Raw genomic sequence first — 57,671 nt, 5'->3', positions numbered from 1 at the left:
GTTCGGGTCTACCTCCATAATTTTGGGCAACTCTTTGACGTAATGGAGTCCCGTCGCGTTCACCATTTCCGTGTACATCATCGAGTCTGGCGCATAGCGACGCACCAGGCGACGGAATACCAAGTCAGTGACGCCAGAGAGGGGAGACTGGAGAACGCGGCTGTTTACTTCAAAATTGCCTATTTTTAGAGGAGTGGAGAGTCTGGTTTGCAGAGTGGGAGATAGAAAGGCCATAAGATTGAAAGGCGATCGAGCTTTTCTATTGTAGTTTATTCTTAGGTACGTTGTTGCGCTTCAGCGCTATCTTAAAGAGCGCTAAAGCGCAACAACGTACCTAAGATCGCACTTTTTATTCCGGCAATTCGCCAAATCTTTCCCGATATTTAGCGAGTAATTCTTCTGCTTGTCTTGACCTTTCTTCTGCTGTCAAATAGCGATTACCTCGCTCATCAAACCAATACAATACCTCAAGCTGAGATTCCCCGTCAGAATATCGACCTCTACCAATCCCTAAACCTACTTCCGGCATCCAAAAAGGCTCCCCAATTTGCTGTTGGTACTCGCCATTAACTAAGCGATAAACTTCAAAAGGTTGATGTTGGTCGCGCCGCCAATAGTAAGGGTTATAAACAACATAATACAATACTCCTAATTTGGCATAAATATCGATCTTTTTATCGTATTCGCCGCCGTAAGTTTGGGAGACTATCTCTAGGGCGAAAATCGGGGGAATATTATTTTCTTCCCAAACCACATAACTTACGCGCAAAGTATCGCCTTTAAACCGTTCCACTCCTAAACTCAAGAAACCGTCGGGAACAACGGGTACGAGCGGACTAACTCCCGTCGTGTGATATACTGCCATATCTATGCCAAAGAACCAATCATTGCGCTGATTCCAGTAGAATTTTAGCAGGAATAAAAGTAAATTGGGAATAAAGTTTTGATTTTCGTTATCCACGGGAGTATCGTCAGAATTAGGGAGTTCAGCACCAGTTGGTAAGCGGATTTCTTGATTAAACTGTACCATAATAGGCTGGAAGATAATTGATTAATTAATTATATCATTAAAAAACCAGCTTTCTCTAAGAAACCTGGTTTCTGTTTACCTCAATCACCTGAGAAGCGCTGTCTTATCGAGCCAATTAAGGTTTAACCTCTGACGCACCCTACCATAATGTGATTCCGAAAGCGTTTTCAAGGGAAAGCTAGCTATTTGATTTAACTATTTAGGAGAAAAAGGTTTCACCCAAACCGTGATATTTTCAATCTTAACAACATTTACAATTTCCCCTGGTTCTAGGATCACATTTTCTGCACAACGGGCTGGCCACCAAGTACCATTAAAATAAACACGGCTTTTGCGATTGGGGCAAATATGTTTCTCCACAATGCCTTCTTTATTATCGTAAGGGAAATCAAGGTTTGTTGTGTTTTCGTCTTGAGGTGTGAAGAATGATTTGATGAATTTTAACATGGGTAGTGCCTCCGGGTTGGTTATATTGATTTATTCGGATTAGTTTTTGTGTTTTATGCAGGGAAGGCGATCGCATTTTGAAGAGAAAAGGGAAAAAACGCGATCGCAAAATTTCTACTCCCACCAGGGGTTATCAAAAACAGCGCCATCTAAGTTTGTGTGATCTAAGTTGGCACCGGATAGATTTGCGAAGGTGAGGTTCGCATCACAAATATGGGCCCGCGACAAATCGGCATTTTCTAAATTGGCGTTTTGAAGGTTGGCACAAATTAGCAATGCCCCAGATAAATTAGCTCCCCGCAAGTTAATATCTCGCAGATCCAAATTTCGCAGATCGGCATCCATTAAATTCCAATTTGCAAAATTACGCTCTCCTGCCTGATATTGTTGGTGTAGTAAGTCATCCGTATAAATACGGGCAGTTTTCTCGTTGAGTGTTTTGGGTGTAGTCTGAGCTTTCATGTCCTTACCTATTCGAGTTATTGCTTGGTGGACTCTTTAATTGTCAGCTTAAATTTCTGAACCACTGACTAGGCAAGGCTTTGTCAATGTATAATTTGTGTATGCTGAATGTTCAACTTGTGTTCGGATAAGTATAATTACTTATAATCAACTGCAAAATGGGACGAGTGACGCTTAAGGTATCTCCAGATGGTCTTAAAAAAGCTAATGATGCTTTGCGCCGCTTTTTAAGCAGGATGGCGGTAGCAAAATTAGCAGATGTCTCTCGTACAACCCTGCACTCGTTTTTCTCTGGCAAGAAAATTAGTGCAGACAATTTTCGTAAGATTTGCGAAGTGTTAAAGTTAGAAAACTGGGAGGCGATTGCAGGCATAGAAACTGATGTAGTATCTGTTCCTCATCCTGAGTCAGCTAAGACTCTAGGGGATACATCAAATATTAAAAAAACTGTCATTTCTGAAATATGCCCCTATAAAGGCTTATCCGCTTTCACAAAAGAAGATGCACCTTTTTTCTATGGACGCAAAGAATTTACTGAAAAGTTGGTGAAAGCAGCACAAACAGAACCTTTTGTAGCTGTCATTGGTAACTCTGGCAGTGGTAAGTCTTCTGTAGTTTTTGCCGGACTAATTTATAAATTAGAGCAACAGGGAGGATGGAAATTTATCACCTTCAGACCAACAAAAACGCCGTTCTTTCAACTAGCTAATGCGCTGTTATCCTTGTTAGAACCTGAGATGAATAAATTGAAGCGTGTTCCCGAAGCAAAAAAATCCGCAAACGATTTTAAAACAGGTGAATCAACTCTAAAAGATGTTTTAGATAGCAGTTTACAAGAAAATTCGTCTAACCAGCGTTTTCTGATTTTTGTAGATCAATTTGAAGAACTTTATACTCTTTGTCCAGAAGATGAACGAAATACTTTTATAGACCAATTATTAGAAGTTGTTAATGCAGAAAGTGAAAAAAGATCGCCTGATATTGTTCTGGTAATTACTCTCAGAGCCGATTTTTATGGACACGCCATAGCTTATCAACCTTTAGGAGAAGTATTGCAAAAGTGGAAGCCAGAAACTATCCTCGCAATGAATGGAAAGGAATTACGAGAAGCCATTGAAAAACCTGCGGAAGAAGTTAAACTAAACATTCAGGATGGACTGACAAAAATTATCTTAGATGCAATTAAGAGTAACCCTGGTGAATTACCTTTACTAGAGTTTGCATTAAAAAAATTGTGGGATAATCAAAGTAATGGTCAATTAACAATTGCTGCTTACAACGAAATCGGAGGAGTTGAGAAAGCCTTAGCTAATCATGCTGAGGAATTTTATCAAAAATTAAATGAAGATAAGCAAAATCGAGTTAAGCATATCTTTACCCAATTAGTTCGTTTTGGGGAAAATACCGATGATACTCGTCGTCTAGCAACCCGTGATGAAATTGGGGCAGAAAATTGGCTGTTAGTTACTAAGTTAGCTAATGCAGAAGCTCGTTTAGTAGTTACAGGACGCGATGAAGTTAAGAAAAAACCGACTGTTGAGGTAGTGCATGAAGCTTTAATTAGAGGATGGGATCGTCTGCGCGAGTGGATGGAGGAAGATCGGGAATTTCGGAAATGGCAAGATCGGTTACGCGCTGAAAAAAATATCTGGGAAAATAGCGGCAAAGATAATGGTGCTTTGCTACGAGGAGCTTTACTGGTAGAAGCTGAAGAATGGTTAAATAAAAGAAGTGAATGTATTATTGACCAAGAAGAAAGAGAATTTATCCTAGCAAGTCGTCAGTATCAGGAACAAGAAGATATTGAACGAATCAAAGAGTTATTGAATTTATCTCAAAAGGAATTACAGTTAAAACAACAGTTAAGCTCCTTGGTAATTGCTGTTAAAGCTGGTGTCAAGTTACGCAATATTAAAGAGCCTTCAGAGGAGTTAAAGAGAAATGTGGTTGAAAGACTACAGCAAGGAAGCTATGAAATTAGTGAACGAAATCAACTTGTAGATTATAACAATGGAGTAGTGGGTGTTGCTTTCAGTCCAGATGGTTTAATGATCGCCTCAGCCAGCGATGACCATACAGTTAAACTGTGGAACTTAGACGGTAAACTATTAACAACTTTTAAAGGACATACTGATGAAGTCTGGGGAGTAAGTTTTAGCCCCGATGGTCAAATCATTGCTTCTGCTAGTTTTGACAGAACAGTTAGATTATGGCGTATCGATCCTGAAGATTTCATTTTAGACTTAGATGTTAAACTGAATAATTTACTCAAAAAAGGTTGTAATTGGATTAGAAATTATCTCAAAACTAATCCGAATGTTAGTGAAAACGATAGAAATCTCTGTGATGAGATTTGTTCTGAAACTTAATCTGATATGAATAAGGGCAACTCTTTGGATAAATCAACAACTTGAAAACTTAGGAATTGATTTAACAAAATCGAGAACAAAATAATGAAAAATAAAGAGTTTTACGTTGTCATTGAACGTGATGAAGATGGAATATATATCGGTGAAGTTCCACAACTCAAGGCTTGCTATAGCCAAGGAGAAACCATTGATGAACTCATGCACAATATCCGCGAAGTAATTGAAATGTGCCTTGAAGAATTAGAAGAAGAATGGTAGGGTGCGTCAGACCGAAAACCTTAAATCTTATAAAAAGTTTACAGTTCTGACGCACCCTACAGTCTAAAATAGGAGAATAACAAGTTATTAAAACCAATGAAACAACAGCAATTGGACAAACCAGCAACTTAACCCATTAGGAGTAAACCAGACATGATTGCTCAAATTGAGACAAAAAACTACACTGCTGAAGAATATCTAGAACTTGAAATTGCCTCAGAAACTCGCAACGAATATTACAATGGAGAAATTATCCCGATGACTGGTGGAACACCTAATCATAACGATATTGCTGGAAACCTCTATATTCTTCTTAAGCTTGCTCTCAAAGGAAAAGCTTACCGAACTTTTTATGTCGATCAAAGACTTTGGATTCCAGATGTTAGCCTCTATACCTACCCGGATGTGATGGTACTCCAAAAGCCGCTAGAATTGCAAACTGGACGCAAAGACACAGTAATAAATCCTTGCTTTATTGGCGAAGTTCTATCTAAATCTACCCAAAATTATGACCGCAGTGAAAAATTTGCTGCCTATCGCACTATTCCCACTTTTCAAGAATATCTTTTAATCGATCAATATCGAATTCATGTTGAACATTATGTTAAAACTGCTGTTAATCAATGGATTTTTTCCGAATACGACGATCCCAATGTTACCCTATCCTTTAGGGTATTTGAGTTTCAAATTAAAATTGCAGAACTTTATGAAAACATCGACTTCACTAACCAATCATAGATAATATTCATTTTACCAAAATATTTCTGTTAAAATTGCATCCAAATCGCGGCTAAATTCCCATGTCTGCGCAAACTGAGTTTCGGGATATTCTTCACACACTTCGGAAAGCGCTTCTTGGTAAATATCATCAAATTCTGTTAGCAGATGATTGCGTAAGCTTGGTGCTTTTTTGAGAAGGCGCTGCAAATCATTGCGCTGTGTACGAATAGTAACTTGCCAACCTCGAAAACAATCGGGGAGAGGCACGTAGCATCGTTTGAGAAGGTGAGCTAAAATTGTTTTTAAACCGCTTTCTACTTCGTGCTTTTGCGAAATACCCAAAGCTTCGATTTCCTCCACCAAATTATCCCAATCTAAATTATCGATATCCCGCGCTTTCAATCTGGCTGCCGTGTCTTCTAGCCATAGAAAAAAGTCGCGATCGTATAGCGGTTTTTGAGTAGTTTTAGGTATCATAGCCTTATGAATTGCTTTCGCGATCGCACAATTACTTAGTTTCCAACCAAGCCACTAAATCGGCTAAACTGGAAAAATCGAAGATAGCATCACCTAAAGCCATTAAGTCATCTGATGATAACTGCTCCAAACGATTGAGAATTTCATCTGTAATTTCGCCAAATCGTCGCCTTAATAGTCGCTGCACCAATGTTAGTTGACCTGTTTGTATTCCCTCAGCACGACCTTCCTCACGACCTTCCTCACGACCTTCCTCACGACCTTCCTCACGACTAAACTCGATCGATCCTTTTTGTTCCCTGACAAACTGTTCCCGCTTCTCCAAATCCTCCAACTCCTCTACACTCAAATTGATTCGATTGGCGATCGCAAACGCTTTATCAATTTCTGGCACAATTGCCATCTTTTGTGGTACTATTTCCAGGTCGGGTGCTTTTCGCAAAAAATACAGCCATTTATCCGTTATACTTTCTAACTCCTCTAAAGTTTTCTTAAATTTCGGTAACTCCACAAATACCAACTCAAACGGATATTCTGGATAATCAAATAGCTGGTGCTTCTCTTTAAAAATAAATTGGGAAATTACCGTTTGAGAAACTTCAAACAGGGTAAAATCCATCACTGCTAATGAAATCAAAGGTCTAACTTCCAGATACTCTTCCCCTATTTTAAGTTGATTGGCGTAAGCTTTAGCGGTGTTATAAGCAATCCTTTTGGTAAAAGCAGGCACATTAAACGCTTGCATTTCTATCAAGACATTTTGGCCGTTATTCAATTTAGCTTTTACATCAAAATAAGTGTTTTTTAAAGCTGAAATGCGACCGGGAGCGTAGGGATCGATAATTTCTAAGCTGGCGATGACAGGCTGACCTTGATAGACGATCGCATTCAGAAAACTGATCAGAATATCTTGGCTATCATCGGAGCTAAAAATCTTTTTGAAAGCGTAGTCTGTTTTGGGGTTAATAAACTTCATATTGTGGCTTGATATCAGATTAATTTTAATAATCAACTGTTAATCTAACATAACAAGTCGGTCGGAGCCGGGTTTTTTAGCTTTATCCCCCACTCTCCCACTCTCCCACTTCCCCCATTTCCCCCTCCTGACGGCAAACACGACTAATTGATTACGGTTCACCCTAAACCCCAAGTCGGTGGATATGCCTACTATTAGATTCAGTGGCAGCGATCGAAAGATGTAAAGCGACTACAGCGACACGACGCCTCTTGAAAGCTAACCGTCCCCCCCAAGGTTCGGGAAACCCCCCTTCAAGAGAAACCTAACCGCAATCAGTATAGAGATTAGTCTTTCAGTGAACTGACAGTATTCAAACTGGACAAAGCTGCTGAATGGACTCGGTTGAGACAGTTTGTAGTCAAAGCATCTTCCAAGATTCGGCTGGTCAATCGAGAGCCAAAATTTTTGTAGTTAATGGAACCCGAACACTCTTATGGCAAAAGTAGTTGGAATTGACTTAGGTACGACTAACTCCTGTGTGGCTGTAATGGAAGGTGGCAAACCCACAGTTATTGCCAACGCAGAGGGTTTTCGGACTACGCCTTCCGTTGTAGCATACGCGAAGAACGGCGATCGCCTTGTCGGTCAAATCGCCAAGCGCCAATCGGTGATGAACCCCGAAAATACCTTTTATTCCGTTAAGCGCTTCATCGGTCGTCGATTCGAGGAAATTACCCACGAAGCAACCGAAGTATCTTATAAGGCCCTGCGCGACAACAACGGCAACGTTAAACTCGACTGTCCCGCGCAAAGTAAGCAATTTGCGCCTGAAGAAATTTCCGCTCAAGTACTGCGTAAGCTGGTAGACGATGCCAGCAAATACCTGGGTGAAACCGTTACCCAAGCTGTAATCACCGTTCCGGCTTACTTCAACGACTCCCAGCGTCAAGCTACCAAAGATGCCGGTAAGATTGCCGGGATTGAAGTGCTGCGGATTATCAACGAACCTACCGCTGCTTCTCTGGCTTACGGACTTGACAAAAAGAGCAACGAAACTATCTTAGTTTTTGACTTGGGTGGCGGTACGTTCGACGTATCTATCCTGGAAGTTGGCGACGGCGTGTTTGAAGTGCTGGCGACTTCTGGTGATACCCACTTGGGTGGTGACGACTTCGATAAGAAAATCGTTGACTATCTGGCAGATCAATTTAAGAAAGATGAAGGCATTGAGCTGCGGAAAGACAGACAAGCGCTGCAACGCCTGACAGAAGCCGCTGAAAAGGCCAAGATCGAACTGTCTAGCGTCACTCAAGCTGAAATCAACCTACCCTTTATCACGGCTACCCAGGAAGGCCCGAAACACCTGGATATGACCCTGACGCGGGCTAAGTTTGAAGAACTCTGCTCCGATTTGATCGATCGCTGCCGCATCCCCGTAGAGAACGCGATCCGCGATGCCAAAATCGACAAATCTGCGCTTGATGAGGTGGTGCTAGTCGGTGGTTCTACCCGGATTCCCGCAGTACACGAGGTGGTGAAGCGTACACTCGGTAAAGACCCCAACCAAAGCGTCAACCCGGATGAAGTGGTGGCAATTGGTGCCGCGATTCAAGCTGGTGTCCTTTCTGGTGAAGTGAAAGACATCCTGCTGCTTGATGTGAGTCCCCTGTCTCTGGGTGTGGAAACCTTGGGCGGTGTGATGACCAAGATTATCCCACGCAACACCACCATTCCTACCAAGAAGTCGGAAGTTTTCTCTACCGCTGTGGATGGTCAAACGAATGTGGAAATCCACGTTCTGCAAGGCGAACGGGAAATGTCTAACGACAACAAGAGTTTGGGTAACTTCCGCCTAGATGGAATTCCCGCAGCACCACGCGGCGTTCCTCAAATTGAAGTAACCTTCGATATTGATGCCAACGGTATTCTCAACGTTACGGCGAAGGATAAAGGTACTGGTAAGGTGCAATCCATCAGCATCACTGGTGCTTCCACTCTGGCGAAAGACGAAGTTGAGAAGATGGTCAAGCAAGCGGAACAAAATGCGGCTACTGACAAGGAACGTCGCGAAAAGATCGATCGCAAGAACCAAGCAGACTCTCTGTCTTACCAAGCTGAGAAGCAACTCCAAGAGTTGGGTGACAAAGTTCCCGCCGCTGACAAAACTAAGCTGGAAGGTTTGATCAAAGACCTGAAAGATGCTGTTGCTAAGGAAGATGACGATCAAATCAAGACTTTGATGCCAGAAGTGCAACAAACTCTGTTTGCGATCGGCAGCAATATCTATCAACAAGCTGGCGCTGGTGGTGCTGGTGGCCCCGGCCCTGGCCCTGATGGTGGAGCTTCTCCCGGAACTTCTAGCGGCAGTGGCGATGATGTAATTGACGCCGAATTCTCTGACACTAAGTAGTCATTAGTCATTGGTCATTAGTCAGCAGTCATTGACAAATGACTTTTGAGAAAAGGGTTGATAATAAAAGTGCGATCGCACTCATTATCAACCCTTTTTGGTTTTATATCGACACTTTGTTTGTACTCAGCACTCAGCACTCAGCACTTTGGTATAAAAGGAGCATCAAATGCCATATCCCCAAGCACCTTGGACACTACAAGGCTACGCCGTTCAGACATTGCAGTTGATAGATATTGAAAAAGCGCGTCCCTTCATTCCCTCAGAATTAGAAATCATCTCTTTTTGGCCTGGAAAAACTTTAGGAGGAATTTATATATCTTCCTACAGTTTCGGTTCAGTTATGGAATATAACGAGTTGATTGTTGTTGCAGGTTTTGCGCGTTATGCAGACAAAATCGGTGCTTGGATTTCTCATATATATGTAGACAATCCAGACTCTCTAGCTGGGGGTCGAGAAATTTGGGGATTGCCCAAAGAAATGGCTGAGTTTACTTGGGAAAACGATCGTAATCGCGTTATTGTCCGTCAAGGAAACCGATTACTTTGCGGCCTCACCTACACCCAGCCAAGTTTAGCATTCCCACTGCCGTTATCTGGGATGTGTTTCGGTTCTCTGGATTCTGATTTACTGTTATTCAAAGGTGAGTTTCAGTCTCGCGTGGGATTAGTTAGCGGCGAATTGGAAGTCCCCCCAGAAAGTACTTTTGCCCGGTTAAATTTAGGTCAGCCTTGGTTCACCTTTTACTGCGACGATTTGCGTTTAGTTGCGGGCGTACCGGAAGTTGTGGGACAAAGATCTGTTGAATTTAGCTATTCTTGAATCTAAAATTTTCCCCTACTATCTTATTGGTACGTAATGCACGGAAATGCTAGTTGCGCGGTGAATTTCGGTGGCGAATTGCTGGAGAATATTGGCGCTAACGCAGTTGTAAGATCGCATTCCGAATCGCTGTTGCGATCGCACTCTCTGGGATTGCTTCAACAATTTGTTGACCTTGTTGGAGAAGAAACTGCTTAAAGAAAGTATCTTTTTTCGCCTCTGTCAAAATTACTTGCTGAATCAGTTCAGCTTGTTGTACTGAAGAAGTCGCAACGCTTTGATTTTGAAGTTGCTGTAAAAAATTTTGAGCGACAGGGGCGACTTGAGATAAATCACCACTATTAGCAACAATACTGCGAATTTTACTAGCAGCTTCGTCATAATCAATTTGTCCAGAACCAGCTAGATTAGTAATCGTACTACCTGTAATGAAAAAACTATTACCAAAAGATTGCTTACTATAATTTTTCAAAGCTTCAGCTTGATTGGTCGCAATTCCTAATAATTGGTTAATTTGTTGTTCTTTGGCAGTCAGTAGCTGCTTCATTTCTTCATACCTGACCTGAAGGTACTGTTCAACATCCCGCTTTGAAGCATTTTCATTATGCGTTACTTTAACAACCCACAAATCTCCTCGTTTTTCGATTCCCTTAAGTTGTAATCCTAATCCTTCATCTTCTACTTGAAGTTTTTGGAGGGTAAAGCTAAAAGCACGCCAGTTGACGCCTTCTTTGAAAATTAACTCAACAACGTTGCCAACTTCCTGATACAGAGATTCAAATTCTCTAGGCTCAAAGTTGCGATCGATAGGATATTGATCAATCGGATGGCCATTTTGATCCAATTCTCGGTAGATGTAGTCGCATTGAACACCCGCAAAACGAGTCTCACTATTAATACTCCAATTTTCTATACAAATTCCTGTAAGATTCGCTCCAGAAAAATCTGCGTCTAACGCCTTAACTTCTTTTAAGAGTGCGTCTGTAAGGTCTGCTCCTCTCAAATTTGCACCTTCAAAATTAGCTCCCGTATAATCTTCATTACGACCTATTTTTGTTGTCAGCAATTTTCTTACTTTTGGCTGCTCTAATATAGTTCCTTGCAGTCGAGAAAGGTCTAATCTAGTTGCGCCTTCAAAGCTAGTCCGAGTTAAAATTGCTTTTCTAAAATCTGTATGGGGTAAATCTGCTCCATCAAAGCAAGCATCTGTTAAATCCGATCCATAAAATGAGGTTCCACCTATTGTAGCCCAAAATACTGCTTTTTCTCTGATCCAGGCAAATTTAGGAGATCCTCTAACTGCTTTTCGAGCGATAATAGCACCTGTAAGGATGACTGCGATCGCAGAAATTAAAGTTATTGTAAATTCAAGTATTCTCTGTTTTGATGAAAAATCAGTCAGAAACCAAGATAACACCGTTATAGTAAATCCCGATGCTAAAAAAGCTAGAAACTCTCCTACTAATCCGCCAGATATAAGACAAAAAGATCCAAATAATGCTATAGAAATTGCTCCCAATAAAGCTATAATTATACTTACACTAAAAGTAAAACTAAAAGTAAATATTTCTCTATTAAGATCACTATAAAATATTATACTAATGGTAGCTAATGTCGAAATAAATGTGAGCAATATTGTCAATTCTTGTACCTCTATTATAAAGAACATCAAACTACACATATATATACTTGAGCTAATTGCTAATCTTATAAAATTCATCTTATGTAGTATAATGTATATTTGCATTTTTCCTGCTACAATAGCTGCGAGACTTAACAAACAACATAGGAGTATTTCCCCAGTTAAAATTAACACTTTTTGAATATTTTTATGTCCTGCTTGTGCTTTTTTGAAATCTCTATTATTTAAACTAATTTTTTTAAAATTATGACTACGAATATCTTGATTAAAAATTTTCATATTAATTTTTGTAAAAACGACACATATTCCTAAGTAGTTGGACAGAATTAATTACACTATAACTTAGCCATAAGTCATAGTGTAATTAATTCTGTCTATTGATATTAACACTTTCCACAACACCACCCAAAAAAACCCAACTCACTACCCAGTCTGGCTAGATTTACAGGGTGCGTCTTGATTAAATTTATCAACTCAACAGGTATATCTGTAATCAAGCTAAGTTCCTCTAAAGATAAGTTTCTTTCTTTTGCAAATTCTTCAAGAGGAAATATAGTTATTGCTAGATCTGACACAACTTTTAAATCTTCAGGAGAAACTTCTAAAGCTTTACTAATTTCACTTATGTGCATTTGATAAGGATCTTCAGCAAGCTTATCTTTAGAGATAGTTTGAGTACTGTAAAAGTCAATAAAAGAAGGATGTACGCCAGAACGTTCGCTCAATTCTTCTAGCGTTATACCCTTCTTTTGAGCAATCTTGATAATATTAAGCTTGAAAGCAGCCCTTTTTAGTACAGGCTTTACTAACTCCATTACAGGTAAATCCAACTTAGCTGCTATTTGTCTGAGTTCACCAGCCGTTTGTTCTGTGATCTCAACAGATGTAAAAGATGTAGTCGTATAATATCTTTGTATCCTCTTCATAGAAACGCCAGAAACTTCGCTCAGTTCCTCTATAGTTAAACCTTTTGCTTCTGCCAATTCTTGAATCCGAAAAGTAGCCATTGCATGAAACTCCTATGACTGTAATATTGCATTGACGTATCACGAAACAACTCAAAACTAACACAGCAAAAATGTCTGTCAAGTCAGTTTAATAATTTAGTAATAAGTCTTAACATATCTATACGTTATTGGCAATAACTGTCTACTTATAACAATACGTTCGCCATTTTTTTGTAGGTTGGGTTGAGTGAAGCGAAACCCAACCTACGAATCAAGGTATTTTTCATTTTGGCGAAGGTATTGTTATAACATACACTTATTGCATTGTCAATTTACAGAATCAAGCCAAACCTAACAAACGAACAATAGTCGGGAACATTTCGTTACAATATTCCACCAACTTTGCAGCAGCAGGCAAGCTAGTAATCGTTCCTTTCAAAACTTTGATAGCTGTTTTTGCGGCCTTTTGTAAACCTCCTTCTTGAGGTTTCTTACCTGCTTCTGCCAAAACTTTCACTTGTTCTAAAGCCTCGGCTTTATCGTCCTCACTTAAATCGGGATTAGCCTCAATCGCCGTTTGCAATTGTTTCAACAATTCTGCTAATTTTAGTGCTTCAGGGGCATCAGATTTTTCTAACTGACCAATCGTATTAGTCACAGTACCACTGATATTCATTTCACCCAAATTTAATGCCTGTCCGCTAATATCTCTACCGACGCTGCCAATTTCAATTTTGCGGCTATAATCATTACTGTTCATAAAATTATCTCCTGTTATAATTGAACCTGAACCTGTTAAGTTTGTAATGTTACTATCCTTAATATCAAAGGTATTATTTGCGTTAGGTTGTGGAGTGGCTTCGACTTTTTTCATAGGAGTTAAAACTTCTTTTTTCAGCAGTACGGGAATGAGATATTCGGGAACTGTCGCAGCTTTATCTACACCAACAACACTTGAACGAGAAATTTCCAATTGAATGCGATTGCAACCAAAACTGTAAGCAGACTCAATTGATTCTCCTCCACCCAATGCCCCATAAAAACCCGTTGTAAAAGCGATCGCAGCATCGTCTCGAATCGACTGTCGCATCCCAATTACGTAATTAATTTTTTCCACAATTGCTTTCGCTTGTACTTCAGAGTAACAGGCATTAAACAAAACACATTCGACCGAATTTGCCACCAACCCAAATAAATTAGCCAAAGTTTCAGTACTAACCAAATGTGCTTTACCAGCATTATTTTGTAATACTAAACCTTCATTGCCCGTACCATGTCCTGAAAAGTGAACAATTCTTGGTTTAGTCTCTAATAAAGCATTTTGTAAATCTTCAGCACGTACAGCTAATTTTGATTGAACTTCAAACAAATCGCGATTCTTTGAGCGTTTAAGTACCTCATCAATATCGCGAATTTCTTCCATCAGTTCTAGAGGGGCAGTCCCTTTTGGATTGGCTGCCAAAATTAGGATTGTTGTTTTCATATTGGTCAATTAAAACCAATTTTGGTTTACATAACGCAAGTTGCTATTTATTAATAATACTAGATTTTTGCTCCCCCTAAATCACCACTTTGGGTGATTTTTGTCCATATCTCTTTTTACAACGGCTTGCAGCCGCGTGAGGTACAATCAAACGATTTTCATCATAGTTCGTAGGGGCGAAGCCCGCCCCTACAATTTACTTCTCACCCATTTGCAAGCCGCTGTATGCGATCGCACCTATCAATTATGTAGCATACGTAAAAGCATTGTCCCAAACGTAATCTATGATTGTTTTGGCATCGTCCAGGGATGGTACATTGCAAAACCCTTCGTTATCGTAAGTCAGCAGAGGTATTTCTGGCGTACTTCCTGAATCTACTCCATCTTTGATGATTTTGCCCCGTATCCCTTCCAGATTGCGGAGTGGGCCTTTGATATCAAAGTCAATTTTCGTACCGAATTTATTTTCCATCCATGTCTCAATTCGGTTATCCAATTGTTCTGGCGTAAGCGGTTTTTTGCTGGTGAGCAGGTGATAATAAGCCAAAAGAATTTCTTTACATTCTTCCTCCTCAGCGGCGTCAATTAATGCTCCAAAAACGCTAGCGTTATTAGCAAGGTTCCTGAAGAAAAGAGTGTCGGTCACATTTTTTTGAAATTTGACCTTTTTGTAGTTGTAATTGTTATATTGCCTGAAGCCAACCCCACCTAACGCCACCACCAGAGACAATGCCGCTACCATTACAGGCATTATATTCTTTACATTTTCCTCGCTGATATTGAAATTTAGGAAACTGGTTTTTCCGAAGAACACAAACCATATCACCCCTACAATCAGCAACACTTGGGGTACGATTTTCACAACCACCGAAGCCGCAGCCCCAATAGCCGGAATGCCAAGCAAAAGACGGTCTTTCCAGGTCATGCTGATTTTGATGTTGGGAAATAGGAATTCTAGGTCAAATTTGGGGATGTTTTTATACAAGTAGATGTACATTTTCCCTGGCGTGAAATTCATATTTTTCTGCTTGCCTTTTTTAGATGCAAAATATGTAGCATCTTTGAATTTCAGCAACAATACCACCCGCTCAAAGGTCTCAATCGTCTTTTCTACGTTCTTCAAAAGTTTCTTGACAGAAGTGATTTTCTGATTGTCGCCTCGGTAGTAGCAAACTATCTGCTCAAAGTCCTCAAAATCGACATTTGTCTTTAGTTCAATCAACGAGTTTTCCAGAAAAGCCCGTTGTAACATTTCTTCAGATAGGGGGACATAATTGGCTCTTTCCAGGACAACCTTAAAAGCTGCAACCAGTTTAGCTTCCATGTCCGCTTGCTGCGCTGAAGTAGGTTCAATTTTTAACTTGGTATCGGCATCCGGGTTAAAGGGAACAAAGTTATCCTTTAAGATCTCTAAAGTCTGATGCAACTGAAAATGGTAATAGGACGACAATATTTCGCAAAAATCCCGGAACTTTTCGACATCTGCGGGAGCCAACTCGCCGTCTTCAACGCAAAGTTCGATCAAATCGGGGCGACGATAGGGGATGAAAGCTTCGCGGTCTTTATAAATTGCCATAATATTGATGTGTTGAATAGCATGGCTCATGAGAGCGGTGATCTAGGTAATAGCATAAACAATTATTGACACCAAGGAAATAGCGATTGCCTACGGCACGCTGCACGTGAAGCGAAGCTATCGCGTCAGCGAATCGCACTTTCTCAAACTACACCATCTAAAAATTTCTGATCTGATGCTGCCACGGGTAAGGCCCGATCGCATCTAGGATATCGCTGGAAGGTGCTTACGGTGTGCGATCGGGCCTTATTTTCCGCAGACAAACGCATTGTCCCAGACATAATCTACGATCTTTTTGGCATCCTCTAGGGATGCAACTTTGCAAAACCCCCGTTCATCGTAACTCAGCAAAGGTATTTCTGGCGTACTAGCTTCCTCTGACCCATCCTTGATAATTTTACCGCGTATTGCTTCCAGATTGACCAGAGGCCCATTGATATCAAAATCAATTTTCGTACCAAATTTTTCATCCATCCACTCCTCAATCCTATCGTCCAATTCTTCGGGGCTTAGAGAAAATTTGCTAATTAACAGATGATAATAAACTAAGATAATCTCCTTGCATTCTTCTTCTTCAGCAGCATCAATTAAGGCTCCAAACACACTAGCATTATTAGCTAAATTCCTAAAAAATAGAGTGTCGGTAACTTTTTTTTGAAAGTGGATTTTCTTGCTTTTATAACTGCTGTATTGCTTGAAGGCGAAACCGCCAAAAGTTATCGCCAGGGAAAGAGTGGCCACCAATACAGGCGTAACATCACGCACCGCCTTTTTGCTTGTATTCTCTTTGCCGATATTTGCTTGGCCGAAGACGACAAATAATATCACGCTTATAATAAGCAACAGTTGAGGTATAACTTTGAGTAGAATCGGAATAGCAGCCCCAATAGCTGGAATGCCAAACAGAAGCCGATCTTTCCAAGTCATGCTAATTTTGACGTTCGGAAATAACAACTCCAAGTCAAATTTGGGGATGTTTTTATAAAAATAAATATATATTTTACCTGGCGCAAATTTTAGCCGATCGGACTTAACTTTTTTTGATTCAAAATAGGCGGCATCCTTGAATTTAAGCAATAATACTACCCGTTCAAAAACAGCAACATTCCGTTTTACTTTCTTGAACAACTTCTTGACCGTAGTTATCTTTTGACTGTCGCCTCGGTAATAACAGACTATCTGTTCAAAATCATCAAAATCAACCTTTGTCTTTAATTCAATTAAAGTCTTTTCCTGAAAAGCCCGTTGTAACATTTCTGGCGATAAAGCCATGTAATTGGCTCTTTGGAGAATATTCTTAAAAGCAGCGACCAGTTCGGCTTCCATCTTTACCTTTCGATCGGTCCCAAGTGCAATTCTCGGTTCGCTATCGGCATCCGGGTTAAACGGATCGAAATTATCCTTTAACATTTCCAAACTTTGATGCAGATGAAAATGATAATAAGCCGACAATATTTCGCAGAAATCGCGGAACTTTTCCACATCTGCGGTGGGCAACTGGCCATCTTCAACGCAAAGTTCGATAATATCGCGCCGATGATAGGGAATGAACGCTTCGCGGTCTTGATAAACTGCCATAATACTGGGATATAACGATATTTTGGATAGCAGAGATTGTGAAAGATGCCAAACGACTAAAGTCCCGGCTACACAGACAAAGCCTGCCTACCCAGGCTAAAGATAGCGCGATCGGCCCTTCACTCTTACAATAGATTACAATATATAATATCTCATTCTCAAAGCGCATCCCATAACCTTATGCAAGCCTACAAAGTGAAAGCTAAAATCGACCCAGCGGGTCACTTAATTATTACAGAACCGATCGACCTACCAGTAGGAGATGTCGAAGTCATCATCTGGCAGGAAGTGGAAAATCTTGATATTGCTACTGATGCCACAACGAATTCATCGTCTGTCGGTAATCAAAGTAAACTTGAATACCAAAGTAAATTTATGAGAGAATGGTCGGCAAATAACCATCCAGTTTCTCCTGACTTTGACCCAGAACAAGCCAGATTAGAAGCCCTACAAGAGAAATATCTGTGAAAGTACTCCTTGACACCAACATAATTCTCGATAGTGCCATAGAGAGACAGCCTTTCGTTTATGAAAGCGATCGCATTTTCTTACTAATTGAGCAGCAGAAATTTGAAGGGTATGTTTCAGCTTCAACATTTGGCGATCTTTATTACCTAATTCGCAAAGCCAAAGGTCGAGACTTGGCACTTTATTTCTTAATAAATCTAGCCAATCTCTGCCGAATTGCCAATGTAAATGAAGCCGCAATTTCAATTGCACTCACAGCCAACTTCCGAGACTTTGAAGATGCAATTCAATACTCTACAGCCGTCATCAATCAACTGGACGCAATTGTTACCCGCAATCCCCAAGACTTCACCAATGTCAGCCTTCGCATTCTCACCCCTACCCAACTTATTCAGGAACTTGAGATATTGCCCTAATCATGTTCTAGACTGATTTACGGCGACTTATTCTATAGAATACAATAACAATATTTGTGAAAACAGGGTACATGGATTACCCTATTTTGACCGTTTTATACCCCCAGCTAACCTGTCGGTATAGTTGGGGTCTTACCGCGAACCTGATAAATAGTCTCTTCCTTAGACCCCAATTTAAGCAGTGATCTCACTATCATTTGGAGATTGCTTATTACGCTTAATCGATCTGCCTACGCGGTTCACGCTTGGAGCGTTTCGATCTACTTTAGGAGCAGTTTCTCCCACGTTAGGCAGCAAATCAGCAACACCAAATAGCTCCCCAAGTCCAGATCTTTTTACATCAGCTTGCCGTCCAGCGTGAGTCAGAATAACCTTTGTCCCAGCCTTTACCTCTTCACTGGTTAACAAGGGTAGGGACTCCGTATTGATTTTCTTGTCGTTCGCAGAAACTTCTGGCTGCTGTTGGTGAGAATCTGAAGGCATATAAATCTTCTCCTGGTGGGCTGGGCGCTGGCCCCAGATACTCCATCATAATAACGTCTCTGTAGTATGAGACAGCTGATTCTAGAGAAACCAGAACAACTAAAGGCTTATTTTCTGGTACTGTACAATATCTTAATGCAATCTCGATACAATACCATATTAACCATTTACCGATAGGAGCGATCGGTCGGTCAGCCGACTCATCTTGACTGGTAGGATATGCCTCTAATTGTTCGATTTCCAGGTATTTTGGAGAACCGGGATAAGGATAAAGACCATATCGCACCAATCCCCACATTCGATCGGTATAAACGAGTTTGACAATATTTTGGCACTCAAAATTAGTATTTTTCCACAAGCTAGACCAGCTAAAAGACCAATCTCTAGGCATATCATCTTCTTTTGCGGCCAAAATTAGAGCCACTTGCTCTCCAGCCGCTCGATCTTGAATTTTTACTTGATACGAGCCAATGCTAGTCAATTCAGCCTCACACGCCAACTGCAATTTAAGCTTCTTTAGATTATAGAGTAGCTTTAAAGGTCTATAGCACTTAACTAGCGATTACAGCTGATGTTATAGACTGAAGAAAGCAATCATCTCAATTGGCAAAAGGAACAAACGATGCGACTCTCTCAAATGTTATTCGTTACACTGCGGGAAGATCCAGCCGAAGCAGAAATCCCCAGCCATAAATTACTACTCCGCGCAGGCTACATTCGTCGCATCGGTAGCGGTATCTACGCTTATCTCCCCCTGATGTGGCGCGTGCTGCAAAAAGTTTCTCAGATTGTGCGCGAGGAAATGAACGCTACACTAGCACAAGAGTGTCTGCTACCGCAACTGCAACCCTCAGAGTTGTGGCGCGAATCCGGTCGCTGGGACACCTACACCCAAGCTGAGGGTATTATGTTTGCCCTCAAAGACAGACAAGAGCGAGAATTAGGATTGGGGCCAACTCACGAAGAGGTAATTACTACTATTGCTAAGGAAATGATTCGTTCCTATCGGCAATTACCCCTGCACTTGTACCAAATTCAAACCAAATTCCGCGATGAAATCCGCCCCAGATTTGGCTTGATGCGCGGACGCGAATTCATTATGAAAGATGGTTATTCGTTCCACGCTGATGAGGAAAGCCTGAAGAAAACTTATCAGGATATGCACCAAGCTTACAGCAATATGTTGCGGCGAAGCGGTTTAAGTTTCCGTGCAGTGCAAGCTGATTCAGGTGCAATTGGTGGTTCTGGTTCTCAAGAATTTATGGTATTGGCTGAAGCGGGAGAAGATGAAGTTTTATACACCGAAGATGGTCAGTACGCGGCTAATGTAGAAAAAGCTGTTTCTTTGCCAGCCGATGCAGAAACTTCTATTTTCACAAGTTATGAAAAACGGGAAACACCCGGAACTGATACTATAGAAAAACTATGCCAATTCCTCAAATGTTCTCCCACTCAAGTGGTGAAAAATGTCCTTTATCAGGCTGTTTACGATAATGGCATGACAGTGTTGGTGCTGGTGATAATTCGCGCCGATCAAGAAGTAAATGAGGTAAAATTGCAGAATGAATTGACTAAGTTGGCGGCGAAATATGGCGGGAAAACTTTGTTATTGCTGACGGTTCCAGACGCAGAAGCACAACAAAAATGGGCGTCAAAATGTTTACCTTTGGGATATATTGCTCCCGATGTCGGCGATGATTATATTGCCTCGAATAAGCAGGTTAATGCTAAGTTTCTGCGATTGATCGATCGGACTGCTGTCGATTTAAAGAATTTCGTCACCGGCTCTAATGAATCTGGTTATCATGTTGTTGGTGCTAATTGGGGAGATCAATTCAAATTACCAGAAATTGTGGTGGATGTAAGAAAAGCTCGTCCGGGCGATCGGGCCATGCACAACCCCGATCAAACCTTACAAAGTGCCAGAGGAATTGAAGTCGGTCACATTTTCCAACTAGGCACCAAATATTCTAAAGCACTGGGAGCAACCTACACCAACGAACAAGGTGAAGAAGTTCCCCTAGTGATGGGTTGTTATGGTGTCGGCGTATCGCGCTTAGCTCAATCTGCTGTAGAGCAATCTTACGACAAAGATGGGATAATTTGGCCTGTTGCGATCGCACCTTATCACGTCATCATCTCAGTTCCCAATGTCAGTGACGCTGAGCAACTGCAAGCAGCCGAAAAACTCTACGAGCAGCTAAATAAAGCTGGAATCGAAACTCTACTTGATGACCGCAACGAACGCGCAGGGGTCAAATTCAAAGATGCCGATTTGATTGGAATTCCCTATCGGATTGTCACCGGAAAATCTCTTAAATCAGGCAAAGTTGAAGTTGTGGAAAGAGCAAATCACAAAGCTCATGAAATTGCTCTTGATGAAGTTGTTGCCACACTCAAACAGTGGATTGATGCAGCTGTTAGCTAGAAAAGTCACCCCTTCAAAAAGGGGGGAGTGGGAGAGTGGGGGAGTGGGAGAGTGAGTAACCTTTTTTATTCTTCAACTGACAACTGACAACTGACAACTGACAACTGACTAATCACCAATCACCAATCACCTTTTCCCCAATGGAATTAATCACAATCCTCTTATCCGGCTTGCTTGGTTTTCTCTCCCCAGTTGGCTTAGTCGTCGATCGCGTGGCCCAGAATGCGATTCGCTCCCGATTTACCAAGGTGGAACAGCTGCAAGTCCGCGTTGACAATGCTCCCTCCCACCAACTTATACAAGGTAAAGTACAACGAGTACGGATTGCTGGGCGCGGCTTGTGGGTGACGCCAAATTTGCGAATAGCCGCCCTGGAATTGGAAACCGATCGCCTTGATGTCAATTTACAGGATCTTAGACAGCCCCGTCCGAGTTCCCCCCCCCAAGGGGCTCAGAGATTGCCAACAGGGGCTTTGCGGCAACCAGTGCAGGCGGGATTGCGTTTAGTTTTAACCGAGCAAGATATCAACAAACTCCTGCAATCACCAGCTGTAACAGCTAGGTTGCGGACTCTGGGAAACCGCTTTTTGGGCAATATGGGCGGCCAACAGGCCCAAGCCTACGAGTTAACCGATCCACGGGTGGAATTTCTAGCTGATAATCGCCTGCGCTTGCAGGTGGCATTACAGGAAAAAGGCGAAACTGTAACCGAGCAAAACAGTTCCAAACAGCTGACTCTTACAGTAGAGTCGGGACTGGGTATAGTTTCTGGGCATCAGGTGCAATTTGTTTCGCCAAAAGCCTCTCTCAACGATAATCCCGTTCCGGCTTTCTTGCTAAACCCGATCGTGCAAAGTCTCACTCAGCAGTTAGATCTACATAAACTGGAAGAAGCCGGAATTACAGCGCGGCTCTTACAATTAAATGTAAATCCAAAGCAAATGGAGATAGCGGCGTTTGTGCGAGTACAGCCACAACCCGCTCCTGAAAAAGGGAAAAACTAATATTTCCCGGTAATAATCGCATTTTTGCGTACTTTGGATTACCAAGAAATTATTGCTTTGGGAGCCAACCGGATTCATCCTTTGGGTCAATCCAAAATCCTCGCATCGAATGACTGACCGTCTCCTCACACCAAACCCGCCAATTCTTACGGAGATACCTGTTTATGGATAACCGACAACCACCTCGTCGTGTTTCTAGTCGTGCCATTGCGACTATCGGGGCGTTGATTTTGGCTATTGGTGGCGGAACGGTTTGGTTGGCATTAAACTCGCGGACTCCTACCTCTACCCCTACCCCTACCCCTTCCTCTACCCCTAGCCCTAGCCCTAGCCCCACGTCTCCCAACTCTCTGCAGCCATTACCAGTACAGGATACGGCTGATATTTATTGGCTTCAAGATCGGGACAATAAATTTGAGTTGGTTGCTCGTCCTGTAACGCTGGATAAGGCTGCAAGCAAAAATCCCAGCGCTATTTTAGAGCAAGCTTTCATCCGCTTATTGGCTGGGCCTAGCGATACCAATGACCGCGTTTCTACAAGCATTCCCAAAGGAACCAAACTCCGAAGCGTAACCGTTCAAAATGAAGGTGTTAGTGTCGATCTGTCCCAGGAGTTTATGTCTGGGGGTGGCAGTGCTTCGATGACGGGGCGTTTGGGACAAGTCATCTACACGGCTACCAGCTTAGACCCCAATGCCAAGGTGTTTATCTCTGTGGATGGGAAACGCCTGGAGACTTTAGGCGGTGAAGGTTTGGTGCTGGAACAGCCATTGACTCGCCAAGGTTTTCAGAAAGACTTTCCCCTGTAGAGTCAAAAGTCAAAAGTCTGACTTTTGACTTTTGACTTTTGACTTTTGACTTTATCACTCCTTGCTGGCTAGGCTAAAGTCTCGAAAGCAACGAGCTTGCTGTTCAATACGGGTTGCTAAGCGATCGCACACCAAGTTACACAGATCGAAAATTAACTCATCCTCCACCTTGTAGTAGGCGGAAGTTCCCTCACTCCGGCGGCTGAGGATACCAGCTTGCAGCATCACTTTCAGGTGCTTAGAAACATTAGCCTGACTGGTTTCGGTCGCCTCCACCAGTTCTTGCACGCACTTTTCGCCGTTGCGGAGCAAGTTTAACAGCCGCAGGCGCATTGGTTCGCTCAAAATGCTGAAGTACTCAGCCACTTGTTGCACAACTTCTTGTGGTACAGGTTGCGCTTGTTTCATTTAATTAACTTGGAATTGACCGATCCCCAAATTTTAGCAGTTCTTTTTTCTAACCAAATACAGTAATCCACCATACAACCATCATCCATCAGGGTTAACCCGCATCAAAATTTGGCCATATTCCACAGGTTGACCGTTCTGCACCAAAATTTCGATCACCTGTCCCGAAACCTCTGCTTCGATTTCGTTCATCAGCTTCATTGCTTCAATGATACAGACTGTTTGTCCAGATCGAATGCGATCGCCCACTTCCACAAAAGAGGCTTCATTCGGAGCTGGTGACCGGTAAAATGTGCCCACCATCGGAGATTTGATCGGCTCCCATTTCTGCTCAACCTGCGGGGGAGCAGAAATGGTCGTTGGGGAGGCCACTCCGCCCGACGCTGGAGCTTGGGTATAAAATGGCAATACTTCTTTAGCGTCAACAGGTATAGCTGGTGCAGACGGCTGCACGGAACCGATCGGCTCAGACGCTTCCCGAATGGAGCCAGTGTTTTTACGCACTGTTAGTTCAAAGTCGGCGCTCTTAAGCGTTAGCTCGGTAATATCGGTTCCATTCAAAACCGTCAGGAGTTCGCGGAGTTCGTTAAAGTCCAATTCCACAGCAAGTTTTATCCCATTCAATCAGCAACGGCTTTTTCGTTATTAATACGATCGAGGACTAGAGGGCTCTTGAGCGGGGGGACAGAGGAGCCAACCGGAAAGACTGACACAGATTCCTCTATCCCTGCATCCGTGCCTATCCATGTCGTGGCAAAGCAGAGGAGAGAGATCGCAGAGGAGCAAATGTTCCCCCCATATTTTGGTTAAACCCGCCCTTACGACTCCTGACTTCTGCATTATTCTCGACCCATGTAGGAATCGGTACGGGTGTCGATGCGAATACGCTCTCCCACAGAAATAAACAGAGGAACCATTACCTGGGCACCAGTTTCCACGATCGCGGGTTTGGTGCCGCCTGTAGCGGTATCTCCCTTAACGCCGGGATCGGTCTGCACTATTTCCAGCACTACAGAGTTGGGCAGTTCTACTTCCAGCACCTGATCTCCCCAGCGGATGACGTTAGCTTCCATACCTTCTTTAAGGTATTTGACGCGATCGCCAATCTGAGTGACGGAAAGTCGTGATTCTTCATAAGAATCCATATCCATAAAAACGTAGTCTTCGCCGTCTTTATAGGTGTGCTGCATCGTATTTTTTTCCAGATTGGCTTGGGGCATGGTTTCCCCGGCGCGGAAGGTCTGTTCTACCACACTGCCAGTTTGGACGTTTTTCAGCTTTGTCCGCACAAAAGCCGAACCTTTACCTGGTTTGACGTGGAGGAATTCCACGACCCGCCACACGCCGCCATTCCATTCAATCGAAACACCAGGCCGAAAGTCGTTACTCGAAATCATGAACCTTATTCCACTAGCCAGATCGATCGGCCTTTAATTGTACCGCTCTTGGGGGACAAGGAAAAAGGGGCTAGGGGCTAGAGGAATTTTAGATTTTAGATTTTAGATTTTAGATTTTATTTCAATTTTGCGATCTTCCCTCTTTCCCCTAGCCAATTGCCCCTTTCTTTTGAATGAATGACTTTTGACTTCCCTAGCAAGAAAGCCCCTTGTTCCCGACTCTATGGGACAATCTAAAATTGTGTGTACCTAAAAATATATTTATGCCTCGTTCCAGTCTTCCAATCTTTGATGGGCTAAAACGCTGGCTGCAAAGCGGCGTTTTGATGCTGCTGCTGGTTTCCCTTTCCATCGGACTATCCGGTGCTGGGTGGAACTTTTTTGGCAGCAGCGGTCGCGAGAGTCGCCTCCCATCTGGAAATGCCATTACCGATGGAAAAGCGCTATTGCGGTACGCCCTGCCTATAGACAATAAGCCAGTGCGAGAACTGCAAGCGAGTTTGGAAGACATCTCTACCCAGCTGCGATCTAATCGCAGGTGGAGTGCAATCTCTTCAGATATCAGTAAGGCATCGTTGATTCTGAGCGATCGCCAGCCCCAACTCCTAGAAAGCGTCCCCCAAGAGCTAAAACCCGAAGCCGAAACTTTGCTAAAAGACCTACAAGCAGGTCTCCCCGACCTCAGAGCAGCCCTTGAAGCCCAGGATAAGGAAGAGATCTCGAAAGAGCGGTCTAAGCTGCTAGATAAAGTAGGTCAGCTAGAAAACATGATGGTGCAGAAATTCCCCTTTGAAGTTCCAGCTGAATACAGCAACCTGCCCCAACTCAAAGGTCGCGCCACCGTGGAAATGACCACCAACAAGGGCAACCTCACCATCGTCCTTGACGGTTACAGCGCCCCTGTTACCGCCGGGAACTTTGTCGATTTGGTACAACGCGGTTTTTACAACGGGTTACCGTTTATCCGGGCTGAAGAATCCTACTTCCTGCAAACCGGAGATCCAGACGGCCCAGATCAAGGTTTCATTGACCCAACTACCGGAAAATACCGCGCTGTTCCCCTAGAACTGCTAATCAAGGGAGATGAAGCCCCCATGTACGGTATTACCCTGGAAGAAGCCGGTCGTTATCTCGATCGACCAGTGCTACCCTTCTCGGCTTACGGTGCTGTAGCGATGGCTAGACCGGAATTTGAAGCCAATGGCGGGTCTTCTCAGTTTTTCTTCTTCCTATTTGAACCAGAACTGACGCCAGCTGGGCTCAACGTGCTGGATGGTCGCTATGCCATCTTTGGTTACCTGATTGAAGGTAAAGAAGTTTTGGATAAGCTGAAGCAGGGCGACACAATTGAGTCGGCTCTTGTCATCGAAGGAGCAGAAAATCTCGTCCAACCTCAAGTAGCTTAGCGGTGTTTCAGATTTCAGATTTCAGAAAAGCAAATTGAAGAGGAAAAGTTTCTACCTAAAATCTGAAATTTGCCACTGGAAATTAATCAACAATTACCAATTTCCTTTTCTGAACCATGAGCAGTTCTGTCAGTGCAATACAGTTAGCTTTGGTATTGGTGGCAATGCTAGCCATATTGATTGTGCTGCCAGCGCTTTTATTTGGGGTAGTAAAGCAGTGGCAAGTAATTTTCTTATTACTTGGCTATCTTGGTTTTTTTCAGGGCACAATTTGGCGTGTCTTTAGATATGGTAATCTGACCAAGACCAGTGAAGATGAGCAGTTTAAGCGCAGATCTGGTCGTTGGGCTTTGGCTGTGCAGTTTATTGGTCTTTTAGCTGTGCATTGGTTAGCGCTGTATGATTTTTCGCGCTCTGGGGTTGTCTGGCGTAGTGCTGATAATCTTTTGCAAGTGAATGTGGCAATTTTTATCATTGGAGCCGCGATAATTATTAATCAAGCGGCAATTCGCACATTAAAAGGATTTTTTGACCGGATTGCGATCAAGCCCGATCATCAGCTGGTAACAACAGGCATTTACAGTATCGTGCGTCACCCAATTTACCTAAGCTATGTTTTACTTTTCACGGGATTTTGCACAATGCTGCAAAGCTTTGCTAGCTGCGTGGTGCTGGGTTTGGTCTGTACAATTTGGTTGGGTAGCAGAATTGCGATCGAAGAAGAAATGCTGGAAGCAAGGTTCGGTGAGCAATACAAGGCTTATCAGCAAAGAACCAAAAGGTTGTTTCCATTTATTTACTGACCCAGAGCCAAATTTTTAGCTAGATCGTGCTACTGTTGCACCATAGTGCTATCCAGTCACAATTATTGATAAAAAAAAAGGGGGTCTTTCGGAATCCGGCCTGCGAATGTTCGTTATGAACATTTTTGTAGGGACACGGCATTATAGATAAGTCGGTCATACAAAAGATTTAATTATGCCGTGTCCCTACTACAGCTTATGTGACACGAAAGAACCAAAAAAGGTGATAGGCGATCGGGGCATTGGGCACTGGGGTCAGTTTGGGCATTGGGTATTGGGGAAAAGACTAGACAGAAATAGTCTCCCACTCCCCCACTCTCCCACTCCCCCACTCCCCACTCCCCCACTCCCCCACTCCCCCAGTTCCTCTCCTCTACTAGATATCAGCCTATGGCAATTGTTGAGTTTATGTTTGTGCTGGCGCTTGCTGGAATGGCAGGCTTATTAATCATTAGCGCAATTAATGGTGAGCGGAAGCAGCAGCAGTTGCAGAATGCTTTCTATCAGTTACTTAAAGAGCAAAATGGCTTGATTTCTCCAATTCAAATGGCGGCAGCTGCTAGAGTTGACCCACAACTAGCTAAACAGTACCTGGAAGCGCAGGTAAAGACTTTTGAGGCACTTCCAGAAGTTGATGCTGACGGGGATACATTCTACCGATTTCCCAAACTTTAGGTGAGGGGTCTGCGCTCTTTGCGCCAGCCAATGCTTAAGTGAATAATTTACTGATGGCGTTTTTGGGGACGCCTTTGATACCATGCACTTGTATCAGGGACAACGGGGAGGTCAATATGGAACTTAAAGAAGCTCAGAAAAGATGCCAGAAGAGGTTGGTTTCAGCCATTGGGGAGCTAGAGTGTGAGATCTCAACGGCTGAAGTTGAGCCAATATCTGAACTGATTATCCAAACGATGACAGGTCCTTGGCGCTATTTTCATACTCCAGAACATATTTTTGATGTCGGTGGCACAGAAGACCCCATAGAGGTTCTGGCGGCTTTGTTTCACGATCTGGTTTACGTGCAGGTGGATCAGGGTGTAAGTTTTAACATTAGTACTTACATTACTCCTTTTGTCAAAGATGTTCGCGGACAGCTAGTGATTAGGGATTCAGCTCAATTGTCCAAGGATCGGATGTTTGAGATTGTAATGGCTGTATTCGGGTTTGTTCCCGGTCAGACGCTCTCTCCATTCGCGGGGCAAAATGAATTTTTGAGTGCGGTAATTGCTGCCAAATCTCTAGATCGTTTTATTTCTGCTAGTGCAATTGCTGAGATAGCGGCTTGTATTGAAGCTACGATTCCTTTTCGTCCAAAGTTGGAATCCGGTTTCAGCGCTATGGATATGCTGTACCAGCGTTTGATTAATGCTAATAATCAGTTCAATTTGGGGTGGACAGAGGCCAAGACCTGTGCAGCGGTCAAGCGTGCTGTGAGATTGGCAAACAGGGATGTTGAGAATTTTGCCTATCAAAATGCTGCTGATTTTTTGGACAATACATGGAATCTTTTACCGGAAACTAATCACGAACTCCTTAATGCCAATTCCTACACGGTTCAGGGATATCGCAAGTCTCTGCAAAAGATGGAAGGATTTATGAACTTCCTCAAACCGGAGGTGGTTTTCCAGCAGTTTATGGGTGAGCCGGATGACGAAAGTTATCGCGACTTGGTTGAAAGAACTAGAAGGAATATTGAGGTGGCGAAGCTTTATCTGGGAAGTAAGCTGACTACGATCGCTATACTTGAGGCGCTTTCCTATCGGATGGGACGAGATATTCCTATCTCTACTATGATGGGAGAATTACCAGATATAAAAGTAAAGTCTGCTGCTCTGGAGAATTTTATTCCCGATGTAATTGAAGGTCATGAACCTAAAAATTCTTTGGAAAAGGATGTGTTAGACTTGTTATCAAAAGGACGAAATAAAGATTCTCCTTACGATCTGAAAAATTCTCCTTTAACTACGTTTCTCATTAAATCAATCGGGTTTGAATCGGGTGGATACTTGTTACAAAAAGCTAAGGAGTTTTTCAAAGCCAATATTGAAAAAGTAAATATTGAAGAGGCAGAAGCGTTTCTTAAAGAATGTGACGATCATGTGATCAAAACGGTGACAGAAGCGGTAGGGCAACTTTTTGAAAGTCGCATGATTGCCTTGCGAGGAAATAACTAAGGTTGGGTGCGATCGCATCCCCGTCTGTGCTAAATGCAACAAACTTGCAATAGGTGCATAATTTCCAAGAGGTTAAGTTGGAAAATTTAGTTGTGACGGATGAATCGCCTGTTTTAAAAGTTGGAGATATCGGCGAACAAGGACTGCTGAAACGATTGCAGGGGTTCTGTCCGCCAGATATTGTGGGTGATGATGGGGCGGCGATCGCAATTCGGCTGGGACAATCTTTGGTTGTGACGACTGATGTGTTGGTGGATGGGGTGCATTTTAGCGATCGCACTACCTCTCCACAAGACGCCGGATGGCGTGCTGTTGCTGCCAATTTATCCGATTTGGCGGCGATGGGTGCAACACCTTTGGGTATTACAGTTGGTTTGGCCATTACTGGCGATACGCCTGTAAGTTGGGTTGAGGAACTTTATGAGGGGATGAGAGAATGTTTGCTACAATATAATACGGCGATTGTGGGTGGAGATGTGGTCCGATCGCCCATCATCACCATTTCAATTACTGCTTTTGGCGATGTTTCTCCTCATCGGATTATCCGCCGTTCCAATGCTAAGTCTGGAGATGCGATCGTTGTTACTGGCGTTCACGGTGCTTCGAGAGCCGGGTTAGAATTATTATTACATCCCGAATTAGGAGAAAATCTCAGGAATGGGGAGAGAAAATCATTAATTCAGGCGCATCAACGTCCCAAACCTAGATTAGATGTTTTACCAATTCTCTGGGATATTTTACATTCAGAATCCAAAATCCAAAATCCAAAATCGAAAATTGAAGTTGCTGGAATGGATAGCAGCGATGGTTTAGCAGATGCAGTTGTGCAGATTTGCACAGCTAGTGGTGTGGGGGGAAGAATTGAGCGTCAGCACATTCCCATCCCTCCCGCTTTCCATAATTGGATATCGCCAGAAAAAGCAATGGAATGGATGTTGTATGGCGGTGAAGATTTTGAATTAGTATTGTGTCTTCCCTTAGCAGATGCTGAGATATTGGTGAAAAGATTGGGAAAAGGTGCTGCGCTCGTGGGAAGAATTACCAACGATACTGATGTGCGGTTAGTTGATATTGCTGGTAAATATCCCGATGAAGTTCTTACTTTAGAGCGAGGATTTCAACATTTTTAGTCTGGTAAAAAATCGGGATCGATCGCTAGTTCCCGTGCGTAAGGACAATCCAGTGGAAAATTTTCCAGTGACAAACTCGTTTCATCTGCTGCTTGAAGGCGAGCATTCGCATAACATTCGGCAAATACCTCTTGTAGGTAAGGTATCAAGCTGGGTGAATCTTTCAAATCATCGTTAATGCGTCTGCGATGTTCCCGGATGCTACCACGCCAACTACCGCTGCGGTATTCTGGTTGATATTGCCATTTGAGAAGATGAAGCAGAAGCACCACAAGGTTATTTTTCAAGCTTTTCCGCCCACTTCTTGACATATCCTCAATTTCCTCAATCAAATTTGTCCAGTCTACAGAAGCATAGTTTTGGTTACGCAGTTGTTCTGCTGTAATTTCAACCCAGCGTACATAATCAGTTTCATATAGACTCTTTTGAGTGGTTTCGAGTTCAGGTGTCATATTTGTGTATCCTCTTCTATTGGTTCGAGGTAAAGCTCGATCGCTTCTTGAATATTTTCTAATGCTTCTTCAATTGTTTCTCCTTCAGATATACAGCCTGCAAGAGAGGGAACATAGACGGTGTATCCCCCTTCTTCACTGGGTTCTAAGACGACTTTTATTTTCATGATGCTGTTTTTTGACCTACTTTTCTATTTTGCAGGGTTTGAGCGCGATCGCACAGCCAATCTCCTCTGCGATCGTAGCCCTGGGCTGGTGTCTTGCCTGGAATCAGCAGTATACCACCTGTAGCAAAGCGGTTCGCCGATGATCCGTATTTGAGCAAAATTTGCCAAGTTGTGGGTAAAGCGGGCTGGGTGAATCAAGACTCTACCCCACCGACCTAATTTACGACCCTACTGTACCTTCTCGCAAGCAATTGAAAGAGAACCGAAGCGCGCGATGGCTATATTTACAAAGCCGAATTTCTGTTAATCCACGAAGATAAAGAAGGTGCAGAGAAAGCTTTAGCAGAAGCGAAAAACTCGACCCTATCTATGGGGATAATATCAAAAATATTTGAGAACTCCTAGCTTGGTAAGAAAGCTGCTGCAATTCGCTAAAGCTCTCGGATAGCTACCTTATTTCGTAGTATTATATTTTCATTTGGTTTAGTCCGCAGAGGTTTCCATTGTGGCAGATCCCATTCCTAGCACACCTACCGATACCGCTTGGCCGAGTTTGCCCTTAGCAGCATGGCAAGATACGTATGAAACGCTACATATGTGGACTCAGATTGTTGGCAAAATTCGGCTGGCGCTGTTTCCCAAAATAAATCACTGCTGGAATTCCACGCTTTATGTAACGCCGCACGGGCTGACAACTTCTTCAATTCCTTATGGAACGCGCAGCTTTCAAATTACCTTTAATTTTATCGCGAGCCAGTTGGAAATTGAAACGAGCGATCGCACTACCAAAAAAATCGATCTCGTTCCCCGCACAGTGGCAGATTTTTACGCGGAAGTGATGAACGCACTGAGCGAGCTAGGTATCGAAACGCGAATTTGGACGATGCCCCAGGAAGTCGCTAACCCGATCGCGTTCGATCGAGACACCCAACACGCAGCATACGACCCGGAATACGCACAGCGGATTTGGCAGATTTTCCGGCAAGCAGACCGAGTAATGACAAAATTTCGATCGCGTTTTATCGGTAAATGCAGTCCCGTGCATTTTTTCTGGGGCAGTTTCGACCTCGCCGTGACCCGCTTCTCCGGGCGGCGAGCGCCAGAACATCCAGGTGGGGTTCTCAATTTAGCAGATTGGGTGACGCGAGAAGCATATTCCCATGAGGTCAGCAGCTGTGGCTTATGGCCCGGTGGAGGGTCGGTGGTAGAGCCTATTTTTTACGCTTACGCTTACCCGGAACCGCCAGGGTTCCGTGACTACCCCGTTCAGCCAAAAGAGGCTTTTTATAGCTTGGATATGGGAGAGTTCATCCTACCTTATGAAGCGGTACGGCAAGCTGACGATCCGGATGCAGCGCTTCTGGCTTTCTTTCAAACTACCTACGAGGCGGCTGCAAATTCAGGAAATTGGGATCGATCGGCCCTGGAAAGCACTCTTTAAATATCAAAAGGTTTACCGTTAGCGGTGAAAGTTATTTGGTCAATATTGTAAACAGATTGACTCAGCAGTGTTTGCCGAATCGCTTCAAACAAAGCATATTGATTGGCACCGCTCAAACTTTCAAAAACTTCGGCTCCGCGAGGATCTTTGATGATAAAATTAATTCGAGCCTCGTGGGTAGATGGGTTAATTTTGATGTTATAGCCTGCGATGCCAACATTCTGACCTCTATAAGCTTGGAGAATTTTACCGACGGCATCGGTTACTGGTCGATTTGCTGCTACGGCAACTTCTTGCGGTGCTAGCCGCTGCAATTGTACGTCGGGTAGATAAACTATTGCAGGTACTTGAACTCGATCGGCACGAGAGTTTCCGGACTGGGCTGTGGGTTGGGCGTTAGCTGATACGGACAGGCTAAAAGCGATCGCTAAAGCCATAAAAACTTTTGTGCTAACTTTGGCAAGCGAAAAAGAAGTTCCCGTCGGATATGCGATCGCCGTAAAATTATCTTTCATATTATACACCGCCAGCTTTTTAACGCTCTATAACTCGATCGTACCCCTGTTTACCAGGCGTCGCCTACCGCCGCAGAAAGGCTATATTTTTCAGTGCAGACATAGATATAGTTTTATATGCTTTGTTCTATCTCTTCTGATGGGTTAAAAAAGCAATAGTAATCAGTCTTTGGATAGAATATCAAGTATAAATTACTATTTCTTTAGCAGTGCGAATAGCTTGCTGAGGATTGTCCGCAATAAAAACGTTATCTTTCGATAAATTACTAAAAAAAGCTTTACTTTCTTCGGTATTATTTAACAAAATAACTTTTTTGTCACTTTTGAGGGCAAGGGCAACTTCCGAAGCAGTACCCGCACCCATCCCACAAGCAATCACCACATCGCTAGAAAGCACATTAATATTATTACGAGCATTTCCCATATCAGTTACGATCGCAATATCCACCCCTGCCGAGACATTGCTAGTATCATTACCAGGCAAAATGCCAACAGTTAAACCATTACCTGCTTTTGCCCCCTTACTCGCCGCATCCATCACCCCTGCATCCCTACCGCCAGTCAGCAATACCCATCCCTCTTCGGCGATAAGTTTACCCAATTCATAAGCATAAGCCAAATCCGATGGTGTAGCATTTACACCTGGCCCCATCACGCCAATAATGGTTTTTCTCATGCGATCTATCTAAAGTAGTAATACGTAAAACTATATACTTTCTTACTGATTGATATGTAGTGTAATTTATCAATAAGTGATAACCTGTTTTAAACAGAACTTTTACTATTTGCTGAATTCATATCTAAATCCCATTAACTCATCCTAACGATAGTTATGACTGCACCTAATCTGGGTAAACTTGCCAAACTTTTCCCCAAAACCATATATTTCAATATTTTTGCAGCCAGACGTAAAGCAAATCGGAGACAGGCGATTAAAGTCATTGCTGTATTAGCAACAGTACTGATTGCGGTACTGGTATCCCTGCCAGCTCAAACGGCTAGTATGCACCTATTTGTCTGTAGCTTTAAAAACGACAAAATTATAGAGTACGACGGTTCCACAGGCGCTTTTATCCGTACCTTTGCTTCCGGCGGCAGTCTGGTTAAACCAAATGGGTTAATCGTTGGCCGGGATGGGAACCTCTATGTTCATAGCTTCAATGGAGTGCTGCGCTACAACCCAACTACGGCAGCTTTTATGGGTGTGTTTGCCGCAAGTGGCGCTGGTAATGGCTTGATTTTTGGCCTGGACGGGAATCTCTACGTCTCTGTCTTTAGTAGCCAGTCGGTTGGAGTGAATCGCTACAACGGCCAAACGGGTGCTTTTATGGGTATGTTTGCATCAGGTGGCAGTTTAATTAATCCTACTGGCTTAGCTTTTGGCCGGGATGGAAACCTTTATGTTGGTGACTTTGGCAACGTGGGCGATCGAACCACTGACAACAACTCGGTACGCCGCTATAACGGCCAAACAGGTGCTTTTATCGATGTGTTTGCAGGTCGCGAACGTCATATCGGTAAATTGACTTTTGGCTCAGACGGGAACCTGTACGTTGTTGCCGGAGGCCCGGTAAAGCGCTACAACGGCAAGACAGGTACTTTTATCGATATTTTTACTTCCGGCGACCCCAAGGCTTCTGTTGCTTCCGATTTGGTCTTTGGCCCAGACGGTAATCTTTATGTTACTGACTTCTACAACAACCGAGTGCTGCGCTACAACGGGACTACGGGTGCTTTTATGGGTATCTTTGCCTCTGGCGGGGGTGTAGATCAGCCGTCTGCTTTAGCTTTTGCTCCCGTGGCAGTTCCCCGGAAATCATCGCTGGTAATGGGTTTAGTTGTGTTGGGGATTGCTTTGGGAGGGAATTATGTTTGGAAGAAGTAAAAATAAAAAAGTGATTGATTACGCTGAGAAATAGCTATTAGACCTCTCCAAAAAACATTGTAGAGACGTTTCATGAAACGTCTCTACAAGGGTTATAGGCGACGCACCTTTAATTTCTGGAGAAGTCTAATGGCTATTAGTCATTTATTGAGAGTTTTTCGGAAACACTAATGACTAATCACCAATAACTAACAACTAATTCAAAACAAATTTCCCGCCATCATTCCAGCAAGTAAAATAAAGCCAATCCAGACATTCTGCCGAAAGATTTCACCGTAAACTGGTTTTGGTAAATCTTCTTGTCGCAATCGGGAATAATGCCAAATCCATGCTATAATTACTATCCCCAGCGATAGCCAAAAGCTCCAATGCAATTGCATGACGACACCGAGACTCGCTAACAAAGCAGCTGTACCGACAAAGAAAATGCCAACAGCCTCAGCAGCGTAACGTCCAAAGAATATAGCGCTGGAATTAATGCCAATCTTCAGGTCGTCTTCCTTGTCACTCATGGCATAAACCGTATCAAATCCCAGCGTCCAGAGGACTGTAGCACCCCAGAGAAGCCAAGTAGCCGGTTCTAAATGCGCGATCGCAGCACTCCAGCTAATCAACACCCCAAAACCCCAGGCAATCGAAAGCACCAACTGAGGTACGGGAAACACCCGCTTGGCTGTAGGATAAAATACAATAACCGGAACAGCCGCCACGCAAAGCCAAAAGCTTAAAGCATTGAGATTCAACGCTAAAACACCAGCGCAAATCATCGCCACAAATGCTACTGCAATGCCGGTACGTACAGTCAAAGCGCGAGCAGCGAGAGGGCGCGATCGCGTTCTTTCCACTTGCGGATCGATATCCCGATCCCATAAATCATTAACCACGCAACCAGCAGCACTGGTAGCCAAAGTACCAAGTACAATGACCCCTACAAGCGATGGAGGTGGCGTACCACGCGATGCCAAAAACACAGCCCAAAGAGCCGGAATCATCAAAATCAAGCGTCCTGCTGGTTTATCCCACCTCAAGAGCCGAATAATGGTCAGCCAGGTTGGTTCGGGTTGGAGTTCTTGATGGATCGACATGACATCAATTAAATATTTGCATTACTTTTACCCCCTATAGGATATCTTTATTTGTAGAGGGAATGGGGTTATAACCCTAGATAAATTTATGATGGTAAATTCAGTTTCAGATATTCCTGATGGTGCTTTGGAGAAAGACCGCATTCTCGCTGCTATTGATATTGGTACAAATTCTATTCACATGGTAGTGGTGCGGATTATACCGTCACTACCAGCTTTTACGATCGTTGACAGAGAAAAAGACACCGTAAGATTGGGCGATCGCGACCCAGAAACTGGTAACCTCAAACCAGAGATAATGCAAAAAGCGATCGCAACTCTGCGCCGCTGTCAAGAAGTCGCCAAAAGCTTAAACGTCGAACAAATTATTGCTGTCGCCACCAGCGCAGTGCGGGAAGCACCCAATGGGAGAGACTTCCTAAAACAAATCGAAGCTGAAATAGGTTTGCGCGTCGATTTAATCTCAGGACAAGAAGAAGCCCGACGCATTTATTTGGGCGTACTGTCGGGAATGGAATTCCACAACCAGCCCCATAGCATTATAGATATTGGCGGCGGTTCCACCGAATTAATTTTGGGAGATAGTCACGAACCGCGAAGTCTCAGCAGCACTAAAATAGGCGCAGTTCGACTCACCGCCGAATTTGTCAGTACTGACCCCATCAGCAACGCCGAATTCCTCTCTCTGCAAGCTTACGTGCGCGGAATGCTAGAGCGATCGGTCGAAGAGTTGCGGGAACATCTCAAACCCGGTGAGTCTCCCCGCTTAGTTGGCACCGCAGGCACCATAGAAACTATAGCAACGATCGTCGCCCGCGAAAAGTTGGGCATGGTTCCCACTCCCCTCAACGGCTATCAGTTTAGCCTCAAAGATTTGCGCGACCTAGTTCTACGCTTGAGAAAGATGAATTATGCAGAACGCGCCGCAATTCCGGGGATGTCCGATCGGCGATCGGAAATTATCGTTGCCGGGGCTATAATTTTACAAGAAGCGATGACGTTACTAGGGCGGGATGCGATCGCAATTTGCGAGCGAAGTCTCCGCGAAGGCGTCATTGTTGACTGGATGCTCACCCACGGTTTAATAGAAGATAGACTGCGCTATCAAAGTTCAGTTCATCAGCGCAGCGTCATGAAAACCGCCCAGAAATATCAAGTCAAACTGGAATACAGTCAACGAGTCGCCGAATTTGCCCTTAGCCTATTTGATCAAACCCAAGGCACCCTGCACAACTGGGGTTTCCACGAACGAGAACTCCTCTGGGCTGCTGCAATTTTACACAACTGCGGACACCATGTGAGTCATTCAGCCCACCACAAGCACTCCTACTATTTGATTCGTAATAGCGAGTTATTGGGCTACACAGAAACCGAGATAGATATCATTGCCAATTTCGCTCGTTACCACCGCAAAAGCGCCCCAAAAAAAAAGCACGATAACTATCGCAACCTGCCCACAAAAGAACATCGGCAAATGGTGAGTCAGTTGAGTGCATTGTTGCGATTAGCAGTTTCACTCGATCGCCGACAGATTGGCGCAATTAAGCGAGTGCAGTGCGAATATCGCCCAGGTATTCGAGAAATTTGTTTCCGACTTTTTCCATCACAGCCCGACGATGACTGCGCCTTAGAACTTTGGAGTTTAGATTATAAGAAAAGTTCTTTTGAAGTCGAGTTTGGCGTCAAGTTGGCGGTCAAATTGGAGTCATCTGCTATTCCTATTGGTTAAGAAAATCGGTATCCCACAGAAACTGAAGAACTGCTGCGTTGACTGCATCTGGAGAACCGGATGAGGCATCGTGATTGCAGTTTTGGAGTATTTTTAACTTGCTTCCTGGAATGCGATCGCGCAATTTTTCCCCATCGCTATACGGAAACCAGCTATCTTCCTTACCCCATAAAATCAGCGTAGCACACTTAATACGCTCCAGATTATTTTGAATTTTACTAATCAGATTCGGTTTATTTTCTTGCAAATGCCTAATTTCACGCGCCGCTATTTGTAAGTCTTCTGCTACCTTCGTAACAGTACCAGAAAGTTCAATAAACGGATAACTCATCCAGTATGAATCTAACTCAGTTAGCTTTGAGGGATCGAATAACACAGAACGCCGTTCGATCGCCATAATTTCCCGTACAAGCGGTGCCAACAAATAAGTCATTCTACCATAGTCAATTGTTTCCAGCAACTCCAGCGGCATTTGAGACAGCAGCAACATTCCCCAATGAGGCAAACCTTTAGGAAAAATTGACACATTTATTACTACCAACCGTGCCACTAATTTGGGATAATCCTCAGCAACCGCAAGGCTAGCAAGTGCGCCCAGCGATTCAGCCACAACAACAGCCGGTTCATCTAAGCATAAAGCCCTCATTATTCGCTCTAATTCAATAATTTGATGATCTGGTTTTTCTCGACTCACAGGTTTTTCTGAAAAGCCGTAGCCTTTAGCATCAAAACAAATCACCCGAAAGTATTGAGATAGCGGTTCTACACTATAACGCCAATTATAGCTCCAACTACCAATCCCGTGAACTAAAAATAGCGGTTTTCCTGTTCCCTTTTCGCCATAAGCAATAGAAACCGCGTGCCCATTGGCATCAGTAATCCTCAAGGTCTGCCGCCCTTTAGGAAATGTTGCTTTCCACCAATCTTGCATAACTTTTATCTATCACAGGACTTACCCAAAAACCAAGGTGTTGTCCCCTTGTCTTTGCCCCCAAATCTGGAGACTACCCTCCTCATTCCCCCCAAATCTGGGGAATGAGGAGGGCGATTGCGTAAGTTTTAGATGATTTTCATCAAAAATGGCAAAACTATATTAACATTACTTAATTTATACCGAGACGAAAAAGAAATTCAAATGAAATTTTCCTACTTTTCCTACTTTTCCTACCTTTCTTCAAATTAAAATTATTTATTATTGATTTAATAGTAGCTAAACGTAAAAAATGATACAATTGATAAAGTAATTCGCGATCATCTATCTAGAACCCCGCTGTATAATTTAAAAAACCTTCTCAGTGTGATGTGTGTCAGCATTAAAGCTATGTATAATGAGTTACAGACTGAAAAGTTTTATTACCCATATTTGGGGTTCAAACAAGCCACTGGGAATAGATAAATATTAGGGACAGCCTATGTTAATGCTACTTTTCTATGTTGGGGATAACCTTTATGCTCTGGATAGTTCCCAGGTTGTTGAAGTTATACCAAGAGTCATTGTCAGAAAGATACACCACGTGCCTGAGTATGTTGCCGGTCTGTTTAAATATAGAGGTGCGATCGTACCAGTCATCGATATCTGCCATCTAATTCAAGGCAAGCCCAGCCGTTCCTACCTGAGTACTCGAATTATCATGGTCAACTACTTTGGGAAGGATAACAGCAAGCGCTACCTCGGTTTGATGGCGGAACGAGTCACCGAAACTTTAAATAAGCCAGATAGCGATTTAATCGATGCAGGAACCCAATTAGACAATACCCCTCCTTATTTAGGAGAAATGCTTATGGATGATAAAGGCATGATCCAGCGCATTAGGTTAGAATATTTGCTGTCAGATTCGCAGCAGAAGTATTTATTAGCAGGGAGTAACGATAAGATCAATGATCCAGGCAACAATTGAAGCACTGCTGAAAGAAAAAGTTGGTTTGGCTGCCAGCATCCTTGGCTCAGGGGAAATTGCCAGATCTGTAGAAAGACGGAGGATAGCCTGTAATTTGCCCGATTTGCCAACCTATTTCCAGCTATTACAAACATCCCCCCAGGAATTTGAAGAGTTGGTTGAATTAGTAATTGTCCCAGAAACCTGGTTTTTTCGAGATTGGGAACCATTTATTTTTTTGGAGCGTTACGTCACATCTGAATGGTTGCCAACCCGAAGAAACCGGATCTTGCGTCTGCTAAGCGTCCCCTGTTCTTCTGGAGAAGAACCTTACTCAATTGCCATGACGCTTATCAATGCAGGTTTGACTCCTAATCAGTTTCGCATTGATGCCGTTGATATCAGCAAGAAATCTATACTTAGAGCCAAAGAAGCTATTTATAACCAAAATTCATTTCGGGGAAACAACCTAGAATTTCAGAACCGCTATTTTACCAAAATTGACGATAAATATCAATTGTGCGATTTGGTTAAAAATGCCGTTAACTTCATGTCCGGCAATCTAGTAGAACCCAACTTTTTAAGGGACAAATCCCCTTACGATGTCATCTTTTGTCGGAACGTATTAATTTATTTTGAACGCTCTACTAGAGAACAGAGCTTTCAGAATTTAAATCGTTTATTACCGAAAGAAGGGTTGATATTTTTGGGACACGCGGAAACATCACAAATATTGGACTCAGGCTTCGTATCCGTGCGGCATCCTTTTGCTTTTGCTTACCGTAAAGAGGGCGATAAAAACGATAAATTAACAGAGGGACAAATACCAATCAAAAATCAAATTAAATATTCTCCAACTCCCAACTTAAATTTATCTCAGCCGAAACCAGCCAACCAACTATTTGAAATACCCAAACCGGAGAAACCGCAAAATAGTCCACAGTCAAATCAAAATTCTCCAAAACTCCAAGCCATACCCTTGAGCAAACCAAATGAAGTAAATTCAAAACAAACTCCACTCCTCAATTTTGAGCCAGCACGCAAATTAGCTGATAGCGGACAGTTAGCCGAAGCAGCTAAACTATGCGAAACTTATTTAAAGGAGAATTCCACCAGTGTTGAAGCTTATCTCTTGCTCGGACAAATCCATCAAGCTAGAGGGTTTGAAAAACAAGCAGAACAATGCTTTCAAAAAGCGATTTATTTGGAGCCAAATAACTATGAGGCGCTTTTACACCTAAGTTTACTCAAAGAACATAGTGGTGATTTGGCTGGCGCAACAGTCCTAAGACAAAGAATTCAACGACTGCAAAAATCTTAGGCAAGTGGACAGCAGTCAGCTAAAATATAAATTCACACTTGGTCAAACCAACCGGAAACAAACAATCACAAAGAGGGGATGAAATCATGCTAAAAAACCAGAATATGCAGGCGCGGCTATTCACTGCATTTATGTTCATCGGTGTACTTGTAGTAATAGTCGCTGTAATAGGCTGGATTGGGAATGCACGACTGAGCGGGCACATCGACAAGATCGCAAACCATGTTTTTCCCAGCGTTGTCGGTTTGTGGAAAGTTAACGAAGCACAAGCCAGGGAGTATGGTGCTGAAAAATCCCTGATTATCTCATCGTTAAGTATGGAACAGAGACAAAAAGAATTAGCCGAAATGCAGATCGCAATTAAGGATGGGCAAGAGGGATTGAAAATTTACGATGCTGCTTATCGCTTTCCAGAGGAAGAAAAAATATACGAAAGGTTTAAGACAGAATGGAGTAATTGGCAAACATCTCGCGAACAGTTACTTCGGTTGCACGAACAATTTATGCAATTAGGTGTGATAAATCCCAGAAAAGTTCAAATAGATTTATTAACCCAAGGGAAAAGAGATACACCTGAGTTTGCATCTGCTCAAGCATCTGCCGACGCACTTACAAAAATGAATGAATATGCAGCTACGACCTCACAGACTGCATTTGATAAAGTAACAAATGTACTGCTGGAACTTATTGATTTTAATACCAAAGTGGCACAAAATTCTGCCAAATCAGCCGCCCAAGATGTGGGTACAAGCACATTCTTTATACTTGTAGGTCTGATCCTTGGGCCGTCGATTGCAGCCGTATTTGCTTGGTACTTCAGCAATACAATAGCCAAACCCCTGGGTGCCAAAATTGCTGGAGTTGTAGGAGTAGCCGAAAAGGTTTCTGCTGGCGATCTGACTACTCAAGTTCCAACCACAGAGGATCGAGATGAGGTAGGGAGATTAATGGTTGCCTTCCGCACCATGACCCAAAACCTGAATACATTAATCCGCCAGGTGCAGCAATCTGGCATTCAAATAACCACATCTGCCACCCAAATCGCGGCATCTGGCAAACAACTAGAAGCAACAATGACAGAACAAATTGCCTCTACAAATGAAGTAGCCGCCACAGCCAGAGAAATCTCAGCCAACTCCAAACACCTAGTAAAAACAATTGGGGAAGTCCAACAGACATCGCAAGTAACAGCACAAGCAGCAGGTGAAAGTCAAAAAGACTTAATGCAGATGGAAACAACCATGAGGAAGTTGGCAGGTTCTACCAGCAGTATCTCGTCAAAACTGGGAGTAATCAGCGATAAAGCTAACAGCATTAACAGCATCGTCACCACGATCACCAAAGTAGCAGATCAAACCAACTTACTCTCACTCAACGCCGCGATTGAAGCCGAAAAAGCGGGGGAGTACGGCACAGGATTTGCTGTGGTAGCCAGAGAAATTCGCCGCCTAGCGGATCAAACAGCAGTGGCGACCTTGGACATCGAAAATATGGTCAAAGAGATGCAAGGGGCCGTTTCCACAGGGGTGATGGAAATGGATAAATTCACCAAAGAAGTCGAACAGGGAGTACAAAGTGTCAGTCATATCGGCACAAAATTAGAGTCAATTATCGAACAAGTGCAAACCTTAACCCCCCGCTTTCAAGAAGTGGGGAACAGCATGGAGGGGCAGTCACAAGGAGCGGTACAAATTAGTGAGGCAATGGTACAACTAAGTGAAGCTTCATCGCAAACAGCCCAGTCTTTACGGGAAGTTAACGGTGCGATTAATCAGTTAAATGAAGCGGCACAAGGTTTACGTCAGGAAGTGTCGAGGTTTAAAGTGGCAAGTAATTGAGTTGAAAAATCGGTTAAATATGATGGTTGGTGGTAAATGACTTTGGAATGAGAAATTATGAATAACGATTGCTGGAATAAAATAGGAGTTGAGGGCGATCGGTCCTGCGAACAACTCAAAACAGTGATACACTGCCGTAACTGCCCTGTTTATTCTGCCGCTGGACGCAGTTTATTAGAAAGAGAAGCACCACCAGAGTATGTAAACGAGTGGACTGAAATCCTAGCAAAAACTCCCCCCGTTAGTTCTAAAACACAAGTTAGCGGAGCTATTGTTCCTTCTCCAGAAACCGCATCAGTTATGATATTTATGCTGGGGGGCGAATGGTTAGCCGTGCCAGTAGGGTTACTTCAGGAGGTGACAGATCCCTGTATAATTCATACCTTACCCCACCGCAACAGCGAACTGTTTATGGGTTTGGTGAACATTAGAGGAGAAATTCTTATGTGCGTTTCCCTCAGCCATCTGCTTGACCTGGAAGATAACGCTAACTCTTCAGATTCAGATAGTGTCAGTTCTCTTGCTGCTAAACGGATGATAGTTGTGGGAAGCCAAGAAAATCACTGGGTTTTTATTGTTGATGAAGTTTGCGGTATTCATCGCTTCCCAATAAGGGAATTACAAAATACACCTGTCGTGATTTCAAAAGCCACAGAAGCTTATACGAAAGGGGTGATTCGCTGGCAGGGGCATAAGGTGAATTACTTAGATTCAGATTTATTGTTTTCCACGTTAAACAAAAGAATTTTATAGCGAGGGGCTAGGGGCTAGGGGCTACGGAAGAGGGAAGAGGGAAGAGGGAAGAGGGAAGAGGGAAGAGGGAAGAGGGAAGAGGGAAGAAAGGGCAATCAAAGGTTTGGTGGAATTAAGAATGTCCTAACTGCCGAGAAGGTTGCTATATAACAAACTAAGAGGGAGGATATGATGAGCGAGATCACGATGCTAGATGTGTTCCGGGAGGAAGTGGAAGCCCAAGTTGCCATATTAAACCAAGGGCTATTATCCCTGGAAAGCGAACCCCAGACTCGCCAAATGCTGGAGTCATTGATGCGTGTTGCTAATGCGATCCAAGGAACCGCTAGGCTGGTCGAAATCGATGCGGCTATTAACCTGGCTCAGGGTATAGAAAGTTGCCTTGATAACGCCCAAAAACAAAGCGTTACTCTGAGTGGTGGTCAGATTGACTTGCTGCTGCAAGGGGTCGATTTACTCTTAAATATTAGCCGGGTAAAGGAGGAGGATTTAGAGGATTGGCTATCAGAAAATCAAGATAATATCGAAAGTATTACAAATAGTATTGACACTATGCAGACGGCGGGGATGGCATCAGTTTCCAAGGGAAGGATAGAGGCAAAAAAGAAATCGTCAAAGCCGGAAATACCAACTGTGGAGGTAAGTTTAGAGGATGATTTCAACAGGAAACAGACAAAAATTGTACCAAACCTGCCAGCTATAGATGTTACCCCCATTGCCGATCGAGAAACGCCCAGTCAGAAACAAACAACTGCGATCGCAGACAGCGAACCTTCTCCAGACGCAGATGAGACGTCAAGCATCGGCGACACCTCAATGTTGGAGTTATTCCAGCTGGAAGTAGACGCCCAAGCAACCGTCTTAAACGAGGGACTGTTAGCGCTAGAAAGCCAACCAGGTTCTCCGAAAGTACTGGAATCTTTAATGCGAGCGGCCCATTCCGTTAAAGGAGCCGCCCGCATCGTGGCGCTTGATGCAGCCGTTAATTTGGCTCACGTGATGGAGGACTGCTTTGTAGCAGCGCAGAACCAAAAGATTACTCTGGAGGCAGATGGGGTTGATGTGCTGCTACATGGAGTCGATCTGCTGATCAACATCAGTCAGCACGGGCAAGGTTGGGTTAAGGAAAATCGGGAAGATGTTGAAAATACTAGAGAGGAAATTTCTGCTCTGCTGACACCGGGAATAGCACCAGTTAAAAGGGTACCCTCAAAGCAGGAAACTCAGGCAAAACCGGCTTTGGGGCCAAAGCAAGAAATGGTTGTTGCTGCGTCTGCTGGCATCCAAACACAACCAACTGCGGCGAAGGAAACCAAATCGATCGCTACGCAAACATCTAGTAATGTGGAGAAAGCCAAGCAACCCACAGAAGATCCGAATACCGATCGCGTTGTCCGAGTTTCTGCCGAAAATTTAAACCGGATCATGGGTTTGGCAGGCGAATCCCTGATCGAGGCAAATTGGCTTCAGCCTTTCGCGGATTCCCTGACGATCCTCAAGAAACGCCAACTGGAATTATCGAAAATTTTAGAGAATTTTCAGCAAGCTCTGGCAGTCCACCACAAACAAGATACCGACACTTATTTAGAAGCCGCTCGCGCTAAGGATCGAGAATGTCGGCAGATTTTGAGCGATCGCCTGATCGAACTAGAATTATATGCCCGTCGCACCGGCAGTTTAAGCGATCGCCTCTACCGGGAAGTAATTGCCTCTAATATGCGTCCCTTCGCCGATGGGGTGCAGGGATTTCCCCGAATGCTGCGGGATTTAGCCAGGAAGCTGAACAAGCAAGTTAAATTTGATATTATCGGCAAAGCCACACCAGTCGATCGCGACATCATCAAAAAACTGGAAGCTCCCCTCACCCACATTTTGCGGAATGCGATCGATCACGGTCTGGAGTTTCCCGAAGAGCGACTAGCCGCAGGCAAACCAGCAGAAGGAACTTTGCGACTCGAAGCAGTCCATCGAGGCGGAATGCTATCGATTACCATCTCTGACGATGGTAGAGGAATCGACCCAGAGCGCCTACGTCAAAAAATTATTGATAAGGGTCTGGCAACCCCGGAAATAGCAGCTCAACTTAACGAAAGCGAACTGATGGAATTTCTGTTTTTGCCTGGATTTTCCACAGCCAAGCACGTCACCGAAATTTCCGGTCGCGGTGTTGGTTTGGATATTGCTAAAAGCATGGCGCACGATGTTGGCGGCAACGTGCGAGCCAGTTCTGGGCTGGGAAAAGGCATGACTTTTAACTTCCAGTTGCCTTTGACGCTCTCCGTTGTTCGCACCCTGTTAGTAGAAATATCCGGCGAACCTTATGCCTTTCCCCTAGCGCGGATTGAGCAAATTGTCAACGTGGATAAAAACGAGATTTCCTCAGTGGAAAACCGGCAATATTTCACTATGGACAATAAAAATATCGGCTTAGTAGCGGCTTATCAAGTATTGGAATTGAAGCAACCCCCGCCAAAGTCCGACACCTTATCTGTTGTCGTCATCAGCGAACAATCAGACTATTACGGACTGGTGGTCGATCGCTTTTTGGGCGAACACGATTTGGTGGTCAGACCGTTAGAACCAAGGCTGGGGAAAGTTCAGGATATTAGTGCTGCTGCTTTAATGGGAGACGGTTCCCCGATCCTGATTGTCGATGCTTCTGACTTGATGCGTTCTGTCGATAATCTGCTTAACGACAGCCATCTGAACAGTGTTGTTAGCAATGCCGATCGGGTTGTGACAGACACCCGCAAGAGTATTCTGGTAGTAGATGATTCCATTACCGTGCGCGAAATGGAACGAAAATTGCTCCAAAACAAAGGTTACAAGGTTGATGTCGCAGTTGATGGAATGGAAGGTTGGCACGCCGTTTCCACAAATCACTACGATTTGGTAGTTAGTGATGTTGATATGCCCCGCATGAACGGAATCGAGTTTACCAGCCAGATTAAAAATCATCCCAAACTGAATAAAATCCCAGTGATTATTGTCTCCTACAAAGACCGCGAAGAAGACCGCCTACGCGGTTTAGAAGCTGGAGCAAATTATTACTTAACCAAAGCCAGCTTTCAGGACGATACATTAGTAAACGCAGTGTTCGATTTGATCGGTCATTAGATTTTGGATTTTGGATCGATCTCGAATGAATCCGATATCGATCCAAAATCCTGTTCTTATTCTTATCTGTGTTCATCTGTGTTTATCTGTCTTCATCTGTGGTAAAAATTTAACCAACGATAACAACAGACAATTTGACGAGAGCGCTCATGTACTAACGATGTTACCGGACATGATATTATTGGTTAAATTTAGAATAAAATGACTAATGACTAAATAATATGAGAATAGCAATTGTAAACAATATGGTGATGGCAGTAGAGACGCTACGGCGCGTCTTGATGACTGTAAAAGACTATCAAGTGGCTTGGATAGCACGGGATGGTGCTGAAGCAGTGACTAAATGCGCCCAAGATACCCCAGACCTGATTCTGATGGATTTGGTCATGCCGAGCGTGGATGGGGTAGAAGCAACTCGCCAGATCATGAAGAATTCTCCCTGCGCTATTCTGGTGGTAACGGCTAGCGTTGGGCAAAATGCGTCTAAAGTATTTGAAGCGATGGGATATGGGGCATTAGATGCCGTCAGCACACCAGTTTTGGGCCCAAGCGGCAACCCTGAAGCAGCCCAAGCAATGCTTGCGAAAATTGTCACGATCGGGAAACTGATTGGCAAATCAGGTGGAACTTCTAAATCCAAAACCCATACTACCCAAAGCCCTCAATCTATCTTCGCACCCAGCGCATCCCGTTTGCCTCCTCTAGTGGCGATCGGTTCTTCAACAGGAGGGCCTAACGCTCTCGCAAAGATCCTATCTCGCTTACCGGCAAGTTTCGGTGCAGCAGTAGTTATTGTCCAGCACGTAGATGCAGAATTTACCCCCAGTTTAGTAGAATGGCTAAATCAACAAACGCCCCTGAGCGTGCAGCTAGCATCCCAAGGAAGTCGTATCGAAGTAGGAAAAGTATTAATTGCCGGAACGAACGATCACCTGTCGTTGCTATCGACTTTGAGTTTAAGTTATACGAAAGACCCGATTAATTATCCCTATCGTCCTTCAGTTGATGTATTTTTCAAAAGTGTAGCTCAGTACTGGAACCGCCCCGGAACAGCGGTGCTACTAACAGGGATGGGCAGAGATGGAGCGGAGGGGCTAAGTGTGTTACGCAACAAGGGATGGCATACGATCGCCCAAGATCGGGCCAGCTGTGTGGTTTATGGGATGCCCAAAGCAGCAGTAGACTTGGGTGCTGCGGTGGAAGTTTTACCCCTAGATGCGATCGCCACTACCTTAATCGATCGAATAGCAATGATGCGCTAGTTACTCGCTACATTCTATCTTCAGGTCAACATCTCAAAAGGAAATCAAAGCAGTGGTAGAAGATCCAATTACAGTCTTACTCATCGACGATCAACCAATGATCGGCGAAGCCGTTCGTCGAATGTTACTTCCAGAAAAAGATATCACCTTTCATTACTGTAGCGACCCTACCAAAGCACTCAAAGTCGCTAAATCATGTCAGCCAACAGTCATCTTACAAGACCTAGTTATGCCAGAAATGGAAGGACTGGTCTTAGTGCGCTTTCTCAGAGCCCAAAACGCTCCCACCAGATACGTTCCCCTCATCGTTCTCTCTAGCAAAGAAGAACCCCTCATCAAAGCAAAAGCTTTTGCATTAGGCGCAAACGATTATATAGTCAAACTCCCAGACAAAGCAGAACTGGTCGCCCGCATCCGCTACCACTCTAAAGCTTATGTAAACCTTCTCAAACGCAACGAAGCCGAAGCCATCCTCCAAGCCGAAAACTTCCGCATGGCTAAAGAACTGGAGATGTTGCGCCAAATGCAACACATGATTCTGCCTACATCAGATGAACTAGAAGCCATCGAAGGTTTAGAAATTGCCGGTTTTATGGAACCAGCCGACGAAGTTGGCGGCGACTATTATGATGTCCTGTACACAGACGGCGTAGTTACAATTGGGATCGGTGATGTCACCGGACACGGACTCGAAAGTGGCATCTTAATGGTCATGACCCAAACAGCAGTCCGTACTCTTAAAGAAATTCGAGAACTCGATCCAGTTAAATTTTTAGACGCCCTCAACCGCACTCTTTATAAAAATGTCCGCCGCATGAATTCAGATAAGAGTTTGACATTAGTCATTCTCACTTATACAAAAGGCAAAATCAGTATCAGCGGTCAGCACGAAGAAACGATTGTAGTGCGAAATGGAGGCGAAGTTGAGCGCGTTAACACGATGGATCTGGGGTTTCCGATTGGGTTAGATGAGGAAATTACTGACTTTATCAATCATACCACCATCGAATTAAATGCAGGGGATGGAATAGTCCTCTATACCGATGGAATTCCTGAAGCCTACAACATGGATAAAGAACAATATGGGATTGAGAGATTGTGTGAAGTTGCCAGTCAAAACTGGGATGGCTCTGTCGAAGAAATTAAGCAAGCTATAGTTGATGATCTTAAAGGATTTATCGGCAAACAAAAAGTTTTTGATGACATAACTTTAGTAGTTCTCAAACAGAAAGAATTTGACTTTGAGGAAGAGGAACCAGTTGAGGAAGACCCCGTTGAGGAGGAGGAACCCGTTGAGGAGGAGGAACCCGTTGAGGAAGTTAACAGACCGGCGAGCAAAAGGAAAAAATTCAGGTTGTTTCGCTAATGATATGCCAATGTTCGACATCAAGATTTTGCAGCCACTAATTAACCTTCAATCAATTAAGAAGTAACAAATATGAGCCAAATTTTTGGAGAATTTATTGAAGAGTTTCCTCTGGAACATGAGTCTTTAGAACTGAGCTTTACCTCCAGTTCTCGACCAATTGAAGAACGGTGGCGTAATAACCGCTTATCCGCTTATTTTGTTGCCAACTATTTTTCAACCTTTCTGCCAATTGATGAAAACCCCGATCGGCGGGAAGATCGGATCGAAGCAACTAGAAATACCGTCAGTTATGTCGGCAACGAATTGTTAGAAAATGCCATGAAATCTAACGAAGAAAACAATCATAATAAAGTTAAGTTTGGCATTCATTTTCTGGAAGAGTTCGAGAAAGTAACAGCTGTGATTTTTACGGAAAACAGTATTACTACTCAAAAGGCTAGGGAATTTCAAGCCTTTATTAGGGAATTGCTTGACGCCGATCCTAATGAGTTATATGTTCAGCAGATTGAAAAAACAGCCGAATCCGAAGATAGTGAAGCCTCCGGCTTAGGTTTGCTGACCGCTATCAATGATTATTCAGCAAAATTAGGCTGGAAATTTGAGATTGCACCCAGTAATCCACAAATTGTCATTGTTACTACAATGGCTCAAGTTGTTGTATAATTTTTACTGATGAATCATTTCGACATTTCCATAAAAAAAAGGAGAAACAATTTATGGCAAATCCAGAAGTCAAAGGCGATGACTATCAGGTTCAATACGAGCCAGCGTCCTCAACAGTTTATTTTAAAGGGGATATTACTCTCGGAAGTCCCAAGGAATATGTTCCCATTGTTAAGTTGCTCGATCAAGCGGCTAATGCAGACCCAGACACCTTAACATTAAACGTGAAAGAATTAGCATTCCTCAACAGTTCTGGCATTAGTATGTTATCTAAATTTGTCCTGGGGATGAAGAAAAAGAAAGGAACTCAATTAGTAGTTTTAGGCGGCAAAAAGGTGCCCTGGCAAGGTAAATCATTGAAAAACTTAGAACGATTGCTTCCCGGCTTAAAACTGGTAGTAGAATAAGGTAAAATAGTTAGGAGCGATCGTCAGACTTGCCATAAATTTACACCTTTGTCAATTTCAACTTTGAGAACGTTTCGCTATAAGTCGCTCCAACTAACAACCGAAAATCAAAAAGGTCTCAAGCCCCAGACTTTCAGTCGTGGAAAAGAAAAAACTTTTTCGGTATTGTCAGCCCCCGAACGACCGTCTGGGAGTTAATCCCAAATCCCCAATCCCAAATCCAAAATTATTGTTGACATTTTTACAAATAAAGTTAAGGCAAACTATGTTAAATAAAGCAACTGCTATGTTACAAAACCTCTTGCATCAATTTGATAAAATGAATACAGCTAGTTCGATCCTGATTAGTTTGCTAATCACGGCTCTGGCAACTGGGCTATTATATGTATTCTTATTTTATATCTTGCGCCCGCTCTTTCGGCAATTTGAACGGGACATCGCAGTCGTTACCTTAGGTGTTTCCGCCTATCCAGCCCTCATCGTCTTCGCTATCTTCAGCCTGAGAATCACTTTTAAGAATCTAGTCTCTGTTAAAATTCCTACAAGTATAGAACATATACTGACATCGATAATTATTATAGTCATTAGTTATTGGTCTGTCCAATTATTTCTACAAGTTTTTATTTACTACCTCAAAGATTACACTCAAAAAAGCGAAGTCATGTGGGATGACGTATTGCTTCCCATCCTATCAGCAGTTGTTCCTGTGCTGATCTTCATAACTGGCGGGGCTCTTGTTTTTGGAACCTTTGGGGTTGATTTAAGTGGCATTTGGGTAGCGCTGGGTGGTGCGACTTTTGTGCTTGGTTTTGCACTTCAGGATATTTTGGCTAATTTCTTTAGTGGGATTGTTTTACTGATTGATACGCCTTTTCAATTTGGTGATATTCTGCTCCTTGAAGATGGTTCAATTGGAATGCTACGCCGGATTGGTGTTCGGGTGACTCAGCTATATATATTTAGTACCCATTGTGATGTTTATATTCCTAACAGTGTATTGCAGGGTCAAAAACTCACGAATCTGAGTCGTCCTACCTCTTTGTACTATATCGCTATGGATATAGAGATACCCCCTGAATCTAATATTGATGAAACCCGTAAGCTGATCGAACAAATTGTGTTAGCTCATGCCGATACACTAGGGGATATCGATACTAAATTAGAGACGATCGATAAATACTATAGCTACGAAGGATGTGACCCTAATCTCACCCAACAACAAAAAATAGGCAAATCACGGCTACTGGCGGAACAGGCGGTCAATTTCCAATTAGAGGAAATAGAACAAGCGCTGGAAGCTTTGGTTGTGACAATGCAGTTTGCTGAAAAAGGAGGGCTAACGGAAGACGAAAGAGAAAATGTCCAACAGGAATATCAAACCATATTAGAACTTATCGGTTTCCAAGTAATGGATGAAACCAATAATAACCGCAATGGATTTGATCTTCAGGAAAATAATGAAGAGGGACTGATTGAGTTAATTAGAGAGTGGTATCGAACTTGGCTTAAAGATCCTAATTTACTGGATCGGGATCAATACTTCATTTCTGACGAATGGGAGCGAAAGATTAATGTGTTAAAGCGCAGAACGCAACGCTTGTATCAAAAGATATCCAATCCTCAAGGTGCGGAAACTCGCTTAGATGATTCTGTGATGGAGTTAATTAAGTGGCTCAAAGAAAAGTTGAAACTGTCGCGAGAAAAATGGCAAGAACCGCAAATTAGGATGATCGGAATTAATCATAATGAGGTTTCCTATTTTATTGGTTTGGAACTCGCATTTTTTGTGGATGATATCAAACTGGAAGATGGGAAACGGGGCGATCGCGTCAGGAGTCAACTTTATCAAGAAATCTTCCGCCATCTCAAAAGCACCTACCTTACTTGGAATGGTCTTCAAGAGAATGAAACGAAACCGAATACTGGCAATGGTGCTGATGTCGCCACTAATCCGAATCTTGTCCAGACTGCCCTCGATCCGGCGACGGCTAAACAAGGGTTCGCGTTTTACCTGTCCGTAGGGAAGAACAAACCCGCTATCAAGGCTGGAAAACCTTTTGAGGGGTAAGGGTTGATTGAGAATTTTAGATTTTAGATAAAGGAGAAGATTTTTGGTTTTCTTGGGAAGCGATTCCCAATTCCCGTGCTATCAAATCAATTCCCGCGAAGGGTTTGATACCTGTAGAAAGCGTAGGTGTCAAACATAGCGCCGACCAATGCACAAGTTGTCCCAATTGTCAAGAGTCCCTGGATTGGACAGCCACTGCCAAAAACGGCCAGGAACTTCCAGATTGACTCCGCGCCGGACTGACATATAATTCCCAGGCCAGGAATATAGCCGATCGAAGATAGACCTGCCAACGTTCCCCCGATTAGCAGAATGGGGGCGACAAAGCTGAGGATACTCGTTAGCAGCAGAGAGCGGAAGAAGTTGGGGGAAATACTCATGCCTTGCTTAGTACTCCAAATCGAACTGACAGCGGCCATGCCTGCAAAAGGCACTTGCCACTTACCACAATAGGCGCGATATTCAGTGTCGAGCCAAAAAGTTAGAAATCTTAAGTTTTAATTAAAAATAGACAGGATAAGTGACTGGGGATCGTTCATATTGGATACAGTTCTTAATGCAGTGCGAACTTTTGTGGAGTAAGGGCGATCGCTTTTTTCAGTTTAAGGTTATGGGGACAGCGCGTGCTAGCGGCAATTTTGTTGGGCGGACAAGTACTAATCCACCTACTCAACGGCAAAATCCACCGGCGCAACACCCTAGATCAAATGGCAGCAGTTGGCCCAGAATCCCTGCTCATAGCCCTGGTAACAGCGGCTTTCGTGGGCATGGTATTTACAGTTCAGGTGGCGCGTGAGTTTATCAACTTGGGTGCAGGCACCGCCGTGGGAGGAGTTCTGGCACTCGCGTTGTGCCGCGAACTGGCCCCAGTCCTTACCGCTGTCGTGCTGGCGGGACGAGTCGGATCGGCTTTTGCGGCAGAAATAGGCACAATGCGGGTCACCGAACAAATCGACGCCCTCCTGATGCTCAAAACCGATCCGATCGATTATCTGGTGATTCCCCGCGTGATCGCCTGCTGCTTGATGCTGCCAATTTTGACCATTATGTGCCTAGTAACTGGCATGATGGGAGGATTGCTGATTGCCACTAACCTTTACGGCATCTCCCAATCAATATTTCTAGATTCGGTTCGCAACTTCCTGGATATCTGGGATATCTGTAGTGCAGCGATCAAGGCTTTTTGCTTCGGAGCGCTAATTGCCGTAATTGGCTGTAGCTGGGGCTTGACGACGACAGGAGGCGCTAAAGGTGTGGGACAATCAACGACCACTGCCGTGGTAACATCTTTGCTAGCGATCTTTATTGTCAATTTTTTATTGACTTGGGTAATGTTTCAGGGCACGGGCAGTGTGATCCAAAAAGGCTTATGAGGCGTCAGCCTATAAAATAAAAGTGGAGTCTGTTCATCTTGAGGAATTAAAGACTGTGACCACCGCTACTCCCATCGGATCGCAACAAACGGTTGAACTCTCTGCCAGTTACACGCTGCCAATTGTCTTAGTAGTAGGCGCAATACCGCTACTGCTGGTACAAGTCTGGCTTAGCTCGATCGTCGCTTTGTTCGGATTATTCCTCTTGTTCCAGACTGCTACTATCCGTCTGAAATTTACAGAAACGGCTTTAGACGTATACCGATCTGATAAGATAATCCGCAGCTTTCCTTACCGGGAATGGCAAAATTGGCGAATTTTTTGGCCGGGAGTGCCAATTTTGTTTTATTTTAAAGAAGTCAAAAGCATCCACTTCTTGCCTATGTTGTTCGATGCCAAGATGTTACAAATCTGCTTGGAACAACGCTGTCCGAAGATTTAGTGAAAGGTCAGCCGTGCTGAGTGTCTATGAGTTTTTAGTGGGAAAGGCCACCAATGCCCTACCTTTGTTGAGTAACTATTAGTCGTTAGTTGTTAGATGAATTCAGAAGAAGCCCAAACCCAAAAACAAGAGCAACAGCCAGAGCAAGAACCAGCTATGGAGGCATTGGATAATTTACAAGCGCAAGGTGCCACAGTTGATTTTGTTGCAGAGTTACCTGAAGATGATTTGGTAGTAGGCGATCGATCGCTTTTAACTACTGAACAAAACAATGAGTTTATCGAAGGGGATGTACTGCCGCTTGGCACTGAAGATATGCCTGCAAACGATAATTTGGTAATCGGCGGGTCGTCTGCAAATACTCAAGAGCTTGCCAGCAACAATGCTCTGAGAGAAGATGATTCAGCCCCTGTAGAGGATAAAGTGCAGATAAAGATCGATCGCATTTCTGAGTTAGAAGCACGGGTAGCTGAATTAAAGCAAGAGGAACAGTCTCTCAAACAGGAAATCTCCTCTCTACAAGTCACCCGAAAGATGCTCTCCGCGCAAATGACTGAAACGCAAGCAACTTTAGGTAGCTTGATTCAAGAAGGTTTGAGCGAATTAGAACAACGCAAGCAGACGCTGCAAATTGCCATAGAACAGTTAGAACGCCGCCAGGAAAGGGTTCGATCTGAGATGAAAACGACATTTGCTGGAGTTTCTCAAGACTTGGCAATTCGTGTACAAGGCTTTAAAGACTATCTGGTAGGTAGTTTGCAAGATCTGGCGTCGTCAGCAGAACAACTGGAACTGATTCCTAAAGCACCAGAACCAGAAGAAAAGGTCGTTATTAAAGATGCTAAACCGATCAAAGAATCTGGAGGGCCGAAATTTGCAGAACAGGGTTTTCAGGAACAATCCAAGCAAATTCGCAAACTTTTAGACCAATACCGCACGCGACCGGATTATTATGGCCCGCCTTGGCAACTGCGGCGCACTTTTGAACCAGTTCACGCCGAACGGGCTTCTTACTGGTTTTTTACTCAGGGTGGTAAAGGCGCGTTGCGGACTATGGGTTCTCGCCTGCAAAATATCCTGATTTCTTCTTCTATTATCTCGGTGTTGCGATCGCAATATGGCGATCGTCTCCGCAGCCTAGTCCTGGCAAATACCCCCGAACGTCTGGGAGAATGGCGGCGCGGTTTGCAAGACTGTCTGGGCATTTCTCGCAGCGATTTTGGCCCAGAACGAGGAGTGACTCTGTTTGAAGCCCCAGAACCGATGGCAATCAAAGCTGAGCGGTTGGTGAAAGAAGGGCAGATGCCGTTGATTATCATTGACGAAACAGAAGACCAAATTAGTCTAGCTGTGCTGCAATTTCCCCTGTGGTTGGCGTTTGCGCCCGATCCACAATCGCCCAGCTATTCTTTGGAGCGCGATCGTTTTTAAGGATTCGTCCAAAAATTAGATTTTGGATAATTTCGATCGCAGATGTACGCTGATCTTAGGTACGTAGTTGCGCTTTAGCGCTAAAGCGCAACTACGTACCTACGGAGCCTAATTCAATGATTTAATCTGTAATCTTAAATTGGAAATTTTCAGTAAAGGATCGATTGATGATGGTTGAGTTAAGTGTAAATATTGCGTTGTTGCTGGTGGCTTATCTGCTAGGCTCTTTTCCGACTGGCTATTTAGCTGCTCGTATTCTCAAGGGAATTGATATTCGCGACCAAGGATCTGGTTCGATTGGCGCAACGAATGTGTTGAGAACGTTGGGAAAAGGGCCAGCAATTGTGGTTTTGCTGGTGGATGCTGCTAAAGGTGCGGCTGCGATCGCGCTTGCTCATTTTGCATACATCATCTCTGGCAATTTGTCAAGTAATGAGGGATTATCTTTACCTTGGCTGGTGGCTTTGGCTGGATTAGCGGCTATAATCGGTCATAGTTGGCCAATTTGGTTGAATTTCAAAGGCGGTAAATCAGTTGCTACCAGTTTGGGGATATTGCTAGCAATGTCTTGGCAAGTTGGTTTGGGAACGTTAGGAGTTTTTGCGGTAGTGATGGCAATTTCGCGGATTGTATCTTTGAGTTCGATTGTGGGTGCGATCGCAGTTTCCGCCCTAATGTTTGGATTTGGTGAACCGTTGCCGTATCTGCTATTTGCGATCGCAGCTGGTATTTACGTTATCTGGCGTCATCGCGCCAATATCGAGCGTTTATTAGCAGGAACTGAGCCAAAAATCGGGCAAAAATTACAGACAGACGCAGAACCAACTGTTTAAATACTGACAATAGAATCTACTAATACAGCTACATCTGGAAATGCCAATGGATAAATCGTTCCAACTGTAAGCGTAGTCTTGGAAGCATACTCACCATCTTGAGGATCTCTGAATACTACAAGCTGTCTCTTTTTAAGGTTGACTACCCAATATTCAGGGATTCCCGCTTCCGCATAGACTTTACTTTTCGTATCCAAATCCTTGTTCAAAGTAGAATCTGAGTATTCAATTAGCCAAAAAATATTTTCAGGTAATGGGTGATGCTCTAGGTATTCGCGCCCCAATCGTTGTACAATCGCGATATCGGGTTCTGGTTCAGAGTTGTTGGGAAGCGTAATGGGTTTAGCAGAGCGAATCATTGCTCGATTTCCTAACAATCTAATTAGATATTCTCCCGCTTCACTACTGAAATAGGCGTGAGGTTCTCCTTCCGGTGACATCTCGACAATTTCCCCCTTTAGCAGTTCTACGCGGCGATTATCCAAAATGCCCACCGCAATCATGCGGTGATACTCATCTATCGTCCATTTTGCTGTGGTTACGGTCATAGTGCATGAATCGGATACGTTATGCGATCGTGCCATTGAGTACGAAATACACATCCATGCTTAACAGTGTAGGCAATATATATTTACATTGTCAATACTTTTTGTCAAAACCGATCGTATCATGTCGGTCGATTATTGTTAAATTTTGGTACGTTGTTGCGCTTTAGCGCTCTTTAATATAGCGCTAAAGCGCAACAACATACCTGAAATATCCCTCATTTTTACTCTGCTTCAAAATCAACTTTATCATAGAGATCTGCCAGAGAAATTTCACAGGGAACTGTATTAAGGGCTAGGATTGATTCTGCACCATCATACTCAGAAAAAATCCATTGATGCGGTTCGGTTTTGTAGTATCGCTCAACGTGCATTGAGCATTGTTCGATCAATACATACTCTTGAAAAGTGGGAATAGTGCGGTAAAACTTAAATTTTTCGCCTTGTTCGCATAGCGTCTCCGAAGGAGAATCATAAGCCTGAGTTGATTTTGATAATATTTCGGCAATCATTACCGGATTGGTAATAGTATCTTTTCGTCCTTCTTGGAGTTGCAAAGCTCCTTGAACTACCATGACATCAGGGTAAGTATAGATACGTCGTTGGGGAATCCACAATCGCTGATCGCTGACGAATATATCGTAAGGTTGCCGTTTAAGAGCAAAGTTTAGGGCTGCATAAAAGTTGCCAGTAATACGGTTATGATTGGGCATTCCACCGGACATAAGGATTATTTCTCCATCAATGTATTCATGTTTTTCTTCTGCGTTGACTTCTAGTTCTAGATACTCTTCTGGGGTGTAATATTTTTTCTGTTCTGCTTGCATAATCATCTTAATTAAACCTCCAATGTTGCAATTTTATATTTACTGGGTTTGCTCATTTTCCCGATTTTAACAAATCGATCAACTTGGTGTATATTTCGATAATGGCAATTTCCTCGTTCGATCATCCTTTAATGTGATTATGGCATTGAGTAACCAAGGGTAAAT

59 protein-coding genes (2 of these 59 cut by a window edge) are annotated in these 57,671 nt (G+C 43.5%); 33 read left to right on the top strand and 26 right to left on the bottom strand.

The window, feature by feature from the left end; all coding sequences use genetic code 11:
- The 4 genes from dusB to LAY57_RS00865 form a co-directional block, all read right to left on the bottom strand.
- Positions 1-234, bottom strand: the start of a protein-coding gene (dusB, locus tag LAY57_RS00880) for a tRNA dihydrouridine synthase DusB (RefSeq protein ID WP_249064382.1). The gene continues 819 nt to the left of window position 1, outside the view; only the first 234 of its 1,053 coding nucleotides appear in the window; its start codon is at positions 232-234; its stop codon lies off the left edge, out of view.
- Positions 235-349: 115 nt separating this feature from the next.
- Positions 350-1,030 (bottom strand): Uma2 family endonuclease, encoded by a 681-nt coding sequence (locus tag LAY57_RS00875; protein ID WP_249064381.1) that lies wholly within the window; start codon positions 1,028-1,030, stop codon positions 350-352.
- 195 nt (positions 1,031-1,225) lie between these two features.
- Entirely contained in the window at positions 1,226-1,477 is a 252-nt protein-coding gene (locus tag LAY57_RS00870; RefSeq protein WP_249064380.1) for an NfeD family protein, read from the bottom strand.
- A 114-nt stretch (positions 1,478-1,591) separates the two neighbouring features.
- On the bottom strand, positions 1,592-1,939 hold the full coding sequence (locus LAY57_RS00865) for a pentapeptide repeat-containing protein (RefSeq protein WP_249064379.1): 348 nt from the start codon (positions 1,937-1,939) through the stop codon (positions 1,592-1,594).
- Between the two features lie 167 nt (positions 1,940-2,106).
- Here LAY57_RS00865 and LAY57_RS00860 point away from each other — a divergent pair, with 167 nt between their 5' ends.
- The 3 genes from LAY57_RS00860 to LAY57_RS00850 all read left to right on the top strand — a co-directional run bounded on the left by LAY57_RS00860 (position 2,107) and on the right by LAY57_RS00850 (position 5,304).
- On the top strand, positions 2,107-4,308 hold the full coding sequence (locus LAY57_RS00860) for an nSTAND1 domain-containing NTPase (protein WP_249064378.1): 2,202 nt from the start codon (positions 2,107-2,109) through the stop codon (positions 4,306-4,308).
- A gap of 84 nt (positions 4,309-4,392) precedes the next feature.
- On the top strand, positions 4,393-4,566 hold the full coding sequence (locus LAY57_RS00855) for a type II toxin-antitoxin system HicB family antitoxin (RefSeq protein ID WP_249064377.1): 174 nt from the start codon (positions 4,393-4,395) through the stop codon (positions 4,564-4,566).
- Positions 4,567-4,719: 153 nt separating this feature from the next.
- Complete coding sequence (locus tag LAY57_RS00850) at positions 4,720-5,304, top strand: Uma2 family endonuclease (RefSeq protein WP_249064376.1); 585 nt, start codon at positions 4,720-4,722, stop codon at positions 5,302-5,304.
- A gap of 12 nt (positions 5,305-5,316) precedes the next feature.
- Here LAY57_RS00850 and LAY57_RS00845 read toward each other — a convergent pair whose 3' ends face one another.
- Both LAY57_RS00845 and LAY57_RS00840 read right to left on the bottom strand, forming a co-directional pair.
- The gene (locus LAY57_RS00845; RefSeq protein WP_249064375.1) at positions 5,317-5,763 is read right to left on the bottom strand and encodes a DUF29 domain-containing protein; all 447 of its coding nucleotides are present in this window, start codon (positions 5,761-5,763) and stop codon (positions 5,317-5,319) included.
- Positions 5,764-5,794: 31 nt separating this feature from the next.
- Positions 5,795-6,739, bottom strand: a complete 945-nt coding sequence (locus tag LAY57_RS00840; protein WP_249064374.1) for an Rpn family recombination-promoting nuclease/putative transposase — start codon at positions 6,737-6,739, stop codon at positions 5,795-5,797.
- 475 nt (positions 6,740-7,214) lie between these two features.
- Here LAY57_RS00840 and dnaK point away from each other — a divergent pair, with 475 nt between their 5' ends.
- The gene (gene dnaK, locus LAY57_RS00835) at positions 7,215-9,131 is read left to right on the top strand and encodes a molecular chaperone DnaK (RefSeq protein ID WP_249064373.1); all 1,917 of its coding nucleotides are present in this window, start codon (positions 7,215-7,217) and stop codon (positions 9,129-9,131) included.
- Between the two features lie 169 nt (positions 9,132-9,300).
- The gene (locus LAY57_RS00830; protein WP_249064372.1) at positions 9,301-9,954 is read left to right on the top strand and encodes an acetoacetate decarboxylase family protein; all 654 of its coding nucleotides are present in this window, start codon (positions 9,301-9,303) and stop codon (positions 9,952-9,954) included.
- A 97-nt stretch (positions 9,955-10,051) separates the two neighbouring features.
- Here the strand turns inward: LAY57_RS00830 and LAY57_RS00825 are convergent, their stop codons facing one another.
- The 5 genes from LAY57_RS00825 to LAY57_RS00805 form a co-directional block, all read right to left on the bottom strand.
- Positions 10,052-11,875, bottom strand: a complete 1,824-nt coding sequence (locus LAY57_RS00825; protein WP_249064371.1) for a pentapeptide repeat-containing protein — start codon at positions 11,873-11,875, stop codon at positions 10,052-10,054.
- Between the two features lie 104 nt (positions 11,876-11,979).
- Positions 11,980-12,603, bottom strand: a complete 624-nt coding sequence (locus tag LAY57_RS00820; RefSeq protein WP_249064370.1) for a helix-turn-helix domain-containing protein — start codon at positions 12,601-12,603, stop codon at positions 11,980-11,982.
- Between the two features lie 280 nt (positions 12,604-12,883).
- The gene (locus LAY57_RS00815; protein WP_249064369.1) at positions 12,884-14,026 is read right to left on the bottom strand and encodes a CHAT domain-containing protein; all 1,143 of its coding nucleotides are present in this window, start codon (positions 14,024-14,026) and stop codon (positions 12,884-12,886) included.
- Positions 14,027-14,270: 244 nt separating this feature from the next.
- Positions 14,271-15,632 (bottom strand): TMEM143 family protein, encoded by a 1,362-nt coding sequence (locus LAY57_RS00810; protein ID WP_249064368.1) that lies wholly within the window; start codon positions 15,630-15,632, stop codon positions 14,271-14,273.
- A 216-nt stretch (positions 15,633-15,848) separates the two neighbouring features.
- Positions 15,849-17,180: a TMEM143 family protein gene (locus LAY57_RS00805; protein ID WP_249064367.1), complete on the bottom strand. Its 1,332-nt coding sequence runs from the start codon at positions 17,178-17,180 to the stop codon at positions 15,849-15,851.
- Between the two features lie 180 nt (positions 17,181-17,360).
- Between LAY57_RS00805 and LAY57_RS00800 the strand changes: the two genes are divergently transcribed.
- Together LAY57_RS00800 and LAY57_RS00795 are read left to right on the top strand one after the other, a co-directional pair.
- Complete coding sequence (locus LAY57_RS00800) at positions 17,361-17,648, top strand: hypothetical protein (protein WP_249064366.1); 288 nt, start codon at positions 17,361-17,363, stop codon at positions 17,646-17,648.
- The gene (locus LAY57_RS00795; RefSeq protein ID WP_249064365.1) at positions 17,645-18,064 is read left to right on the top strand and encodes a PIN domain-containing protein; all 420 of its coding nucleotides are present in this window, start codon (positions 17,645-17,647) and stop codon (positions 18,062-18,064) included. Before LAY57_RS00800 ends, LAY57_RS00795 begins: the two co-directional genes overlap by 4 nt.
- 394 nt (positions 18,065-18,458) lie before the next feature.
- Here LAY57_RS00795 and LAY57_RS00790 read toward each other — a convergent pair whose 3' ends face one another.
- Positions 18,459-19,052, bottom strand: coding sequence for a hypothetical protein (locus LAY57_RS00790; RefSeq protein WP_249064364.1), 594 nt, complete (start codon positions 19,050-19,052; stop codon positions 18,459-18,461).
- A 117-nt stretch (positions 19,053-19,169) separates the two neighbouring features.
- Between LAY57_RS00790 and proS the strand changes: the two genes are divergently transcribed.
- The 3 genes from proS to LAY57_RS00775 all read left to right on the top strand — a co-directional run bounded on the left by proS (position 19,170) and on the right by LAY57_RS00775 (position 22,788).
- On the top strand, positions 19,170-20,975 hold the full coding sequence (gene proS, locus LAY57_RS00785; RefSeq protein ID WP_249064363.1) for a proline--tRNA ligase: 1,806 nt from the start codon (positions 19,170-19,172) through the stop codon (positions 20,973-20,975).
- A gap of 140 nt (positions 20,976-21,115) precedes the next feature.
- On the top strand, positions 21,116-21,979 hold the full coding sequence (locus LAY57_RS00780) for an LmeA family phospholipid-binding protein (RefSeq protein ID WP_249064362.1): 864 nt from the start codon (positions 21,116-21,118) through the stop codon (positions 21,977-21,979).
- 164 nt (positions 21,980-22,143) lie between these two features.
- Entirely contained in the window at positions 22,144-22,788 is a 645-nt protein-coding gene (locus tag LAY57_RS00775) for a GerMN domain-containing protein (protein WP_249064361.1), read from the top strand.
- A 54-nt stretch (positions 22,789-22,842) separates the two neighbouring features.
- Here LAY57_RS00775 and LAY57_RS00770 read toward each other — a convergent pair whose 3' ends face one another.
- The 3 genes from LAY57_RS00770 to efp all read right to left on the bottom strand — a co-directional run bounded on the left by LAY57_RS00770 (position 22,843) and on the right by efp (position 24,593).
- Positions 22,843-23,196, bottom strand: a complete 354-nt coding sequence (locus tag LAY57_RS00770) for an ArsR/SmtB family transcription factor (RefSeq protein WP_249064360.1) — start codon at positions 23,194-23,196, stop codon at positions 22,843-22,845.
- A gap of 81 nt (positions 23,197-23,277) precedes the next feature.
- Positions 23,278-23,799, bottom strand: a complete 522-nt coding sequence (accB, locus tag LAY57_RS00765; protein WP_249064359.1) for an acetyl-CoA carboxylase biotin carboxyl carrier protein — start codon at positions 23,797-23,799, stop codon at positions 23,278-23,280.
- A gap of 236 nt (positions 23,800-24,035) precedes the next feature.
- Positions 24,036-24,593, bottom strand: a complete 558-nt coding sequence (gene efp, locus LAY57_RS00760; RefSeq protein ID WP_249064358.1) for an elongation factor P — start codon at positions 24,591-24,593, stop codon at positions 24,036-24,038.
- A 263-nt stretch (positions 24,594-24,856) separates the two neighbouring features.
- On the opposite strand from efp, the gene LAY57_RS00755 reads away from it, so the two are divergent.
- The 6 genes from LAY57_RS00755 to thiL all read left to right on the top strand — a co-directional run bounded on the left by LAY57_RS00755 (position 24,857) and on the right by thiL (position 30,106).
- A complete protein-coding gene (locus LAY57_RS00755) occupies positions 24,857-25,999 on the top strand; it encodes a peptidylprolyl isomerase (RefSeq protein ID WP_249064357.1) in 1,143 nt (380 codons plus the stop codon).
- 116 nt (positions 26,000-26,115) lie between these two features.
- Positions 26,116-26,802 carry a methyltransferase family protein gene (locus LAY57_RS00750; protein ID WP_249064356.1) on the top strand — a complete coding sequence of 229 codons (687 nt, stop codon included), beginning with the start codon at positions 26,116-26,118 and terminating at the stop codon, positions 26,800-26,802.
- Positions 26,803-26,977: 175 nt separating this feature from the next.
- Positions 26,978-27,250: a hypothetical protein gene (locus tag LAY57_RS00745; protein ID WP_249064355.1), complete on the top strand. Its 273-nt coding sequence runs from the start codon at positions 26,978-26,980 to the stop codon at positions 27,248-27,250.
- A complete protein-coding gene (locus tag LAY57_RS00740; RefSeq protein ID WP_249064354.1) occupies positions 27,193-27,477 on the top strand; it encodes a hypothetical protein in 285 nt (94 codons plus the stop codon). The genes LAY57_RS00745 and LAY57_RS00740 overlap by 58 nt, the downstream gene beginning before the upstream one ends.
- A gap of 116 nt (positions 27,478-27,593) precedes the next feature.
- Entirely contained in the window at positions 27,594-28,976 is a 1,383-nt protein-coding gene (locus tag LAY57_RS00735; RefSeq protein ID WP_249064353.1) for a hypothetical protein, read from the top strand.
- 77 nt (positions 28,977-29,053) lie between these two features.
- Complete coding sequence (gene thiL, locus LAY57_RS00730) at positions 29,054-30,106, top strand: thiamine-phosphate kinase (protein ID WP_249064352.1); 1,053 nt, start codon at positions 29,054-29,056, stop codon at positions 30,104-30,106.
- On the opposite strand, the gene LAY57_RS00725 is transcribed toward thiL, so the two are convergent.
- Genes LAY57_RS00725 through LAY57_RS00715 form a run of 3 tightly spaced genes read right to left on the bottom strand, consistent with a single transcriptional unit; the run spans position 30,103 to position 30,883 of the window.
- The gene (locus LAY57_RS00725; RefSeq protein WP_249064351.1) at positions 30,103-30,558 is read right to left on the bottom strand and encodes a DUF29 domain-containing protein; all 456 of its coding nucleotides are present in this window, start codon (positions 30,556-30,558) and stop codon (positions 30,103-30,105) included. The two genes, thiL and LAY57_RS00725, sit on opposite strands and share 4 nt — an antisense overlap.
- The gene (locus LAY57_RS00720) at positions 30,555-30,725 is read right to left on the bottom strand and encodes a type II toxin-antitoxin system HicB family antitoxin (RefSeq protein WP_249064350.1); all 171 of its coding nucleotides are present in this window, start codon (positions 30,723-30,725) and stop codon (positions 30,555-30,557) included. Before LAY57_RS00720 ends, LAY57_RS00725 begins: the two co-directional genes overlap by 4 nt.
- Entirely contained in the window at positions 30,722-30,883 is a 162-nt protein-coding gene (locus LAY57_RS00715; protein ID WP_249064349.1) for a hypothetical protein, read from the bottom strand. The genes LAY57_RS00720 and LAY57_RS00715 overlap by 4 nt, the downstream gene beginning before the upstream one ends.
- 347 nt (positions 30,884-31,230) lie before the next feature.
- Between LAY57_RS00715 and LAY57_RS00710 the strand changes: the two genes are divergently transcribed.
- On the top strand, positions 31,231-32,166 hold the full coding sequence (locus LAY57_RS00710; protein ID WP_249064348.1) for a DUF5996 family protein: 936 nt from the start codon (positions 31,231-31,233) through the stop codon (positions 32,164-32,166).
- Here LAY57_RS00710 and LAY57_RS00705 read toward each other — a convergent pair.
- Entirely contained in the window at positions 32,163-32,681 is a 519-nt protein-coding gene (locus LAY57_RS00705) for a hypothetical protein (protein ID WP_249064347.1), read from the bottom strand. The genes LAY57_RS00710 and LAY57_RS00705 overlap by 4 nt on opposite strands.
- A gap of 181 nt (positions 32,682-32,862) precedes the next feature.
- Positions 32,863-33,357: a TIGR00725 family protein gene (locus LAY57_RS00700; RefSeq protein WP_249064346.1), complete on the bottom strand. Its 495-nt coding sequence runs from the start codon at positions 33,355-33,357 to the stop codon at positions 32,863-32,865.
- A 156-nt stretch (positions 33,358-33,513) separates the two neighbouring features.
- Between LAY57_RS00700 and LAY57_RS00695 the strand changes: the two genes are divergently transcribed.
- The gene (locus LAY57_RS00695) at positions 33,514-34,566 is read left to right on the top strand and encodes a Vgb family protein (protein WP_249064345.1); all 1,053 of its coding nucleotides are present in this window, start codon (positions 33,514-33,516) and stop codon (positions 34,564-34,566) included.
- Positions 34,567-34,766: 200 nt separating this feature from the next.
- On the opposite strand, the gene LAY57_RS00690 is transcribed toward LAY57_RS00695, so the two are convergent.
- Positions 34,767-35,651, bottom strand: coding sequence for a 4-hydroxybenzoate solanesyltransferase (locus LAY57_RS00690; protein ID WP_249064344.1), 885 nt, complete (start codon positions 35,649-35,651; stop codon positions 34,767-34,769).
- A 91-nt stretch (positions 35,652-35,742) separates the two neighbouring features.
- On the opposite strand from LAY57_RS00690, the gene LAY57_RS00685 reads away from it, so the two are divergent.
- Positions 35,743-37,380: a Ppx/GppA phosphatase family protein gene (locus LAY57_RS00685; RefSeq protein ID WP_249064447.1), complete on the top strand. Its 1,638-nt coding sequence runs from the start codon at positions 35,743-35,745 to the stop codon at positions 37,378-37,380.
- On the opposite strand, the gene LAY57_RS00680 is transcribed toward LAY57_RS00685, so the two are convergent.
- Entirely contained in the window at positions 37,370-38,311 is a 942-nt protein-coding gene (locus LAY57_RS00680; protein WP_249064343.1) for an alpha/beta fold hydrolase, read from the bottom strand. The genes LAY57_RS00685 and LAY57_RS00680 overlap by 11 nt on opposite strands.
- A gap of 481 nt (positions 38,312-38,792) precedes the next feature.
- Between LAY57_RS00680 and LAY57_RS00675 the strand changes: the two genes are divergently transcribed.
- The 10 genes from LAY57_RS00675 (at position 38,793) to LAY57_RS00625 (ending at position 52,055) form a co-directional block, all read left to right on the top strand.
- On the top strand, positions 38,793-39,278 hold the full coding sequence (locus tag LAY57_RS00675; RefSeq protein ID WP_249064342.1) for a chemotaxis protein CheW: 486 nt from the start codon (positions 38,793-38,795) through the stop codon (positions 39,276-39,278).
- Complete coding sequence (locus tag LAY57_RS00670) at positions 39,259-40,578, top strand: CheR family methyltransferase (RefSeq protein WP_249064341.1); 1,320 nt, start codon at positions 39,259-39,261, stop codon at positions 40,576-40,578. Before LAY57_RS00675 ends, LAY57_RS00670 begins: the two co-directional genes overlap by 20 nt.
- An 86-nt stretch (positions 40,579-40,664) precedes the next feature.
- On the top strand, positions 40,665-42,416 hold the full coding sequence (locus tag LAY57_RS00665) for a HAMP domain-containing methyl-accepting chemotaxis protein (protein WP_249064340.1): 1,752 nt from the start codon (positions 40,665-40,667) through the stop codon (positions 42,414-42,416).
- 57 nt (positions 42,417-42,473) lie between these two features.
- Entirely contained in the window at positions 42,474-43,169 is a 696-nt protein-coding gene (locus LAY57_RS00660; RefSeq protein ID WP_249064339.1) for a chemotaxis protein CheW, read from the top strand.
- A 168-nt stretch (positions 43,170-43,337) separates the two neighbouring features.
- On the top strand, positions 43,338-46,286 hold the full coding sequence (locus LAY57_RS00655; RefSeq protein WP_338022333.1) for a hybrid sensor histidine kinase/response regulator: 2,949 nt from the start codon (positions 43,338-43,340) through the stop codon (positions 46,284-46,286).
- Positions 46,287-46,507: 221 nt separating this feature from the next.
- Complete coding sequence (locus LAY57_RS00650; RefSeq protein ID WP_249064338.1) at positions 46,508-47,548, top strand: chemotaxis response regulator protein-glutamate methylesterase; 1,041 nt, start codon at positions 46,508-46,510, stop codon at positions 47,546-47,548.
- 97 nt (positions 47,549-47,645) lie between these two features.
- Complete coding sequence (locus LAY57_RS00640; RefSeq protein WP_420839053.1) at positions 47,646-48,914, top strand: SpoIIE family protein phosphatase; 1,269 nt, start codon at positions 47,646-47,648, stop codon at positions 48,912-48,914.
- A gap of 72 nt (positions 48,915-48,986) precedes the next feature.
- Complete coding sequence (locus LAY57_RS00635) at positions 48,987-49,580, top strand: slr1658 family protein (RefSeq protein WP_249064337.1); 594 nt, start codon at positions 48,987-48,989, stop codon at positions 49,578-49,580.
- A 53-nt stretch (positions 49,581-49,633) separates the two neighbouring features.
- A complete protein-coding gene (locus LAY57_RS00630) occupies positions 49,634-49,987 on the top strand; it encodes a slr1659 superfamily regulator (RefSeq protein WP_249064336.1) in 354 nt (117 codons plus the stop codon).
- A gap of 265 nt (positions 49,988-50,252) precedes the next feature.
- Positions 50,253-52,055: a mechanosensitive ion channel family protein gene (locus tag LAY57_RS00625; RefSeq protein WP_249064335.1), complete on the top strand. Its 1,803-nt coding sequence runs from the start codon at positions 50,253-50,255 to the stop codon at positions 52,053-52,055.
- A gap of 86 nt (positions 52,056-52,141) precedes the next feature.
- Here the strand turns inward: LAY57_RS00625 and LAY57_RS00620 are convergent, their stop codons facing one another.
- Positions 52,142-52,489 (bottom strand): hypothetical protein, encoded by a 348-nt coding sequence (locus tag LAY57_RS00620; protein WP_338022331.1) that lies wholly within the window; start codon positions 52,487-52,489, stop codon positions 52,142-52,144.
- Between the two features lie 189 nt (positions 52,490-52,678).
- Between LAY57_RS00620 and LAY57_RS00615 the strand changes: the two genes are divergently transcribed.
- The 4 genes from LAY57_RS00615 (at position 52,679) to plsY (ending at position 56,134) form a co-directional block, all read left to right on the top strand.
- On the top strand, positions 52,679-53,428 hold the full coding sequence (locus tag LAY57_RS00615; RefSeq protein WP_249064334.1) for an MlaE family lipid ABC transporter permease subunit: 750 nt from the start codon (positions 52,679-52,681) through the stop codon (positions 53,426-53,428).
- 55 nt (positions 53,429-53,483) lie between these two features.
- A complete protein-coding gene (locus tag LAY57_RS00610; protein ID WP_249064333.1) occupies positions 53,484-53,870 on the top strand; it encodes a DUF3119 family protein in 387 nt (128 codons plus the stop codon).
- A 96-nt stretch (positions 53,871-53,966) separates the two neighbouring features.
- A complete protein-coding gene (locus LAY57_RS00605) occupies positions 53,967-55,301 on the top strand; it encodes a DUF3086 domain-containing protein (RefSeq protein WP_249064332.1) in 1,335 nt (444 codons plus the stop codon).
- A 167-nt stretch (positions 55,302-55,468) separates the two neighbouring features.
- Complete coding sequence (plsY, locus tag LAY57_RS00600; RefSeq protein ID WP_249064331.1) at positions 55,469-56,134, top strand: glycerol-3-phosphate 1-O-acyltransferase PlsY; 666 nt, start codon at positions 55,469-55,471, stop codon at positions 56,132-56,134.
- Here the strand turns inward: plsY and LAY57_RS00595 are convergent.
- The 3 genes from LAY57_RS00595 to LAY57_RS00585 form a co-directional block, all read right to left on the bottom strand.
- Entirely contained in the window at positions 56,131-56,682 is a 552-nt protein-coding gene (locus LAY57_RS00595) for a Uma2 family endonuclease (RefSeq protein ID WP_249064330.1), read from the bottom strand. The genes plsY and LAY57_RS00595 overlap by 4 nt on opposite strands.
- A gap of 221 nt (positions 56,683-56,903) precedes the next feature.
- Entirely contained in the window at positions 56,904-57,506 is a 603-nt protein-coding gene (locus LAY57_RS00590) for a Uma2 family endonuclease (protein WP_338022330.1), read from the bottom strand.
- 137 nt (positions 57,507-57,643) lie between these two features.
- Positions 57,644-57,671, bottom strand: the final stretch of a protein-coding gene (locus tag LAY57_RS00585) for a type II toxin-antitoxin system PemK/MazF family toxin (RefSeq protein WP_249064328.1). 323 nt of this gene lie beyond the right edge of the window; the window shows 28 of its 351 coding nt (coding positions 324-351); its start codon lies beyond the right edge, outside the window; it ends in the stop codon at positions 57,644-57,646.

This window comes from Argonema antarcticum A004/B2 (genome assembly GCF_023333585.1).
Classification (GTDB): Bacteria; Cyanobacteriota; Cyanobacteriia; order Cyanobacteriales; family Aerosakkonemataceae; genus Argonema; species Argonema antarcticum.
The sequence above is the reverse complement of the archived record's forward strand: the minus strand, read 5'-3'. Positions and strand labels throughout refer to the sequence as shown.

Excerpts from the sequence above, each read along its gene's own strand:
- LAY57_RS00875 (WP_249064381.1), bottom strand. The coding sequence starts at position 1,030 with ATGGTACAGTTTAATCAAGAAATCCGCTTACCAACTGGTGCTGAACTC.
- LAY57_RS00870 (WP_249064380.1), bottom strand. The coding sequence starts at position 1,477 with ATGTTAAAATTCATCAAATCATTCTTCACACCTCAAGACGAAAACACA.
- LAY57_RS00865 (WP_249064379.1), bottom strand. The coding sequence starts at position 1,939 with ATGAAAGCTCAGACTACACCCAAAACACTCAACGAGAAAACTGCCCGT.
- LAY57_RS00855 (WP_249064377.1), top strand. The coding sequence starts at position 4,393 with ATGAAAAATAAAGAGTTTTACGTTGTCATTGAACGTGATGAAGATGGA.
- LAY57_RS00850 (WP_249064376.1), top strand. The coding sequence starts at position 4,720 with ATGATTGCTCAAATTGAGACAAAAAACTACACTGCTGAAGAATATCTA.
- LAY57_RS00845 (WP_249064375.1), bottom strand. The coding sequence starts at position 5,763 with ATGATACCTAAAACTACTCAAAAACCGCTATACGATCGCGACTTTTTT.
- LAY57_RS00840 (WP_249064374.1), bottom strand. The coding sequence starts at position 6,739 with ATGAAGTTTATTAACCCCAAAACAGACTACGCTTTCAAAAAGATTTTT.
- dnaK (WP_249064373.1), top strand. The coding sequence starts at position 7,215 with ATGGCAAAAGTAGTTGGAATTGACTTAGGTACGACTAACTCCTGTGTG.
- LAY57_RS00830 (WP_249064372.1), top strand. The coding sequence starts at position 9,301 with ATGCCATATCCCCAAGCACCTTGGACACTACAAGGCTACGCCGTTCAG.
- LAY57_RS00825 (WP_249064371.1), bottom strand. The coding sequence starts at position 11,875 with ATGAAAATTTTTAATCAAGATATTCGTAGTCATAATTTTAAAAAAATT.
- LAY57_RS00820 (WP_249064370.1), bottom strand. The coding sequence starts at position 12,603 with ATGGCTACTTTTCGGATTCAAGAATTGGCAGAAGCAAAAGGTTTAACT.
- LAY57_RS00815 (WP_249064369.1), bottom strand. The coding sequence starts at position 14,026 with ATGAAAACAACAATCCTAATTTTGGCAGCCAATCCAAAAGGGACTGCC.
- LAY57_RS00810 (WP_249064368.1), bottom strand. The coding sequence starts at position 15,632 with ATGAGCCATGCTATTCAACACATCAATATTATGGCAATTTATAAAGAC.
- LAY57_RS00805 (WP_249064367.1), bottom strand. The coding sequence starts at position 17,180 with ATGGCAGTTTATCAAGACCGCGAAGCGTTCATTCCCTATCATCGGCGC.
- LAY57_RS00800 (WP_249064366.1), top strand. The coding sequence starts at position 17,361 with ATGCAAGCCTACAAAGTGAAAGCTAAAATCGACCCAGCGGGTCACTTA.
- proS (WP_249064363.1), top strand. The coding sequence starts at position 19,170 with ATGCGACTCTCTCAAATGTTATTCGTTACACTGCGGGAAGATCCAGCC.
- LAY57_RS00780 (WP_249064362.1), top strand. The coding sequence starts at position 21,116 with ATGGAATTAATCACAATCCTCTTATCCGGCTTGCTTGGTTTTCTCTCC.
- LAY57_RS00775 (WP_249064361.1), top strand. The coding sequence starts at position 22,144 with ATGGATAACCGACAACCACCTCGTCGTGTTTCTAGTCGTGCCATTGCG.
- LAY57_RS00770 (WP_249064360.1), bottom strand. The coding sequence starts at position 23,196 with ATGAAACAAGCGCAACCTGTACCACAAGAAGTTGTGCAACAAGTGGCT.
- efp (WP_249064358.1), bottom strand. The coding sequence starts at position 24,593 with ATGATTTCGAGTAACGACTTTCGGCCTGGTGTTTCGATTGAATGGAAT.
- LAY57_RS00755 (WP_249064357.1), top strand. The coding sequence starts at position 24,857 with ATGCCTCGTTCCAGTCTTCCAATCTTTGATGGGCTAAAACGCTGGCTG.
- LAY57_RS00750 (WP_249064356.1), top strand. The coding sequence starts at position 26,116 with ATGAGCAGTTCTGTCAGTGCAATACAGTTAGCTTTGGTATTGGTGGCA.
- LAY57_RS00745 (WP_249064355.1), top strand. The coding sequence starts at position 26,978 with ATGCCGTGTCCCTACTACAGCTTATGTGACACGAAAGAACCAAAAAAG.
- LAY57_RS00740 (WP_249064354.1), top strand. The coding sequence starts at position 27,193 with ATGGCAATTGTTGAGTTTATGTTTGTGCTGGCGCTTGCTGGAATGGCA.
- LAY57_RS00735 (WP_249064353.1), top strand. The coding sequence starts at position 27,594 with ATGGAACTTAAAGAAGCTCAGAAAAGATGCCAGAAGAGGTTGGTTTCA.
- LAY57_RS00725 (WP_249064351.1), bottom strand. The coding sequence starts at position 30,558 with ATGACACCTGAACTCGAAACCACTCAAAAGAGTCTATATGAAACTGAT.
- LAY57_RS00720 (WP_249064350.1), bottom strand. The coding sequence starts at position 30,725 with ATGAAAATAAAAGTCGTCTTAGAACCCAGTGAAGAAGGGGGATACACC.
- LAY57_RS00705 (WP_249064347.1), bottom strand. The coding sequence starts at position 32,681 with ATGAAAGATAATTTTACGGCGATCGCATATCCGACGGGAACTTCTTTT.
- LAY57_RS00700 (WP_249064346.1), bottom strand. The coding sequence starts at position 33,357 with ATGAGAAAAACCATTATTGGCGTGATGGGGCCAGGTGTAAATGCTACA.
- LAY57_RS00695 (WP_249064345.1), top strand. The coding sequence starts at position 33,514 with ATGACTGCACCTAATCTGGGTAAACTTGCCAAACTTTTCCCCAAAACC.
- LAY57_RS00690 (WP_249064344.1), bottom strand. The coding sequence starts at position 35,651 with ATGTCGATCCATCAAGAACTCCAACCCGAACCAACCTGGCTGACCATT.
- LAY57_RS00685 (WP_249064447.1), top strand. The coding sequence starts at position 35,743 with ATGGTAAATTCAGTTTCAGATATTCCTGATGGTGCTTTGGAGAAAGAC.
- LAY57_RS00680 (WP_249064343.1), bottom strand. The coding sequence starts at position 38,311 with ATGCAAGATTGGTGGAAAGCAACATTTCCTAAAGGGCGGCAGACCTTG.
- LAY57_RS00675 (WP_249064342.1), top strand. The coding sequence starts at position 38,793 with ATGTTAATGCTACTTTTCTATGTTGGGGATAACCTTTATGCTCTGGAT.
- LAY57_RS00670 (WP_249064341.1), top strand. The coding sequence starts at position 39,259 with ATGATCCAGGCAACAATTGAAGCACTGCTGAAAGAAAAAGTTGGTTTG.
- LAY57_RS00665 (WP_249064340.1), top strand. The coding sequence starts at position 40,665 with ATGCTAAAAAACCAGAATATGCAGGCGCGGCTATTCACTGCATTTATG.
- LAY57_RS00660 (WP_249064339.1), top strand. The coding sequence starts at position 42,474 with ATGAATAACGATTGCTGGAATAAAATAGGAGTTGAGGGCGATCGGTCC.
- LAY57_RS00655 (WP_338022333.1), top strand. The coding sequence starts at position 43,338 with ATGATGAGCGAGATCACGATGCTAGATGTGTTCCGGGAGGAAGTGGAA.
- LAY57_RS00650 (WP_249064338.1), top strand. The coding sequence starts at position 46,508 with ATGAGAATAGCAATTGTAAACAATATGGTGATGGCAGTAGAGACGCTA.
- LAY57_RS00640 (WP_420839053.1), top strand. The coding sequence starts at position 47,646 with ATGATCGGCGAAGCCGTTCGTCGAATGTTACTTCCAGAAAAAGATATC.
- LAY57_RS00635 (WP_249064337.1), top strand. The coding sequence starts at position 48,987 with ATGAGCCAAATTTTTGGAGAATTTATTGAAGAGTTTCCTCTGGAACAT.
- LAY57_RS00630 (WP_249064336.1), top strand. The coding sequence starts at position 49,634 with ATGGCAAATCCAGAAGTCAAAGGCGATGACTATCAGGTTCAATACGAG.
- LAY57_RS00625 (WP_249064335.1), top strand. The coding sequence starts at position 50,253 with ATGTTAAATAAAGCAACTGCTATGTTACAAAACCTCTTGCATCAATTT.
- LAY57_RS00605 (WP_249064332.1), top strand. The coding sequence starts at position 53,967 with ATGAATTCAGAAGAAGCCCAAACCCAAAAACAAGAGCAACAGCCAGAG.
- plsY (WP_249064331.1), top strand. The coding sequence starts at position 55,469 with ATGATGGTTGAGTTAAGTGTAAATATTGCGTTGTTGCTGGTGGCTTAT.
- LAY57_RS00595 (WP_249064330.1), bottom strand. The coding sequence starts at position 56,682 with ATGACCGTAACCACAGCAAAATGGACGATAGATGAGTATCACCGCATG.
- LAY57_RS00590 (WP_338022330.1), bottom strand. The coding sequence starts at position 57,506 with ATGCAAGCAGAACAGAAAAAATATTACACCCCAGAAGAGTATCTAGAA.